The organism is Bacillus sp. ABR (assembly GCF_056172715.1).
The window spans coordinates 230,686-288,356 of sequence record NZ_JAOYSL010000005.1 but is presented as its reverse complement, the minus strand read 5'-3'; the positions used below and the strand labels follow the sequence as shown (position 1 = coordinate 288,356).

Annotated in this window: 55 protein-coding genes (2 of these 55 only partly in view); 38 read left to right on the top strand and 17 right to left on the bottom strand. The window is 41.1% G+C overall.

All coding sequences use genetic code 11. The features are described from left to right. The 6 genes from OIT90_RS16850 to OIT90_RS16825 form a co-directional block, all read left to right on the top strand. Positions 1–581: the 3' portion of a PrkA family serine protein kinase gene (locus tag OIT90_RS16850; protein ID WP_024425326.1), read on the top strand. It extends 1,315 nt beyond the left edge of the window; only the last 581 of its 1,896 coding nucleotides appear in the window; its start codon lies beyond the left edge, outside the window; it ends in the stop codon at positions 579–581. Between the two features lie 126 nt (positions 582–707). Further along, positions 708–1,871, top strand: a complete 1,164-nt coding sequence (gene yhbH / locus OIT90_RS16845) for a sporulation protein YhbH (protein WP_034282299.1) — start codon at positions 708–710, stop codon at positions 1,869–1,871. 363 nt (positions 1,872–2,234) lie between these two features. Next, on the top strand, positions 2,235–2,867 hold the full coding sequence (locus OIT90_RS16840; protein WP_039177397.1) for a biotin/lipoyl-containing protein: 633 nt from the start codon (positions 2,235–2,237) through the stop codon (positions 2,865–2,867). 39 nt (positions 2,868–2,906) lie between these two features. Continuing rightward, positions 2,907–4,526 (top strand): DHA2 family efflux MFS transporter permease subunit, encoded by a 1,620-nt coding sequence (locus tag OIT90_RS16835; RefSeq protein WP_144490854.1) that lies wholly within the window; start codon positions 2,907–2,909, stop codon positions 4,524–4,526. A 17-nt stretch (positions 4,527–4,543) separates the two neighbouring features. Then, the gene (locus OIT90_RS16830; RefSeq protein ID WP_024425322.1) at positions 4,544–5,068 is read left to right on the top strand and encodes an NAD(P)H-dependent oxidoreductase; all 525 of its coding nucleotides are present in this window, start codon (positions 4,544–4,546) and stop codon (positions 5,066–5,068) included. Between the two features lie 13 nt (positions 5,069–5,081). Further along, on the top strand, positions 5,082–5,441 hold the full coding sequence (locus OIT90_RS16825) for a hypothetical protein (RefSeq protein ID WP_144490855.1): 360 nt from the start codon (positions 5,082–5,084) through the stop codon (positions 5,439–5,441). Between the two features lie 114 nt (positions 5,442–5,555). Here OIT90_RS16825 and cspB read toward each other — a convergent pair whose 3' ends face one another. Both cspB and OIT90_RS16815 read right to left on the bottom strand, forming a co-directional pair. Then, positions 5,556–5,756 (bottom strand): cold shock-like protein CspB, encoded by a 201-nt coding sequence (gene cspB, locus OIT90_RS16820; RefSeq protein WP_008349061.1) that lies wholly within the window; start codon positions 5,754–5,756, stop codon positions 5,556–5,558. Between the two features lie 211 nt (positions 5,757–5,967). Then, positions 5,968–7,059, bottom strand: coding sequence for a GGDEF domain-containing protein (locus OIT90_RS16815; RefSeq protein WP_474892753.1), 1,092 nt, complete (start codon positions 7,057–7,059; stop codon positions 5,968–5,970). Between the two features lie 97 nt (positions 7,060–7,156). On the opposite strand from OIT90_RS16815, the gene OIT90_RS16810 reads away from it, so the two are divergent. Beyond that, positions 7,157–7,537, top strand: coding sequence for a hypothetical protein (locus OIT90_RS16810; RefSeq protein ID WP_039177408.1), 381 nt, complete (start codon positions 7,157–7,159; stop codon positions 7,535–7,537). A gap of 34 nt (positions 7,538–7,571) precedes the next feature. Here OIT90_RS16810 and OIT90_RS16805 read toward each other — a convergent pair whose 3' ends face one another. Beyond that, positions 7,572–7,970, bottom strand: a complete 399-nt coding sequence (locus OIT90_RS16805; RefSeq protein ID WP_039177410.1) for a hypothetical protein — start codon at positions 7,968–7,970, stop codon at positions 7,572–7,574. Between the two features lie 151 nt (positions 7,971–8,121). On the opposite strand from OIT90_RS16805, the gene OIT90_RS16800 reads away from it, so the two are divergent. Next, positions 8,122–8,628 carry a YhcN/YlaJ family sporulation lipoprotein gene (locus OIT90_RS16800; protein ID WP_034282294.1) on the top strand — a complete coding sequence of 169 codons (507 nt, stop codon included), beginning with the start codon at positions 8,122–8,124 and terminating at the stop codon, positions 8,626–8,628. Positions 8,629–8,784: 156 nt separating this feature from the next. Next, the gene (locus tag OIT90_RS16795) at positions 8,785–9,660 is read left to right on the top strand and encodes a hypothetical protein (protein WP_474892762.1); all 876 of its coding nucleotides are present in this window, start codon (positions 8,785–8,787) and stop codon (positions 9,658–9,660) included. Between the two features lie 26 nt (positions 9,661–9,686). Here the strand turns inward: OIT90_RS16795 and OIT90_RS16790 are convergent, their stop codons facing one another. Next, positions 9,687–10,331: a spore coat protein gene (locus tag OIT90_RS16790; protein WP_058838765.1), complete on the bottom strand. Its 645-nt coding sequence runs from the start codon at positions 10,329–10,331 to the stop codon at positions 9,687–9,689. 144 nt (positions 10,332–10,475) lie between these two features. Here OIT90_RS16790 and OIT90_RS16785 point away from each other — a divergent pair, with 144 nt between their 5' ends. The 3 genes from OIT90_RS16785 to OIT90_RS16775 all read left to right on the top strand — a co-directional run bounded on the left by OIT90_RS16785 (position 10,476) and on the right by OIT90_RS16775 (position 17,460). Then, positions 10,476–13,856, top strand: a complete 3,381-nt coding sequence (locus tag OIT90_RS16785) for a CheR family methyltransferase (RefSeq protein WP_474892752.1) — start codon at positions 10,476–10,478, stop codon at positions 13,854–13,856. Positions 13,857–13,943: 87 nt separating this feature from the next. Continuing rightward, positions 13,944–16,847, top strand: coding sequence for a 5'-nucleotidase C-terminal domain-containing protein (locus OIT90_RS16780; RefSeq protein ID WP_474892751.1), 2,904 nt, complete (start codon positions 13,944–13,946; stop codon positions 16,845–16,847). A gap of 46 nt (positions 16,848–16,893) precedes the next feature. Further along, positions 16,894–17,460, top strand: coding sequence for a class D sortase (locus tag OIT90_RS16775; protein ID WP_041089565.1), 567 nt, complete (start codon positions 16,894–16,896; stop codon positions 17,458–17,460). 37 nt (positions 17,461–17,497) lie between these two features. Here OIT90_RS16775 and OIT90_RS16770 read toward each other — a convergent pair whose 3' ends face one another. Continuing rightward, a complete protein-coding gene (locus OIT90_RS16770; RefSeq protein ID WP_474892750.1) occupies positions 17,498–18,406 on the bottom strand; it encodes an RluA family pseudouridine synthase in 909 nt (302 codons plus the stop codon). A gap of 109 nt (positions 18,407–18,515) precedes the next feature. Here OIT90_RS16770 and OIT90_RS16765 point away from each other — a divergent pair, with 109 nt between their 5' ends. The 15 genes from OIT90_RS16765 (at position 18,516) to OIT90_RS16695 (ending at position 36,687) form a co-directional block, all read left to right on the top strand. Further along, positions 18,516–18,863, top strand: coding sequence for a DUF5365 family protein (locus OIT90_RS16765; RefSeq protein ID WP_041089569.1), 348 nt, complete (start codon positions 18,516–18,518; stop codon positions 18,861–18,863). Positions 18,864–19,173: 310 nt separating this feature from the next. Continuing rightward, positions 19,174–19,839: an HAD family hydrolase gene (locus OIT90_RS16760; RefSeq protein WP_041089572.1), complete on the top strand. Its 666-nt coding sequence runs from the start codon at positions 19,174–19,176 to the stop codon at positions 19,837–19,839. A 15-nt stretch (positions 19,840–19,854) separates the two neighbouring features. Continuing rightward, on the top strand, positions 19,855–21,393 hold the full coding sequence (locus OIT90_RS16755) for a bifunctional GNAT family N-acetyltransferase/carbon-nitrogen hydrolase family protein (RefSeq protein ID WP_012009394.1): 1,539 nt from the start codon (positions 19,855–19,857) through the stop codon (positions 21,391–21,393). 230 nt (positions 21,394–21,623) lie between these two features. Next, entirely contained in the window at positions 21,624–22,040 is a 417-nt protein-coding gene (locus OIT90_RS16750) for a VOC family protein (protein WP_024425308.1), read from the top strand. A 284-nt stretch (positions 22,041–22,324) separates the two neighbouring features. Next, on the top strand, positions 22,325–23,242 hold the full coding sequence (locus OIT90_RS16745) for an AEC family transporter (RefSeq protein ID WP_268502456.1): 918 nt from the start codon (positions 22,325–22,327) through the stop codon (positions 23,240–23,242). 33 nt (positions 23,243–23,275) lie between these two features. Then, a complete protein-coding gene (locus OIT90_RS16740; protein ID WP_474892749.1) occupies positions 23,276–24,868 on the top strand; it encodes a PucR family transcriptional regulator in 1,593 nt (530 codons plus the stop codon). Between the two features lie 255 nt (positions 24,869–25,123). Continuing rightward, entirely contained in the window at positions 25,124–26,464 is a 1,341-nt protein-coding gene (locus OIT90_RS16735) for an aspartate aminotransferase family protein (RefSeq protein ID WP_212043274.1), read from the top strand. A 345-nt stretch (positions 26,465–26,809) separates the two neighbouring features. Then, positions 26,810–27,367, top strand: a complete 558-nt coding sequence (locus tag OIT90_RS16730) for a glycerol-3-phosphate responsive antiterminator (RefSeq protein ID WP_024425304.1) — start codon at positions 26,810–26,812, stop codon at positions 27,365–27,367. A gap of 214 nt (positions 27,368–27,581) precedes the next feature. Next, complete coding sequence (locus OIT90_RS16725; protein WP_039177442.1) at positions 27,582–28,397, top strand: MIP/aquaporin family protein; 816 nt, start codon at positions 27,582–27,584, stop codon at positions 28,395–28,397. Positions 28,398–28,412: 15 nt separating this feature from the next. Further along, on the top strand, positions 28,413–29,909 hold the full coding sequence (glpK, locus tag OIT90_RS16720; RefSeq protein WP_268502444.1) for a glycerol kinase GlpK: 1,497 nt from the start codon (positions 28,413–28,415) through the stop codon (positions 29,907–29,909). Between the two features lie 139 nt (positions 29,910–30,048). Further along, positions 30,049–31,710 (top strand): glycerol-3-phosphate dehydrogenase, encoded by a 1,662-nt coding sequence (gene glpD, locus OIT90_RS16715; RefSeq protein WP_047202870.1) that lies wholly within the window; start codon positions 30,049–30,051, stop codon positions 31,708–31,710. Positions 31,711–31,856: 146 nt separating this feature from the next. Next, on the top strand, positions 31,857–33,602 hold the full coding sequence (locus tag OIT90_RS16710; RefSeq protein WP_058838771.1) for a phospho-sugar mutase: 1,746 nt from the start codon (positions 31,857–31,859) through the stop codon (positions 33,600–33,602). Between the two features lie 157 nt (positions 33,603–33,759). Further along, on the top strand, positions 33,760–34,905 hold the full coding sequence (locus OIT90_RS16705; RefSeq protein ID WP_059375324.1) for a GAF domain-containing sensor histidine kinase: 1,146 nt from the start codon (positions 33,760–33,762) through the stop codon (positions 34,903–34,905). Next, positions 34,902–35,552, top strand: a complete 651-nt coding sequence (locus OIT90_RS16700; protein WP_059375321.1) for a response regulator — start codon at positions 34,902–34,904, stop codon at positions 35,550–35,552. The genes OIT90_RS16705 and OIT90_RS16700 overlap by 4 nt, the downstream gene beginning before the upstream one ends. A 250-nt stretch (positions 35,553–35,802) precedes the next feature. After that, complete coding sequence (locus OIT90_RS16695) at positions 35,803–36,687, top strand: GNAT family N-acetyltransferase (RefSeq protein WP_474892748.1); 885 nt, start codon at positions 35,803–35,805, stop codon at positions 36,685–36,687. Between the two features lie 50 nt (positions 36,688–36,737). Here the strand turns inward: OIT90_RS16695 and OIT90_RS16690 are convergent, their stop codons facing one another. Then, positions 36,738–36,986: a YhdB family protein gene (locus OIT90_RS16690; protein WP_024426598.1), complete on the bottom strand. Its 249-nt coding sequence runs from the start codon at positions 36,984–36,986 to the stop codon at positions 36,738–36,740. Between the two features lie 191 nt (positions 36,987–37,177). On the opposite strand from OIT90_RS16690, the gene OIT90_RS16685 reads away from it, so the two are divergent. After that, the gene (locus tag OIT90_RS16685) at positions 37,178–37,498 is read left to right on the top strand and encodes a YqzG/YhdC family protein (protein WP_372555961.1); all 321 of its coding nucleotides are present in this window, start codon (positions 37,178–37,180) and stop codon (positions 37,496–37,498) included. A 144-nt stretch (positions 37,499–37,642) separates the two neighbouring features. Here the strand turns inward: OIT90_RS16685 and OIT90_RS16680 are convergent, their stop codons facing one another. Further along, the gene (locus tag OIT90_RS16680; protein ID WP_039177466.1) at positions 37,643–39,118 is read right to left on the bottom strand and encodes a catalase; all 1,476 of its coding nucleotides are present in this window, start codon (positions 39,116–39,118) and stop codon (positions 37,643–37,645) included. A 160-nt stretch (positions 39,119–39,278) separates the two neighbouring features. Beyond that, a complete protein-coding gene (locus tag OIT90_RS16675) occupies positions 39,279–39,710 on the bottom strand; it encodes an Rrf2 family transcriptional regulator (RefSeq protein ID WP_039177468.1) in 432 nt (143 codons plus the stop codon). Between the two features lie 183 nt (positions 39,711–39,893). On the opposite strand from OIT90_RS16675, the gene OIT90_RS16670 reads away from it, so the two are divergent. Both OIT90_RS16670 and OIT90_RS16665 read left to right on the top strand, forming a co-directional pair. Beyond that, on the top strand, positions 39,894–41,093 hold the full coding sequence (locus tag OIT90_RS16670) for a globin domain-containing protein (protein WP_064498242.1): 1,200 nt from the start codon (positions 39,894–39,896) through the stop codon (positions 41,091–41,093). Positions 41,094–41,160: 67 nt separating this feature from the next. Then, positions 41,161–42,585, top strand: coding sequence for a SpoVR family protein (locus OIT90_RS16665; RefSeq protein ID WP_474892747.1), 1,425 nt, complete (start codon positions 41,161–41,163; stop codon positions 42,583–42,585). A 48-nt stretch (positions 42,586–42,633) separates the two neighbouring features. Here the strand turns inward: OIT90_RS16665 and OIT90_RS16660 are convergent, their stop codons facing one another. Further along, the gene (locus tag OIT90_RS16660) at positions 42,634–43,998 is read right to left on the bottom strand and encodes an alkaline phosphatase (RefSeq protein WP_144491036.1); all 1,365 of its coding nucleotides are present in this window, start codon (positions 43,996–43,998) and stop codon (positions 42,634–42,636) included. A gap of 353 nt (positions 43,999–44,351) precedes the next feature. Here OIT90_RS16660 and OIT90_RS16655 point away from each other — a divergent pair, with 353 nt between their 5' ends. Together OIT90_RS16655 and OIT90_RS16650 are read left to right on the top strand one after the other, a co-directional pair. Next, positions 44,352–45,182 carry a C40 family peptidase gene (locus tag OIT90_RS16655; protein ID WP_025093318.1) on the top strand — a complete coding sequence of 277 codons (831 nt, stop codon included), beginning with the start codon at positions 44,352–44,354 and terminating at the stop codon, positions 45,180–45,182. Between the two features lie 451 nt (positions 45,183–45,633). Beyond that, entirely contained in the window at positions 45,634–47,034 is a 1,401-nt protein-coding gene (locus OIT90_RS16650; RefSeq protein WP_024425289.1) for an amino acid permease, read from the top strand. A 63-nt stretch (positions 47,035–47,097) separates the two neighbouring features. Here the strand turns inward: OIT90_RS16650 and OIT90_RS16645 are convergent, their stop codons facing one another. The 3 genes from OIT90_RS16645 to OIT90_RS16635 are packed head-to-tail and all read right to left on the bottom strand — an operon-like array spanning position 47,098 to position 48,918. Continuing rightward, a complete protein-coding gene (locus OIT90_RS16645; RefSeq protein ID WP_024425288.1) occupies positions 47,098–47,388 on the bottom strand; it encodes a hypothetical protein in 291 nt (96 codons plus the stop codon). Beyond that, the gene (locus OIT90_RS16640) at positions 47,376–48,434 is read right to left on the bottom strand and encodes an anti-sigma factor (protein ID WP_474892746.1); all 1,059 of its coding nucleotides are present in this window, start codon (positions 48,432–48,434) and stop codon (positions 47,376–47,378) included. Before OIT90_RS16640 ends, OIT90_RS16645 begins: the two co-directional genes overlap by 13 nt. Continuing rightward, positions 48,427–48,918 carry a sigma-70 family RNA polymerase sigma factor gene (locus OIT90_RS16635; protein WP_024425287.1) on the bottom strand — a complete coding sequence of 164 codons (492 nt, stop codon included), beginning with the start codon at positions 48,916–48,918 and terminating at the stop codon, positions 48,427–48,429. The genes OIT90_RS16640 and OIT90_RS16635 overlap by 8 nt, the downstream gene beginning before the upstream one ends. Before the next feature lie 370 nt (positions 48,919–49,288). Here OIT90_RS16635 and OIT90_RS16630 point away from each other — a divergent pair, with 370 nt between their 5' ends. Then, complete coding sequence (locus tag OIT90_RS16630) at positions 49,289–49,891, top strand: lysophospholipid acyltransferase family protein (protein WP_039177489.1); 603 nt, start codon at positions 49,289–49,291, stop codon at positions 49,889–49,891. A 41-nt stretch (positions 49,892–49,932) separates the two neighbouring features. Here the strand turns inward: OIT90_RS16630 and OIT90_RS16625 are convergent, their stop codons facing one another. Both OIT90_RS16625 and OIT90_RS16620 read right to left on the bottom strand, forming a co-directional pair. Next, complete coding sequence (locus OIT90_RS16625) at positions 49,933–51,264, bottom strand: hemolysin family protein (RefSeq protein ID WP_039177491.1); 1,332 nt, start codon at positions 51,262–51,264, stop codon at positions 49,933–49,935. 58 nt (positions 51,265–51,322) lie between these two features. After that, positions 51,323–51,763, bottom strand: coding sequence for a MerR family transcriptional regulator (locus OIT90_RS16620; RefSeq protein WP_034667702.1), 441 nt, complete (start codon positions 51,761–51,763; stop codon positions 51,323–51,325). A 337-nt stretch (positions 51,764–52,100) separates the two neighbouring features. Between OIT90_RS16620 and OIT90_RS16615 the strand changes: the two genes are divergently transcribed. Beyond that, positions 52,101–53,483 carry a hemolysin family protein gene (locus tag OIT90_RS16615; protein WP_039177497.1) on the top strand — a complete coding sequence of 461 codons (1,383 nt, stop codon included), beginning with the start codon at positions 52,101–52,103 and terminating at the stop codon, positions 53,481–53,483. A gap of 90 nt (positions 53,484–53,573) precedes the next feature. Next, the gene (locus tag OIT90_RS16610; protein ID WP_034282242.1) at positions 53,574–53,966 is read left to right on the top strand and encodes a hypothetical protein; all 393 of its coding nucleotides are present in this window, start codon (positions 53,574–53,576) and stop codon (positions 53,964–53,966) included. Here the strand turns inward: OIT90_RS16610 and crcB (OIT90_RS16605) are convergent. Genes crcB (OIT90_RS16605) through OIT90_RS16595 form a run of 3 tightly spaced genes read right to left on the bottom strand, consistent with a single transcriptional unit; the run spans position 53,963 to position 55,446 of the window. Continuing rightward, the gene (crcB, locus tag OIT90_RS16605) at positions 53,963–54,328 is read right to left on the bottom strand and encodes a fluoride efflux transporter CrcB (protein ID WP_039177499.1); all 366 of its coding nucleotides are present in this window, start codon (positions 54,326–54,328) and stop codon (positions 53,963–53,965) included. The genes OIT90_RS16610 and crcB (OIT90_RS16605) overlap by 4 nt on opposite strands. Further along, positions 54,329–54,724, bottom strand: a complete 396-nt coding sequence (gene crcB / locus OIT90_RS16600) for a fluoride efflux transporter CrcB (RefSeq protein ID WP_039177502.1) — start codon at positions 54,722–54,724, stop codon at positions 54,329–54,331. Between the two features lie 5 nt (positions 54,725–54,729). After that, entirely contained in the window at positions 54,730–55,446 is a 717-nt protein-coding gene (locus tag OIT90_RS16595) for a glycerophosphodiester phosphodiesterase (RefSeq protein WP_126682064.1), read from the bottom strand. A 305-nt stretch (positions 55,447–55,751) separates the two neighbouring features. On the opposite strand from OIT90_RS16595, the gene OIT90_RS16590 reads away from it, so the two are divergent. From OIT90_RS16590 to OIT90_RS16580, 3 genes are all read left to right on the top strand, one after another. Then, entirely contained in the window at positions 55,752–55,853 is a 102-nt protein-coding gene (locus OIT90_RS16590) for a YhdX family protein (protein ID WP_017360338.1), read from the top strand. A 164-nt stretch (positions 55,854–56,017) separates the two neighbouring features. Further along, the gene (locus OIT90_RS16585) at positions 56,018–57,106 is read left to right on the top strand and encodes a mechanosensitive ion channel family protein (protein ID WP_058838778.1); all 1,089 of its coding nucleotides are present in this window, start codon (positions 56,018–56,020) and stop codon (positions 57,104–57,106) included. Positions 57,107–57,135: 29 nt separating this feature from the next. Beyond that, positions 57,136–57,671 carry the 5' portion of an NAD-dependent protein deacylase gene (locus OIT90_RS16580; RefSeq protein WP_369880167.1) on the top strand. Its footprint extends 196 nt past the window's final position, so only the first 536 of its 732 coding nucleotides appear in the window; its start codon is at positions 57,136–57,138; the stop codon falls past the right edge of the window.

Genomic DNA, 57,671 nt, shown 5'->3' with positions numbered 1-57,671 from the left:
TAAAAGAAGGGCTTGATCAGCATCCATCTATCTCCAGCGAGGACAGGGAGCGTTATTTGAATTTCATCTCAGTCGCGCGAAAAGAGTATGATGATATTGCGAAGAAGGAAGTGCAAAAGGCATTTGTGTATTCCTATGAGGAGTCTGCGAAAACGCTGATGGATAATTACTTAGATAATGTCGAGGCTTATTGCAATAAAAACAAGCTGCGTGATCCATTAACGGGTGAAGAAATGAATCCTGATGAAAAGCTCATGCGTTCAATTGAGGAGCAGATCGGCATTTCTGAAAACGCCAAAAAAGCATTTAGAGAAGAAATTCTGATTCGTATTTCGGCTTATGCGAGAAAGGGAAAACGCTTTGATTATAATTCGCATGAGAGATTGCGAGAGGCCATTCAGAAGAAGCTGTTTGCCGATCTAAAAGATGTGGTGAAAATTACGACATCGACGAAGACACCGGATGAACAGCAGCTGAAGAAGGTCAATGAAGTAGTGGCTAGATTGATTGATGAGCATGGCTATAATTCAACAAGTGCAAATGAACTTTTAAAATATGTAGGCAGTCTTCTGAATCGTTAATAAATGAAGGAGGCATTATTGGCGCATCAGCACCGGTAATGTCTTTTTTAAAAATGACCGTCAACTTGGATGACGAGCAGCATAGGATAAAGGAAGAATTGTGCAAAAAGGTGAGGAGGGGGATGGATGTCCCGGCAAGAAAAAAGTCAGTTTATTGTGTCTCAGGAAGACTGGTCCCTCCATCGAAAAGGCTATGACGACCAGCAGCGTCATCAGAAAAAAGTCAAAGAGGCGATTAAAAACAATTTGCCGGATCTTGTCACAGAAGAAAGCATCATCATGTCGAACGGAAAAGATGTTGTGAAAATTCCGATCCGTTCATTAGATGAATATAAAATTCGGTATAACTACGACAAAAATAAACATGTAGGTCAAGGGGATGGAGACAGCGAGGTTGGCGATGTTGTTGCGCGTGACGGCTCAGACAGTAAGCAGGGTCAAGGAAAGGGGCAGGGCGCTGGAGATCAAGCTGGTGAGGATTATTACGAAGCAGAAGTCTCATTAATGGATCTCGAGGAAGCACTGTTTCGTGAACTGGAGCTGCCAAACCTCAAGCAAAAGGAGCTTGACGACATCATTGTCGAACAAATTGAGTTTAACGATATTCGCAAAACCGGGTTAACAGGAAATATCCACAAAAAACGAACGATGCTCTCGGCATTTAAACGAAATGCGATGACAGGCAGCCCTTCCTTTTATCCCATCTATCCGGAGGATATCAAGTATAAAACGTGGAATGAAGTGACTAAACCAGAGTCGAAAGCCGTCGTTTTGGCGATGATGGATACGAGCGGAAGTATGGGTCTTTGGGAAAAATATATGGCGAGAAGTTTTTTCTTTTGGATGACACGTTTCTTACGGACAAAGTATGAGACAGTCGATATTGAATTTATTGCTCACCATACAGAGGCGAAGGTGGTAGACGAAGAACATTTCTTCTCGCGGGGGGAGAGCGGGGGGACCATTTGCTCGTCTGTCTATCGAAAGGCACTAGAGCTCATAGACGAACGATACCCGCCGTCGCGGTATAATATTTATCCTTTTCATTTTTCTGATGGTGACAATTTGACATCAGATAACGCCCGGTGTGTGAAACTTGTTTCTGAGATCATGAAAAAAGCCAATTTATTTTGCTATGGTGAAGTGAATCAATACAACCGGCATTCTACGTTAATGTCAGCATACAAGCATATTCAGGATGAGAAATTTAAGCATTATATTCTGAAGCAAAAATCAGACGTTTTTCTCGCACTAAAAAAATTTTTTCAGCAGGAAGAAGTTCATTCATAACGAGCACATTTGAAAAAACCTTTCAGCATAAGGGCTGAAAGGTTTTTTGTGTGGAGAAGGAAGGGATCACCAGAAAAAAAGTAAAACTTTCTCTTTGACATTTCAATTTTCATTTATTAATATTTAATCTTGTTAAATATAAGTTTTTCAAAAAAGATGCCATCGTCTTTTCTTCTTTTTCTGCTCCTTGCTCATAATTGAACAATAAATATAAATGGGCTGCACACCATGTTTCGGGCGGGGGTAGATCAAGGGAAAAGGACAGATTATTGAGCTTGTTTCATATTCTGTCAGATGATGGGCATTCTAAGTTTGCTAAAGCAGATGACACTATATTTTTATACATGAAAGGAGAAACAAAACATGAACAGAGGGCGTTTATTGCTAACGAACATTATTGGCCTTATTGTAATTCTTGCCATTATTGCCGGAGGTGCTTATTACTACTACGAAAGCACAAACTTTGTCAAAACAGATGAGGCTAAAGTGACAGGTGACATGTATCAAATCACAGCACCAGCAGCTGGACAAATCAAAGGCTGGGATATCAACGAAGGTGACGAAGTGGAAAAAGACAGCACAGTTGCAAAAGTTGAAGGACAAACAAAAACAAACATTAAAGCAGTGGCTGATGGCACATTAGTCAAAAAAGAAATCCAAAACAACCAACAAGTGCAGCCTGGTACAGTTCTTGGTGAAACAATCGATTTAAGCAAGCTTTACATCACAGCAAATATTAAAGAAACAGATATTAAAAACATTGAAAAAGGCGATAAAGTCGACATCGTTGTAGATGGAGATCCTGATACAACATTTGAAGGAACTGTTGAACAAATTGGTTATGCGACAAACTCAACATTCAATATGCTGCCAGCAACAAATTCAAGTGGTAACTATACAAAAGTAACGCAAAAAGTAGCAGTGAAAATTTCTATTAAAAATCCATCAGACAAAGTACTTCCAGGTATGAATGCTTCTGTCAAAATTTCATCTTAATGATGATTGATATCAAAAAATGAAAGGAGGTTGTCTGAGATGGCAAATCAACCTGCAGCGACAAAACAGGGAGCAGGCTCCTTGTCTTTACTGATCATTTTAATGGCCGGTTTGTTCGTAGCGATTTTAAACCAAACGCTTTTGAACGTAGCTATGCCCCATTTAATGACAGAATTTAATGTGAGTGCAACGACGATTCAGTGGCTGACAACAGGCTACATGCTTGTCAACGGTGTGCTGATTCCGTTGTCTGCGTTTTTAATCACACGTTTTGGACAGCGCAGCTTATTCCTAGTGGCCATGATCTCATTTACACTAGGTACATTTATTTGCGGTATTGCGCCAAACTTTTCAACAATGCTCATCGGCCGTTTGATTCAGGCTGTCGGCGGCGGTATCTTACAGCCGCTCGTCATGACAACAATCCTTTTTATTTTCCCTCCGGAAAACAGAGGGAAAGGAATGGGGATTTTCGGTCTTGCGATGATGTTTGCTCCTGCAGTAGGACCAACATTATCTGGTTACATTATTGAACATTATTCTTGGCGTATTATGTTTTACGGACTTGTACCAATCGGTGCGATTGTCATTATCGCGGCTTTCTTTATGTTTAAAAATATTGTAGAGCCTAAAAAAATCAAGCTGGACAGTCTTGGTGCGATTCTTTCAATCGTTGGTTTTGCTTCCCTTCTTTACGGAGTGAGTGAAGCAGGAAGTGATGGTTGGACAGATCCGATCGTCTTATCTACGATTATTATTGGTGCGATTGCGATTATTCTCTTTATTTTCCAACAGTTGAAAGTTGATAATCCGATGCTTGATTTCCGCGTATTTAAATACAGCATTTTCTCATTATCAAGTGTCATTAACATCATTATTACGGTTGCCTTATATACAGGGATGTTCTTACTTCCGATTTATCTGCAAAACCTCGTTGGGTTTACGGCATTGCAATCTGGGCTATTAATGCTTCCAGGGGCACTTGCGATGCTCATTATGTCCCCGATTTCAGGGATCTTGTTTGATAAATTTGGACCTCGTCCGCTTGCGATTGTAGGGATGCTCATTACCGTTGTCACGACATATGAATTTACAAAGCTGACCATTGATACTTCTTATAGTCACATTGTGCTCATGTATGCAGTACGTGCATTTGGTATGTCACTTCTTATGATGCCGGTGATGACAGCAGGGATGAACCAATTACCACAGCACTTAAACAGCCATGGTACAGCGATGTCTAATACATTGAGACAAATTAGCGGTTCCATCGGTACGAGTTTGATCACAACGATTTATACGAATCGGACGACATTCCATTATTCCAATATGGCGGATCAAACAAATACAGCGGACCCGCTCTTTATGAATTCATTCCAGGCGGCTGTATCGAATGTGATGCATCATATGGGCATGACAGCAGAAGCTGCTCAAAAATATGTATCCACCCAGCTCTTTACGAAAGCACAGATCGATTCAAACGTGATGGGTATCAATGATGCTTACATGTGGGTGACATTATTCTGTGCGGCTGGTGTCATTCTCAGCTTGTTCCTGCGAGATGTTCGTAAGGATAAAAAGCGAAAAGAACAGCAGCAAAAGAAACAAGAAATATCATTGCTTCCAGCACCTAAGGAAGCAAACCAAGATGCAAGATAAGTGTGGAGGGACCGTACATGAAAATTTATGTTGTATACGATAGTGAAGGTGACCATACAAAAGCACTTGCAGAAGCGATTGCAGCAGGCGCAGGTGAAACAGAGCAAGCTGAAGTATTCATTGATCACGTGAAAGATGCAGACATTCGGAAGCTCGATCAAATGGATGCGATCATTTGGGGCTGCCCTGGTCACTTTGGTACCATTAGTTCTGGGTTAAAGACATGGATTGACCGTCTTGGCTACTTATGGGCAGAAGGAAAACTAATCGATAAAGTCGGTGCTGTTTTCTGTACAACTGCTACAACACACGGCGGTTTAGAAATGACAATGCATAACTTGATTACCCCAATGTTCCACCAAGGAATGCTTGTTGTCGGCCTTCCTGGAAATGTTCCTGAGAATGCTTTATACGGCTCTTACTATGGAGCTGGTGTGACATGTCCGATCGATTCTGATGAATTGATTTCGACTGAAGGCATTGAACTCGGAAAAGCACTAGGAAGACGTGTAGCATCAGTCACTGCATCATTTAAGCGATAAGGAGAGGGTTCTTTTGGCGACGATTATTGTAGCGTTAGTAGCTGCTGTTCTAGTCATTATTGGATTAGTAGCGTTCAATGTCAGACACGCATCGGCCGATAAGGAAGAGATCAAAGAAGATGTCTCCAATCAGCCTGACGTGCCGCATAGCGAGCCAGAAGCTGTGGCGAGACCTGTAGAGCCTGAAGTTGAAAAAAAAGCGTCAGAGCCTTCTCAAACAGATGATGATGCGGCTGGCGACGATTTCTATAGACAGGCGCTTCAAAAGTTTAAACAGCCAGAACCACCTGTCAAAGAAAAAGAACCAGAAACTAAAATGAATGATGATATGTATCGTTCTGCTTTACAGAAGCTAAAGCAGAAGGACAAATAAAAAAGAGAACCTCTCATCAGGTTCTCTTTTTTTTATGCAACAAAAAAACCGCCGGCAGAAGCCGGGCGGTTTTCTTTCACTCTATAAAGTGCTAAAAGAGCAGATGCTCTTAAATTACGCTTTGTTAACGTTAGCAGCTTGTGGTCCACGGTTACCTTCAACGATTTCGAAAGAAACTGATTGACCTTCTTCTAAAGTTTTGAAGCCTTCGCCTTGGATAGCAGAGAAGTGAACGAATACATCGTCTTGACCTTCTACTTCGATGAATCCGAAACCTTTTTCAGAGTTGAACCATTTTACTTTACCTTCTAACATGAAATTTCCTCCTAAAGCGATCTTAACGCTTAAATTCACTATTCTTGCTCTTACACAAACTTCAAAGACGAAAACTCTTACAAAACTTTCTTCTTAAAGATGATACGAACAAAAATAATTACCTTTACTTTACCAGTGTTTGCGGGAAAAAACAACTGTTATACGAAAACTTTTTTAAAAATAATTAGCGCTAACAAATTGAGGAAAATGCCTATGTCAAATGGTCTTTTTTTCTCTCTGAAAAGCTCACTCGATTTCGGCCGGACTCCTTCGCTTTATAGAGCTCCTGATCAGCTATAATCGGTAATTGCTTAATGTCTGCACTAGTTCCATGAGAATAAGCACATCCGATTGATACTGTAGTGTGAATGGAAAGACCGTTTTTTAAATAAATCGGCTGATCTGCTATTTTTTTTCGTAAGCGTTCTGCAATCTGCCATGTTTTTTCAATTGTACAGTTTGGAAGAAGGACAGCGAATTCTTCACCGCCAATCCGCCCAATATAATCAGAGCTTCTTGTGTTTTTAATCAGCCTTGTACCAATTTCTTTTAAAACGATATCTCCCTCATGATGCCCATATTGATCATTAATGGTCTTGAAGTAATCGATGTCTAGGTAAATAAGGGACATTTGATGGATAGGCTGCTTCAACTTCTTAGTAAAAGCATCACTTAATACCTCATCGAACTTCCGTTTATTTAAAACACCTGTTAAAAAGTCATAATGAGCTTGGAATTTATACAAATTTAACAGCTGATATGCTTTTGTTTGATGCTCAATGACATAAAAATTAAACAATCCAGCAATATATGAGAAAATCCAATAAGTAGAATGCAGTTGAAATGATGTCTCATGCACGACCATGATAAACAGGCTTGTGGCCATCACATTACCAATCGTAATGGATAACAGCATTTTCACAACATGATTCATATGACGCTCTGCAATCAAAAAAGAAGAGGCTGCGATAAACATCATGGAAAAAATATTGATGGAAGAAGCGATGTTGGCTTCAATTAATAATCGGCCAATGACGACAACAAAGGCTGCAATCATTGTTTGGGCGATGCCTCCATAAAAGGCCGTTAAAATAAGGGGAATATGTCTTAAATCGATGATCGCTGGTCCTGTTTTAATAGAGAAGAACATTAAAAGGACACCGAGTAACCCAGAAAGCATGCCTTTGCATATTTGTCTGAGCAAGGTATCTTCTTTCTTTAGAAAATTCTCTTTAAACACAAGCATAAATAAATAATGGAAAGTAACAAGAATTGTTAAATTAATAAAGAGGTCTCTTAGCAAAATAGAATCACCTTTTTAAAATTACTAAAATTTGTTGCAAAAGAAAAGGGGAAAAAGGATAATTAATAAAAATTTTAATGAAGAGGAATTGAAGAAAATGCGAGGAAAACGCTTTCCAGATCAAACGGACTGGCTTTCTTTTTTTGAAAAAATGCCAGATGCCGGATTTGAAAAAGAAATGCCGGTTGAATATCAAGATTTGACGTTTCGGTTCGAGAATCAGGAGGAGCGATTTGTTGTGGACATGTCGCTTGCTATGCGGGAATTTACCTTAAAGGTTGTTCGAAAAAAGAACGAATCTGTTTTAGGCATATATGATTTTAAAACTGTGCAGCATGTAGAGATAAAAAAAGATCGGAAGGAAGAAAAGGAGCTGTTGCTGATATTAGAGCATCATGACGACTTCCTCACAACAATCGAAATCTCATTTTTACCTTCCTTTTGTCTCATGGTCAAAGAACATTTTTCTGGAGAATAAACAGGAGCCTCTTTTTATGAAGGCTCCTGTTTTATTATTTGTGCTCGATGTCATTGATGACTTGCTGGATTGATTCATCATCCATCACATTCATCACATTTTCATCAATGTGAAGAGATTGCGCATAAGACTCTCTTGGCTGATGGGTTCTTGTTGGTGATTGGTGCTGGTTTGTTTGATTTGGCTGGACAGCTGTGAATGCTTGCTTGATCATTTGTCCAACTTCACCTGTTCCTTTTGATTCTTTATGTGAGTGGGACTCATGGCGAGATGAGTTTTGGTGCTGATGGTTTGCGCCTGTCATCATTGAAGACATATTCATTTGTGCCATGCTTTTCAGCCTTCTTCGTAAAACTGGGGAGAATAATGCAATGATAGCTGTTGATACTGCGATCATTGCGCCAGTGCTCATACCTTTTCTTTTTTTAAACAAACGAATCCCTCCATTTGGTCGTGATGATTCTTCATCATGTTTAGGATGACCAAACCCAGCTGAATTATGAATTCATTTTACGAAAACAGAGGATGTGTGCATAAAAAGCCGGCTGGATGAAAAACCTATGAGCAAAAGGAGGGAATAATTGATGAATAAGAAATGGATGCTATCTTTACTGCTCGTGCCAACATTAATCACCGCTGGGTGTGGAATGAACAATCAAGGCGATGAGCGTAGAGGAACAATGAAAAGGCAATATGAAAATGTCACATATAAGAATGACAACATGAGACAGGATCAGCCAGATGTTCAAACACCTCAGAAGGTCAAAGTGGCAGATAAGGCGTCAGAGCTTGTAGCGAATATGTCTGAAGTGAAAACAGCGAACGTGCTTGTCACTGGAAAAAATGCATTTGTAGCCGTTGTGCTTGAAGGCAATAAAAGCGGTGATGTGACGGACGATCTGAAAAAGAAAATTTCAGACAAAGTCAAATCAACGGATCAACAAATCGACAACGTGTATGTATCTGCTAATCCAGACTTTGTCGATCGTATGCAAGGGTACGGAAAACGTATTAAAAGCGGAGAGCCAATTTCAGGATTCTTCGATGAATTTACTGAAACGGTTAGACGTGTCTTCCCTGAATCAAAATAGCTACGACAAAAGCCGTATGTCATATGCGGCTTTTTTGTTTGGAACCGCACCTCGCGTACCTGACTGCATAAAGTAAAAAATATATCACCTCTTGTTGATCTTTGTTTCTTCATAGAAAGAGAAAGAGGGTGCAGGATGAATTCGGGTGGGGAGCAAATGAAAGCCAAGCCGTCATTGATTCATAAAAAACTTGTAGGCGGAATGATTGCAGCAGGTCTGATTTTTTATGCTTTCACCGCGTACTTGATTTATGTTGCGTTTCAGCTGACAGGACAATATTTAGAGCAGCAGTCTTCTCCTAAAACGATTATCACGGAGGGACTCAATAAGCAAGTCTATGAACATATTCGAATCTACTATGCAGAGGAAGAGGAAGCTTTTGTTGATCTGACAATAGAGGCTTTGAAACAGGCAGAGAAGAGGACAGCGTCAGTGTTTCAATTTGAAGCTGACAGACCTTTAGACGTTATCTATTTTGATGATAAAGAGTCGATCGAACAAGTGGCGGGGATCAAGCATATTACTGGATTTTACTCTGATCATGATCAAATGATAGGGTTATATCCAGATAAACGGGAAGCATTATTGAAGAAAGAGACACTGCCTTTATACTTTTTCAATACGTTGTTTATTCATGAGTATGCTCATTTTGTTTTCTATGAAAAGGTCCATTCATATGAAGTGTCTCCAGGAATGTTTCCGCTTTGGTTCCACGAAGGAACAGCAGAATGGACGGCCTATGACGTGTTAAATGCTACGTCTGAACGCTTCGACGTGGTTCCTTTTCAATCTCTTCATTCTGATCAAGACTGGCAGAATTCACGGGTGACGTATGAAACAGATGTCTATTTACAAAGCTATTATATGATCTATGAGCTGGTGCAGCTTTGCGGACGAGGCGTCATACATGAAATCATAGAGGAAACTGCGAAAACGGGCCAATTTGCTAGCGGCTTTGAACAGGCGACGGGGAAGAGGCTCACAGATTTTGAAGATCAGTTTAAAGTCATGTACCAAAGAAAAAACGGCTGACCAAAGAAGGGGGTCAGCCGTTTTTCTTAATGAAGAGGCTTTTGTTGATCGGCCTTACTAGGAGGCATTTGAACCTGCCCCTGAAGCTGTGCAAAAGCTGACGTCATGGCGGTCATGTCTTGTTTGGAAAGCTGAGGAACTTGATAGTAGCCATGCTTATTTTGATACAAGAAAATTTCATACGCCATTTCGATAAAGTTCGGAATCTGCGCAGCAAGCACACGTCTGACAACAGGGTTTGTTACTTCTAATGCTGACATTGAAAGTAACCCGGCGTGTGATTTGACTAGGCTGAGCATGTGTCCTGTGATGCCTAAGTCTTTTACATCCTGTAATGACTGGTTCGGCTTCTTCGGCTGAGAAGGTTTGATTCCGTATGTCACTTGAGTGTGTTCTTTCATCATATAAGTAGCGGTTTCTTCACTAGGCTTTTGGCCTGTAGAAAAACAATCTACAGTGACATTGTACTGGGATAAAACGAATTGATATTGTCGATCCAGGATGTCGGATAATGCAGGATCTTGAATAAATTGCCGCAAGATCATATATTGATCCAAAATATTAATCGTGCCGGCTAAAATTTCATGTAAATCGAATAACTCATGCCCGCCATGGTTGAGCTCAGGCTGCTGAGCGCTTCCTTGAAACATTGGCTGCTGATCGTTTTGCATTGAGATTCCTCCTTCTGTTTATACACTCTGTTTTAATGTGAGGATGTTTTCACGATTTCATGCAAAAAACATTATTTACAATTAGAGGGTTTTCTTTCTTTTTGTCGAAAAAAAGTATCAGACGAATGAACATGGGGGTACCAGATGCAGGACAAAATCATTAATCGTTTGATAGAAGACGAACATGTGCAGACACCAGTGATCGGCATCGGTGTTTCGCCGTTTGAACAGCATCATCTTGAGGCTTTTTTTCAATCATTACCACATGATTTAAATGCCTCTTTTATTGTTGTGCAAAATCATGTGACAGGCGATTGTATAACAGATTTGGAAGCACTTGTTTTACCGATTGGCTACCGGGCAAAAACGATTAAACATGGTGAGAAAGTCATGAAAAAGACGATCTATTTTTGTCCGCAGCATGCAGCTGTGACGTTAACGGAAGATCACCGGCTTCATGTATCTGAGCAGCTGCCAACAAACAAGGCATGCTCTGTCAACTCGCTTTTTAAGTCACTTGCCAGTGTTCAAAAGGAAGAGGCGTTTGCGATCTTTTTTCAAAAAGGTCATTGTGTGGGGAGTGGGTTGCTTCAGTTGGTTGAGCAAGGCGGAACAGCCTTATCGTGCAGTGAGGTAGAGAGTGGTTTTGACAGTATGTATCATCACACATTCAAAAATCCATCCACTCTTGCGGCATATATGGCCAATATCATCAATGTTCCGCATGCTGATGAGATGGATCCAGCTTTACTAAGAATCATTGAACGTCTTGAAATGTATAAAGGGATTGCCTTTTCAGCCTATGAAAAGAAAAGGCTGCTTTCTGTCATTCAAAAGCGTATGCGCACTGCAAACGAGCCGATGTCATTATTATCAGAGTACGATCGTTTATTAGAAAGAGAACCAGATGAGCTTGATCGCCTGCACGCTCAGCTCCTAAGCGGCACGACTACTTTCTTTAGAGATACGGAGGCTTTACGAGTATGTGAACAGAAGGTGATACCGTCAATCATTGACCATTCAATGAACAACGGGAAATCTCGATGCCGAATTTGGATTGCGGGATGTTCGACAGGGGAAGAAGCTTATTCTTTTACAATTTTATTTTTAGAAGAAATGAAGCGAAGAGATGTGTCCATTGAACTTCAAGTCTTTGCGACAGATATCAACCGAAAAGCCATTCAAATAGCTAGTAAAGGTCTTTATTCGAGAGAATCTATGGCAAGCATACCGGAAAAATGGCGGGCGCGATATTTCGAAAAGAAAGGTGACGCTTTTATTGTGAAGCAGTCGCTTAGAAAACATATTGTTTTTGCTCCTCACAATTTATTGATTGATTCACCTTTTATCCACCTCGATTTTATCAGTTGCCGAAATGTTTTGATGTACTTTGAGCCAGAAGTGCAAAAACGAGTATTATCCCGATTCCAATATGCTTTAAAAGATCAAGGGGTGTTGATTTTAGGGCCAAATGAAACTGTCCCCAATATCCCTCGATTGTTTCAATTGTTCAATGAGAAGTGGAACATTTACACCTATTCTAACGTTCCTGCACCTAGTGTCCCTTGGGTACATGACGCTCGTGATGCCGAGTTAAAAAAACGAGCTGCACAATATATGAAGGATGTAAGCGAGGATTATGATGCATGTATAGTCATTAATGATTGTAACAAAATCCTAGCGATGTCAAATGGGGCCTATTCCTTCTTAGACCATGTAGAAGTGTCAGATCAATCATGCGAATATGTGACACCTGAATATTTGAAAGAGATGTTAAGTCAAACCTTTCAAAAGGTATGGACTGACGAGACAGAGGTTGTGTTTCAGCATGTTCTCATTTCGGAAAAAGGAAAAAAGCAGTATGCGGATTTTACTGTAAAGAGTTTTGATCGCCGTTTTAAAGGAGTATACGTCATTCTTATTCGAATGAATGAGAGAGGAAAAAATCAAAAGAACAGCAGGGAAAATGGGATGTCAGATCAGAATTCAGTCTATCAACAGCGTATTGTCGACTTAGAAAATGAACTAAATGAAGTCAAACAAAAAGAGCAGGAGGCAAGGGCTCAATTAAAAGCGAAAAACACGCAAATAGCGGAGCTTGAGAAAAAACACGATCATTTTATTAATATCATAAACAACTTAAGGGTAACAAGGGAAGAACTGTATAGACCTTCTGTCAAGCCGGAGCTTGCGACGTTGTTTGTGGACCGAGACATGAATATTCGCTACTACACTCCTACAGCTGCCTCTTTATTTACTTCAGCTCAAATAAGGCACCAGCAATCCTTTCAGTCGATGGCTAAGAAACTTACGCAGGAAACGCTCTATCATGACATACAATCCGTTATCTCGGATAAGCGCGTCATCGAACGAGAAATTGAAACGAATGAAGGAGAACAATTCACCGTTCACATCACACCTATTCTTGACCAAGATCATGAGGGAGCGGTGATGACGTGGATTAAAATGACGGAAATGACAAAAATCAAACAGTCACTTCATCTAGCGGTAACAGCACTGGATAATAGCCATATCCATATTGTTGTTGCAACTGAGGAAGGGGTCATCCAATGCGTGAATCAGCGTTTTTGCCAGTTTGTGCAGCAGCATGAATATGACCTGATCGGCAAAGATATCTTTTCTGTCTACCATTCTCTGTGTCAATGTGATGATTTAGAAAAGCAATGGGACGTTTGTTTAAAAGAAGGCAGCTGGACAGGTGAGCTGTACTTTCAGGATTTATCAGGCCGTGAACGATGGGAGAGGGTCTCTTTACATCGAATTGATGATCCTGACAAAATGCAGTCTACCGTGATGCGGATTTCAGAGGACATTACGAATCAAAAGCAGTCAGAGAAGATGCTGATGAAGTCAGAGATGCTTTCCGCAGTAGGTCAGCTTGCAGCCGGCATCGCCCATGAGATAAGGAACCCGCTGACGTCGTTAAAGGGATTTTTACAGCTGATGATTCAAAGTAAGAAATATCAGAAGGATTATGCAGATGTGATGATGTCTGAATTTAATCGGCTTGAAGCCATTATTAATGAATTCCTTGTGCTCTCTAGAAGCAAATCGGTGAAATTTGAGCCGGTACAAGTCAATCTTCTGCTCGAAGAAGTGATCATGGTCGTTGAATCACAAGCGGTTTTAAAAGGCGTGTCTATTCAAAAGAATTTGTCTCCGTCGCTGCCAAACATTCAAGGTATACCGAATGAACTGAAACAAGTCTTCTTAAACATTCTTAAAAACGGTATTGAAGCGATGGATGGTGTGACAGGTGTTATTCAGGTCACATCCGTATTGGAACATAATCAGATGATGCTGATCTTTGAAGACCAAGGTAAGGGCATACCAGAAGACGAAATAGGGAAACTGGGTGAACCTTTTTATACAACGAAAGAAAAAGGGACTGGCCTTGGTTTAATGATGACGATTAAAATCATTGAAAGCCATGGCGGCAGCATTCGTTTTGAAAGCAAAAGCTTCGAGGGGACACGGGTGATTATTACGTTTCCAATGAGCTAGCAGACATAAGATTTACAAGAAATCCATCTACCATCAATATTTACTTAGTACACTATGAGAGATAAAGCTCGGAAGGGGAGAGGTTTAATGAAACGTGTTCGATCCATTCGAATGATCTGCTGTTTGGTTTTGGTGATCTTTAGTCTGCAAACTTTACTGCCTGGCATGATCACAGCAGAACAAGCCAGTGCGTCTGAAAAGAAGGAAACGGTATGGAACCAAAAGAAGCCAATGAAAATCAAGAAAGCCCGTCAGCTAATCGGAGAGACAGTGACAGTGAGCGGAATTGTGACAGCAGATCAATCTGCTATAGGCAATGGGAAACTGTCAACGTACATTCAAGACAAATCAGCTGGAATCAATATATATTCAGCACAGCCTGACAACTTCCCAGAACTAAAAGCGGGCATGAAGGTGACAGTATCGGGGAAGATCACGTCTTATAAAGGACTGATTGAAATTGTGCCGGATCGAGACCGCCTGAAGATCGATGGTGTGAATCAAGCCTTGCCAAAGCCGAAGCGAGTCTCCGTGAAACAACTAGAAATGGATCAGGCACGTAAACATGAAGGAAAACTTGTGAAGGTCAAGGGCTATGTTGAATCAAAACCAGAGCAGCCGGCTGGCGGTGGATACAATGTGGTGATCATTGATAAAAAATATCACAGCACCACCCTTAGAGTGATGGTGGATACAAGTGCCATTGATGAAGTGAAGACAGGGAAGTGGTATGAGTTTACAGGAGTGTTAAGCAGGTATGATACGCTGCAGGTGCTTCCACGACACAAGGGTGATGTCAGCCTGCTGAAACGCCAGCCAAAGCCGCCAAAAATCAAGAAAGAATACGAGGCAACGGTTGACCGGGTGGTGGATGGAGATACGATTCATTTAAAGAAGCCTGTGCTTGGTACAACAAAGGTGCGCTTTGTGAATATGGACACGCCGGAAACGTACCATAAGCCCAAAAATGAATTAGATCAAAATCAGCTGCGTTTTGGACAGAAGGCGGCGGACTATTTAAACACACTTCTTTCAAGCGGAGATAAAGTCACATTAAAGATTGGTCCAGAAGCGAAGGACGGCTATGGACGTCTTTTAGCTCAAGTGAAAACCAAAAAAGGGGTCAATACGAATTTAGAGCTTGTGAAAAAAGGATATGCTCCTACGTATTTCATCTGGCCGGTTGGAGATGAAAAGGACTATCAGACGTTCCAAAAAGCTGTCAAAGAGGCGAAAGAAAAAGGGCTTGGCATTTGGAATGAAGCAGATCCGCTGCTGGAACAGCCGTTTGAATTTAGAGCACGTGAACAGAAAAAAGGACTGACACGCTACGTCGGTGATTCATCAGCGAAAACGTACGTATCGCCTGACAGCTGGAAAGAAATTTCTGTAGATAAACGCATCTTTTTTGCTTCAAAAGAAGAAGCAGAACAGGCTGGCTATCAGCCGGCAGAAGGAACTGGGGAAGTCCCATTAACCATTTTAAGCATGAATGATTTACACGGGAAAATTGATCAACAATACGAACTGGATCTGAAAGGTGATGGCAATAAAGGAACGTACGGACGGATGGATTATGTGACGGCTTATATGAAACAAAAACAAGCAGCAAACAAAAATACGATCACAGTCCATGCTGGAGATATGATTGGCGGCAGCTCTCCAATATCTTCTCTTCTGCAAGATGAACCAACAGTTGAACTCATGGAGAACATTGGCTTTGATGTTGGCACGGTCGGCAACCATGAATTTGATGAAGGGGTGGACGAGCTATTACGGATCATAAATGGCGGAGAACATCCTAAAGGCACAAAGGGATATGACGGACAGAATTTTCCGCTCGTTTGTGCAAATTGTGAATACAAGGATACAGGTAAGCCACTTTTACCTGCTTATGAAATCATGGATGTCGAAGGAATCCCTGTAGCATTTATCGGTGTTGTGACAAAGTCAGCCGCAGGAATGGTCATGCCAGAAGGGATTAAAGACATTCAGTTTACAGATGAAGTTAAAGCGGTAAATGAAGCTGCGAAGGAATTAAAAGAAAAAGGGATCAAAGCCATTGCGGTTTTAGCTCATATGACAGCCTCGCAAAATGGAGATACCATCACTGGAGAGAGTGCGAAGCTTGCCAAAGAAGGCGATGATGAAATTGATGTCATCTTTGCAGGGCATAATCACGAAGTCGTAAACGGAGAGGTCAATGGGAAATTAATTGTTCAAGCCTTTGAATATGGGAAGGCCATTGGCGAAGTTAATGTAACACTTGACCGCAAAACGAAGGATATTGTCAAAAAGAGTGCAAATATCCAGTATGTAGACCAGTCTGGTATTGAAAAGGACAAGGAAGCAGCCGGCATCTTGGCTCATTACGGGAAAGAAGTTGAGCCGATTATTAGTGAGGTAGTTGGAGAAGCGGGTGTCAAAATGGAAGGCGGCTATTCAAATGATGGAGACACGCCGCTCGGTAATTTGATTGCCGATGGTATGAGATATTCTATGAAAAGTGATTTTGCCATGATGAATGGCGGCGGGATCAGGCAAAACCTTGAAAAAGGGCCGATTACGTGGGGAAATCTGTTTAATATTCAGCCCTTTGGCAACGTTTTAGTTAAACTTGAGATTAAGGGGAAAGACTTGGCTGAGATCATTGAAGCGCAAATTTCTCCTCAATTTGGACCAGATTATAGCATTTCAGGCTTTTCATATTCCTATGATCCGGTAACATATAAAGTAGTCGACTTAAAGCTTCCAGATGGTTCAGCTGTTGCGCTCGATCAAACGTATACACTCACGGTGAATAATTTTATGGCAACTGCAACTGGCAGTAAATATGCACCGATAGGACGGCTGGGGAAAAATCCTGAAACAGGTCCAGAGGATTTAGAAGCCACTGTCGCTTTTGTGAAGAGCTTTGAAGGAGCTTCCATTGTGTATCAAAAAGAGGGACGCATTCAAAAAGCAAAACAAGAAGAAAAAGCAGCAAGCTAATGACCGTATCATCTAAGAGAAATGTAACAGGTAAAGGAGTTTAAGCATGAAAAAGTGGCTTGCACTTACTGTGATGACAGCAGGAATTGTCTTGCTCGGCTGGGGAATTTGGCAAATCGCCTCTACGCACCTTCAAACGGCACAATCATTAGAAGATGCAAAGAAAGCGGTAGCGGACGATCAAGGGATGTCAAAGAAGCAGTTTTCTCCTGATGTGGGGAAAGCCTCTGGCATCCTGACGATTCCGAAATTAAAAGCAGACCTACCCATTGTCGAAGGGACAGATGCTGATGACCTTGCCAAAGGAGTCGGGCATTACAAAGGCAGTTATTACCCAGATCAGAAGGGACAAATCGTCCTATCTGGCCATCGTGACACGGTATTTCGCCGAACAGGTGAACTGAATATTGGGGATCAGCTAAAAATCACTGTGCCGTATGGTGAGTTTGTTTATGAAATCACACATACGAAAATCGTGGATCAGCATGATACATCCATTATTACTTTACAGAATAAAAAGGAAGAGCTGGTGTTAACGACATGCTATCCATTTCATTTCGTCGGCAATGCACCAGAGCGGTACATTATTTATGCAAAAAGAGCATCTGTCTAAAGAAAAAGAGCCTGCTGTTTAAATGCAGGCTCTTTTTTTAATGGATGATTTCGTCCATGAGCTGAGACATATCTAGAGGCAGCGGTGCTTCTATGCTCAGGTGCTCACCTGTAAAAGGATGTGTCATGTCTACTTGTTTGGCATGGAGGGCGCATCTGTTGATATGATGACGAGCTCCGCCATAAAGTGTATCTCCGGCTAAAGGGTGCCCGAGACTGCTAAGATGGACTCGAATTTGATGTGTTCTTCCGGTCTCAAGTTGCAGCTTGACGGCTGTCATTTGCAGACGTTTATTGCTGTCCATGACCTGAAAGTGAGTGACAGCACTTTGACCAGTAGGAGAGATTCTTCGTCTGACGGCATGATGCTTGTCACGGCCAATCGCTGCATCAATAGTGCCTTTCTTTTTCTTGAAAAGTCCTTCTGCGATGGCGATGTAGGTTCGGCTGATCGTTTTTTTAGAAAGCATTTGATCAAGCAGTGCATGAGCTAATCTGTGTTTAGCAAAAATGACCGTGCCGCTTGTGTCTTGATCGAGTCTGTGAATATGTCTCACTCGCTTTTCCTCGCCATTTGCTTGAAAATGAAAGGCCACAAGGTTTGCCAGTGTGCCCGTTTGTCCCTTTTCATTCGGGTGCGTCGGTCGTCCAGCGGGTTTTTGCACAATCAATAAGTGCTCGTCCTCAAATAGTACCTCTAATTCACCATATTCTGGCGTCACATCACTTTCTTCCGTTTCAAATAAATCGATCAGTATGTGATCACCTGAACTGACTTTTGCTGCGTGATGGGCCGGCTTTTGATTTAAACGTACTTTTTGATGGTCCATCCAAAAATGGATAATCGGTTTTGAAGCCGACACGGCTGTTTTTAAAAACTGACTCAGTGAAGTATCTTGATGCTGCTCACCTACTTTTAGCGAGAGCGTGTGTCCTTGAATGTTCATAATATCCGTTCCTCTCTTTGGGTATATATAGGAAACACTTACCTTGGCGAACGCCTTTTTTTCTGTGCTATTCTGAATGGAGAAATAACGACAGAGAGGTAGATGTCACGTGAGAATAATGAAAGCTGCTACAGACCTGCAAGAGCAGGCAATTGAAGAAATATCAAAGGATGTTGAAGATCTTCTATCCCATGCTGTCGGCGAAGACCCAGCTGCGCGTCAAAAAGAACGCCCGCTAACCTTTGTTGAAGGGGTTTATAACGGAACGATGGACGATGCTTTTCGTATTTTATCGGGACTTCAGCTATTACATACCATTATTGTAAAACCTAAACGCCATATTACAAAGTGTGATCGTGAGCTATTCGAGCGAAACCGTGAGCAGGTCAATGCATGCGGCTTTTCTTTTCCGTTTGATTTAGACGATTTTGCCAGCCGACGCCTTCAAAATGCGTAAAAGTTGGTGTGAACTTCCTTGTTAACTTACACGGCTGCCGCACATACTATTTTTAAGGGAACGGAGAAACCTTTAGATCTGTAATACCAAACCCGCTCTTTTTCAACATTGCCTATTTCTCCACGAATCGGAGCGCTTGGATCTCTTGCAGAATGAACCGAACACGGGTAGGAGCCTGACAAAATGGTACAGGCTCCTTTTATACATAATTATTTTAGCAGACATTCATCTTTGAAAGTCAATTTTATTCACGATATGATAGCATTGAGTATCATATTAAAGACTTTCGTAAAAAAAAGGAGTGGCCTCGTTGGTAAAGGCGATTATATTTGATTTTGACGGATTAATTTTAGATACAGAAACACATGAATATGAAGTATTACAAGAAATGTTTGCGGAGCATGAGTCAGAGCTGCCTCTTTCCGTTTGGGGCAACGTCATCGGGACGCAGGCAGGCTTTAAGCCGTTTGAATACTTGGAAAAACAGCTAGGAAAGACGCTCGATCATGAGGCACTCACAGCGGACCGGCGTTCTCGTTTTCAAAAGAGAATGAAGGATGAATCAGCACGACCTGGCGTAGAAGCTTATTTACAGGCAGCAAAAGAGCTTGGAATCAAGATTGGACTTGCTTCCAGCTCAGACTATAAATGGGTGTCTGATCACCTGAAACAAATTGGCCTTTTTGATTACTTTGAATGTATCCGCACGTCAGATGATGTGGAAGAAGTCAAACCTCATCCAGAGCTTTATTTGCAAACCGCAAGCTGTTTAGGTGTAGAGCCAAAGGATTGTGTGGCTTTTGAGGATTCAGTGAATGGATCAGTGGCTGCCAAACGGGCAGGCATGAAATGCGTCATCGTCCCAAACAAAGTGACGAGCACGCTGCAATTTGAAGAATATGATGTGAGATTAGAATCCATGGCTGAAATCGAATTGCTCCAGCTATTCCATCAGCTTGAAAAAGAGGATCAGTAAGGGGGCAAAAACATCATGGCAGAAAAACTCGATTTAACGCGGTTTGAAAAAAGAATGGTGATCCGTAATATCCGGGAAGAAGATATTGACCGAATCATTGCCTTACAGGAGGTATGCTTTCCGGGCATGGACCCTTGGAAACGAGAGCATCTTGAAAGCCATCTTGAACATTTCCCAGAAGGGCAGTTTTGTGCTGAATTTGAGGGAGAAATCATTGGCTCTTGTTCAAGTTTATTAATTAACTTTGATGAATACGATGACCGTCATACTTGGCAGGACATTACAGATGATGGGTACATCACAAACCATAATCCAGATGGGATGAATATGTACGGAATTGAGGTTATGGTTAGTCCTGAGTACCGCCGCATGAAAATTGGGCATCGCTTATATGAAGCAAGAAAAGACTTAGCAAGAAGATTAAATTTAAAAAGTATCATTATTGGTGGACGCATCCCGAATTATCATAAATACCAAGAGGAAATGACGCCTCGTCAATATGTGGAGCAGGTCATGCTTCACCAAATTTATGATCCTGTTTTATCTTTTCAGCTGTTAAATGAATTCAGCCTGATGAGGATTAATCCGAATTATTTGCCGGATGATAAGGCATCCAGCACATATGCGACGTTAATGGAATGGAATAACGTCGATTATCGTCCGCAATCGAAAAGATATTATAAATCGGCGTTCCCTGTACGTATTTGCGTCATTCAATATGCGATGAAACAAATTCATTCCTTTGAGGAATTTATGAATCAGGTCGAGTATTATGTTGATGTCGCATCAGATGCGTCAGCTGACTTTGCCGTATTCCCAGAAATTTTTACAACGCAGCTCATGTCTTATTTAGAGGAGCGCTCCCCAAGTCTTGCAGTGCAGCGTATCACGGAATATACCGAGGACTACATTAATTTGTTCACAGACCTTTCTGTGAAGTACAACATTAATATCATTGGTGGATCCCATTTCGTTGAAGAGGAAGGGAAAATCTACAATATCGCGTATTTATTTAGACGTGATGGAACGATTGAAAAGCAATATAAGCTCCATATCACACCGAATGAAAGAAAATGGTGGGGGATTTCAGCAGGTGATCAGGTTCGGGTATTTGATACGGACTGTGGTAAAATTGCGATCCAAATTTGCTACGATATTGAATTTCCTGAGCTGGCTCGGATTGCAGCTGATAAAGGAGCAAAAATTATTTTTACTCCGTTCTGTACAGAAGACCGTCAAGGCTATTTAAGAGTGCGTTACTGTGCACAGGCTAGAGCGGTTGAAAACCAGATTTATACCGTCATCTCTGGAACTGTCGGAAACCTTCCGCAAACCGAAAATATGGATGTCCAATATGCACAATCAGCGATTTTTGCCCCATCTGACTTTGAATTTGCAAGAGATGGGATTGTAGGAGAATGTAATCCGAATATAGAAATGGTTGTCGTTGGCGATGTCGATTTAGAAATTTTAAGAAGACAGCGGCAAGATGGAACGGTACGTCAGCTCAAAGACCGAAGAAGAGATGTGTACCATATTGAATATAAGAAATAATGAAAAGAAGCGCCTATCATAAGGCGCTTCTTTTTGATGACATTTTTTAAAATGACATAGCAGCTGGACGAGCTAAGGCTTTCGCTGCTACCTGGTCAGGATTCATCATAATGTATTGTAAAAAATAAGCTAAAGAAGGAGGAGAGCTTATTTTTTCATGTGATAAAGGGATGCTCGAGTAAAATCTGAATATACTGAAACGAGATCATGTGTTCAAAAAGGAGAGGAAAATGGGGCGACAAGCTAAACATTTGTATATCAATTTACCGGTAAAGCATGTCAAGGAATCAAAGGCTTTTTTTGAGCAGCTGGGTTTTGACTTTCAAGAGCAGCTGACGAATGATCAGGCAGCTTGTTTGGTCATTGGTGACACCATTACGGTTATGCTGTTAACCCATAAGCATTTTCAAACCATCTCAGAGAAACAATTGGTGGATGCAAGGCAGGGATCAGAGGTCATTGTCTCTATGCGGGTTGATTCACGAAAAGAGGTCGATGAGCTGGTGGAGCAGGCGATGGCAGCAGGCGGGTCACCGTTTAAGGAAAAGCAGGATCATGGGTTCATGTACGGTTGGAGCTTTCAGGATCTTGATGGTCATTTGTGGGAAGTGTTCTATTTGGATGAGGAGAGAAGCGGCCTTTCATAAGGGTGCTTCAGCGTGTAGACAAACCCTCGCATTCGGTGTCAGGCCTGCGATCCGATGCTCACGAATGTCAAATTCGCTCCGCTTCGGTACTCGTCCTTTCTAGACTGCAAAGGTTTTCAATCACGCTGAAAAGAAGACAAAGGGCTAAAATAAAGAACATTTTAGCCCTTTGCCAATAATCAGAAGCGGCCTTTCATAAGGGTGCTTCTTTTTTATTGTTTAACAGTGGTATGATTATGAGGAAACAAAAAATAGGAATTCATCTAGAGAAAAGTAGGTGCAGCATGGAGTTTTTACTTGTCTTACTGCCAGTGTTCGGTATTTTCCTTATCGGGTATATTGGGCAGAAGGCCATTGGTTTTGACATACATACGCTCTCATCAATGTCTTTATATTTAATGTCACCATTTCTTGCGTTTGAAACCTTTTATCAAAACAAAGTGTCGATGTACTATGTGTACTTATCTATTTTTGTCGTCGGACTTTGTCTTTCACTTGTTTTATGTGTCTTTATTTTATCTCGTATTTATGGTTATTCGAAGGAAATGTATTGTGCTATGATTCTGTCGTCAGCATTTATGAACAATGGGAATTACGGCACGCCTGTTGTCCTGCTTGTCTTCGGAGCAGCTGGTTTAGATATTGCCATCGTTTTAATGGTGCTTCAGCAACTTGTCATGAGTACGATCGGTATGTATTATGCAGCAAAGGGCGGAGAGGATGCAGGGGATGGAAAGGTCGTGCTGAAAAAAGTGCTGCGTATGCCGGTTGCATATGGGGCACTCCTCGGTCTATTATTTCAGCTGATGGATCTTTCACTACCTAAAGAGGTGATGACGGGTGTCCAGCTTGTGGGAGATGCCGCCATACCGACGATTATGCTTATTTTAGGTATGCAGCTCGCCGTCATTTCTTTTAAGCAAGTGGATTATCGCAACATTTCTTATGCTGTATTGCTGAAGCTGTTTATCTCACCACTCATCGCATTTGGCTTTACACTTATTTTACCGGTAGATGATCTAGTGAAACAAATTATGATCTTAGTTGCAGCGATGCCGACAGCAGCAAATACTACGCTCATGGCTGTACAATTTCGAACGAAGCCTGAGTTTGTCTCAAGCACGACATTTCTCAGTACCGTTTTAAGCATCGTGACATTACCAGTTTTATTATGGATTTTATCTATGCACCCTCTGGGATAGGGGATAGGCGGCAAAACAAAGGGGGACATATCAATGAATGTAGACGTTCATTTTCAAGTGAGTGATGTGTTGAAAACAAAGTATTTTGCCCATGCGAAAGTGTTAGCAGGAGAAAAGGGATTGTTTCGGCAGGTCAGATGGGTCCATGTGTTAGAAGTGCCTGCTGTAGAAGATTTGTTAAATGGGGGAGAGCTCATACTAACAACAGCCGCAGGCTTCCATGATCAATTGGATGTGTTTCAAGCATTTTTAAAACAGTTGATCGATTCTGGTGCGGCAGGCTTGTGTATTGAATTTGTTCCGCTCAGATTCGATGTGCCGGAAGAACTGATTGAGTATGCAGAAGAAAGAGATTTTCCGCTGATTCTGTTTACAAAAGAAGTGAAATTCGTCAACATCACACAGCATCTCCATACGATGATGATTGAACGCCAGTATCAAATGATGGCTGATCTAGAAGCACTATCATCAAAGCTGAATGAGCTTTTGCTGACTCCCCATCCGCAGATGGATATTTTGGATCAAGTGTATCAGCACGTAAGGGGCATTCTTTTACTCATTCCTGTTCAGGGGGAGCCGATTATTTTATGTGATTCCTCCAAACAAACCGAAGAGATGGTCATGAATTATTTACAGTTTGCTTCCTTGCCAAAAGGATACGAAGTGACCAAAAAAGAAGTGCTTGCACTCAAGCAGACATTTGCGGACCTTGTGCTCATTCATCAAACAAACACACTCTCAGAATTTGAACTGCTCGTAATGGATAAAGGAGCAAATGCTCTGGCCCAGCAAACGCTAAGAGAGCTTTATACAGAAGAATTGAAGAAGACCAAAGAGAACGAATGGCTGCAAAAATGGTTTCAAGAAGAGCATACAGAAAGAGATATATTAGAGCATCTTGAAGAAACAGAAGGATTGAAAAAGCCAACCGGCTGTGTCGTGATGCTCTTTCAAAAGCATCATCAAATCGAAGAAATCGCAGGAAATTTATATTTTCTCGTATCGTGCCGCTCCATCTTTCAGCGTGCGGGTTTCCATTTGATTCCGTATGAGCATCAAGGACAAACCTTGTTTATTTTATTGAACACGAGAAAGAAGGAGGACTGGAAAGAGCGTGCAGAGAAGGCTGCAAGCGACATCAAACAATTGTATGATCGGGAGCAGCCACGCGGAACCGTGATCAATTTTGGCATCGGTCCATATTGTGAGCAGTTTCAGCATATGAGAAAAAGCTTTCAAGCAGCCAAAGAAGTGCTGCATTTAAAGAAAGTGATGCCCCAGTGGGTGGAAAGCCCATTTTATCAAGATTTGCATATGCTCCGTCTCATGCCTGTCATGCAGGAAAGCGGACTGCTTGAATGTATGGTGAAAGAGTATTTGGAGCCTGTGCTTTTATATGATAAGCAAAATAGCGGAAGACTCTATCAAACGCTGAATATCTTTTTACAGACAAACGGTTCTAAAAAGGAAACTGCAAGCCAGCTCTTTATTGTCAGGCAGACCCTTTATCATAGACTAGATAAACTGCATGCATTGCTTGGCGAGGATATGATGCAGGCCCCGAAACGACAGGCGCTTGAATTTGCGATTCTTGCATATGAATTCCTGCAAGGAAATCGCCGTTAACGAGGTTTGTTAGATTTGCTAAGACACCCGAGTAGAATGTCTTATCGTTCTTTTCAATCAGTTGACGATCTGTCTAATGTAATCAGCCCGGCCCCTTTTTTATAATGAAAGTAACGGTTGGTTCTCTCTTACAGGCGGCCTAGTTTCAGTTTCATATGCCTCCCTTTTCATCCATATAATGAATGGAGAGGCAATGTGCTGCTGAACCGGTCTAAGCTTCTTTAGTGATGAAAACGGATACATGGGGGCGGGAAGATGAAAATACATGAACAGGCTCAAAATCTTCAAGCGAAAGATGATCAGTTGATCTGGCATCATATGAAAGGGACAAACAAGGAAAATGAAAGCATGGTTATTCACGAGGCAGAAGGCGCATGGGTGACAGATATTCATGGGAATCGCTATTTAGACGCGATGTCAGGTCTTTGGTGTGTAAATGCCGGTTATGGCAGAAAAGAGCTTGCAGAAGCGGCATATAAGCAGCTAAATACAATGCCTTATTATCCGCTGACGCAAAGTCATGTGCCAGCGATTCAATTGGCTGAAAAGCTAAATGAATGGCTTGGAGGGGACTATGTCATCTTCTTTTCTAACAGCGGTTCTGAAGCCAATGAAGCCGCATTTAAGATCGCCAAACAATATCATGCGCAAAAAGGAGAGAGCACAAGAACAAAGTTCATCTCCAGGTATCGGTCGTATCACGGCAATACAGCAGCTGCCCTTGCCGCAACGGGGCAGGCGCAGCGTAAATATAAATATGAACCATTAGGTCAAGGCTTTATCCATGTCGCACCGCCTGATATGTATCGTCATCCTGAGGATCAAGAAACTTTGGCAAGTGCAGCGGCAATCGATCAAGCGATGACGTGGGAACTAAGTGAGACCATTGCTGGAGTTATTATGGAGCCGATCATTACAGGCGGCGGTATCTTAATGCCGCCAAAAGGGTATTTGAAGAAGGTTAAAGACATCTGTGAGGCTCATGGAGCGCTTCTCATTGTGGATGAAGTCATCTGCGGCTTTGGCCGGACAGGGAAGCGGTTTGGTTTTATGCATGAAGATGTAAAGCCGGACATCATCACAATGGCAAAAGGGATCACAAGCGGCTATTTACCTCTTTCTGCAACGTGCGTGAAACGAGAAATCTATGAAGCCTACGCAGGGGAAGATACGTATGACAGGCTGCGCCATGTGAATACATTTGGCGGACACCCTGCTTCCTGTGCGGTTGCCCTTGCGAACCTAGAGATCATGGAAAACGAGAAATTAGTAGAACGGTCTGACACGCTTGGGCAAGACATGCTTGAACGTTTGCAAGAGTTAAAAGAGCATCCATTTGTCGGTGATGTCAGAGGAAAAGGCCTGCTGTTTGGAATTGAGCTTGTCCAGGATCAACAGTCCAAAAAACCAGCTGATCCACAGGTTGTCGGTCAATTGATTGCAGAATGTAAAAAACGCGGACTAATCATTGGGAAAAATGGTGATACGGTTGCCGGCTATAATAACGTTGCCCAGCTTGCACCGCCGCTCAATATAACAGACGAAGACGCCTCATTTATTATAAACACGCTTAAAGAAAGCATGGCACAGTTATAGCAGAGAGATTTCTCTGCTCAGCGTGTAGACAAACCCTCGCATTCGGTGTCAGGTCTGCGCTCCGGTGCTCACGAATGTCAAATTCGCTCCGCTCCGGTGCTCGTCCTTCCTAGACTGCAAAGGTTTTCTATCACGCTGAAAAGAAGACAAAGGGCTAAAATCAACATCATTTTAGCCCTTTGTCAACAATCTGAGCAGAGAGATTTCTCTGCTTTTTTCTATGGAAAAAGCACATACGCTGCTAAGTAAAATCGGCATTGGATACACTAGGTGTATTGAAAAATAGAAGAGATTCTATTACTGTTAGGAGGTGACTGAACCAATACACTTTGAAGGAGACGGCATATGAGTTTTCATGATCAACCCATTCTACCTGCTGTTCGCAATATGAAGCAATTTGAGGAATTTTTAAAAAGTCCATTTACATATGGGGTCTTACTTGATGTCCATTTAGGCCGGCTAAAGGGCATCATGAATGAGGCAAATGCCCATCATAAAAAAATGTTTGTCCATGTCGATCTCATTCATGGGATCAAACATGATGAGTATGGAACGGAATTTATTTGTCAGGAAATGAAGCCGGCAGGAATTATTTCTACTAGGTCTTCTGTCATAGTAAAAGCCAAGCAAAAAAAGGTATATGCCATTCAGCGAATGTTTTTACTTGATACAAGTGCCATGGAAAAAAGCATGGAGTTCGTAGGGAAACATCGCCCAGATTTTATTGAAGTATTGCCAGGGGTCGTGCCGGATCTCATTACAGAAGTGCGCGAGCGAGCTGGGATTCCAATATTTGCAGGCGGGTTTATCCGTACAAAAGAAGATGTAGAAAGAGCGCTTGAAGCAGGTGCTACAGCTGTGACAACATCGAATACAGCCCTTTGGAAAGCGTTCCAAAAGTGAAAAAGATAAAATGTGAAAATTGATTGACAACGTTTTCATCCTCTGATACTATAGCACTAAGTTAATATCATGTGATGGAGAAACGGAGATCCACAACAGCGCTTTACTAGGTGACAAATGACCCTGATGTAAAGTATGTTTGTTGTGGATCTTTTTTCTTTATCTTTTTTACACATTCATAGGGGATGGCAACTGAACCAGAGGAGGAATTTTCATGACACCATTTTGGGGTGAAGTCGTAGGTACAATGCTGCTTATTATTTTTGGAGGCGGTGTATGTGCGGCAGTCAATTTAAAGAAATCGCTCGCATATCAGTCCGGCTGGATTGTAATCGCTTTCGGATGGGGATTTGCAGTAGCCATAGCAGCTTATGCAACAGGTGGAATCAGCGGAGCGCATTTGAATCCTGCACTGACAATCGGGCTTGCGTTAGAAGGAAGTTTTCCTTGGGCTGATGTACCAATGTATATTGCCGGTCAAATGCTTGGCGCATTATTAGGAGCTATTATTGTCTTTTTACATTACTTACCGCACTGGAAAGCAACAGACGATCCAGGTGCAAAGCTGGGTGTATTCTCAACTGGTCCTGCGATTCCGCATACTTTTGCAAACGTACTTAGTGAAGTCATCGGTACATTTGTATTGGTTCTAGGAATCTTAGCGATTGGTGCAAATAAATTCGCAGACGGAATCAATCCGCTGATTGTTGGTTTCTTAATTGTCGCAATTGGTCTTTCATTAGGCGGAACAACTGGTTATGCAATCAATCCTGCACGTGATTTAGGTCCGAGAATTGCTCATGCGATTCTACCGATTCCAGGTAAAGGTCCATCGAATTGGAAGTATGCTTGGGTGCCAGTCGTTGGTCCAATTTTAGGCGGCGCATTTGGCGGTGTTTTCTACAATGCAGCCTTTAAAGCGAACATCACTCCAGCCTTTTGGATTGTAAGCGTTATTTTAGTTGTGGTATTGTTAGGACTCTATGTCTCTACGAAAAATCAAACAAATGCTGTAAATGAAAGTATGTAAGGGGAGGAAAACACCATGGCAAAAGAAAAATATATTCTCGCTTTAGATCAAGGGACAACAAGCTCAAGGGCGATCTTATTTGATCAAGAAGGCAAAATTGCACATACAGCTCAGAAGGAATTTAATCAATATTTTCCGAACCCAGGCTGGGTAGAACATAACGCAAATGAAATTTGGAGCTCTGTTCTATCCGTCATTTCAACTGCTTTAATTGAATCAGGCATTGAAGCAGATCAAATCGCCGGTATCGGCATTACGAACCAGCGTGAGACAGCTGTTGTTTGGGATAAACATACAGGCGCACCTGTTTATAATGCAATTGTTTGGCAGTCTAGACAAACGTCAGGCATTTGTGAAGAGCTAAAAGCGCAAGGACACAATGAAACGTTTAGAAATAAAACAGGTCTTCTCATTGATGCTTATTTCTCAGGGACAAAAGTAAAATGGATTTTAGACAATGTAGAAGGTGCTCGTGAGAAAGCAGAAAATGGCGACTTGCTGTTTGGCACAATCGATACATGGCTCATTTGGAAGATGACAGGCGGTCAATCACACGTCACAGATTACTCCAACGCGTCAAGAACGTTAATGTTCAACATTTACGATCTGAAATGGGATGAAGAACTACTTGATATCCTTGGCGTACCTGCTTCTATGCTTCCGGAGGTAAAACCATCTTCACACATCTATGGTGAAACAACAGACTATCACTTCTTCGGCAGAAATATCCCGATTGCAGGAGCGGCGGGAGACCAGCAGTCTGCACTATTCGGTCAGGCTTGCTTTGAAGAAGGAATGGCAAAGAACACGTATGGTACAGGATGTTTCATGTTGATGAATACAGGGGAAAAAGCAATTAAGTCGGATCATGGTTTATTAACGACAATTGCATGGGGCATTGACGGTAAAGTTGAATATGCTTTAGAAGGAAGTATTTTCGTAGCTGGTTCAGCAATTCAGTGGCTGCGCGACGGGCTGAGAATGTTTAAAGACTCAAAAGACAGCGAAGCCTATGCGGAGCGCGTTGGGTCAACAGAGGGCGTATATGTCGTTCCAGCATTCGTTGGTCTAGGCACACCATACTGGGACAGTGATGTCAGAGGCGCTGTATTCGGATTAACACGCGGTACTTCTAAGGAGCACTTTGTCCGTGCAACGTTAGAATCACTTGCTTATCAAACGAAGGATGTTTTAGATGCGATGGAAAAGGATTCAAACATCTCATTAAAAACTTTGCGTGTAGATGGCGGAGCTGTAAAGAATGATTTCTTAATGGGCTTCCAAAGTGATTTGCTGGATGTACCAGTAGAGCGTCCAGAAATTAATGAAACGACGGCACTCGGTGCGGCCTATCTTGCGGGAATAGCAGTTGGCTTCTGGAACGACCGTTCAGACATTGCAAAACAATGGAATCTTGACAAGCGCTTTGACCCTAAAATGGAAGAGGACAGCCGTGACTCGTTATACAGCGGGTGGAAAAAGGCTGTAAAAGCAGCTCAAGCTTTCAAATAAACCAAAAGTATGGTATACTTCAAGTAAGTTAATAGAACGGTTGGAGAACTGGAGAGACCGCAGGCACCGAAGTGTAGAAATACGCTTTGGGTGTTTGCGGTCTCTTTTTCTTTACCGTACAACATGGGAGGAACAAGAGATGACTTTTTCTAGCTTAGAAAGAGAACAAATGCTGCAGGAAATGACAAAAAAACCATATGATGTGTTTATCATTGGTGGGGGTATTACAGGCGCTGGTACAGCACTTGACGCGGCTTCACGCGGAATGCGTGTCGGTCTTGCAGAAATGCAGGATTTCGCAGCAGGTACGTCTAGCCGCTCAACGAAACTAGTGCACGGCGGACTTCGTTATTTAAAACAATTTGAAGTGAAAATGGTCGCAGAGGTCGGTAAAGAGCGTGCCATCGTATACGAAAATGGTCCTCATGTCACGACGCCAGAATGGATGCTTCTTCCGATGCATAAAGGCGGGACATTTGGGAAGTTTTCAACCTCTATTGGACTTAGAGTGTATGATTTTTTAGCTGGCGTAAAGCATAGCGAACGCAGAAGCATGCTAAGTGCGAAAGAAACGCTTGCAAAAGAACCGCTTGTCAAAAAGGACGGCTTAAAAGGCGGCGGCTACTATGTTGAATATCGTACAGATGATGCACGCCTCACAATCGAAGTGATGAAAGAGGCTGTGAAATTCGGAGCGGAAGCGGTCAACTATGCGAAAGTAAAAGAATTTATTTATGATAAAGGCAAAGTGGTTGGTGTTGTCATTGAAGATGTTATGACGAAGAAAACATACGATGTGTATGCGAAGAAGATCGTCAATGCGACAGGTCCATGGGTAGATCAGCTTAGAGACAAGGACCACTCAAAAGAAGGAAAACACTTACAGCACACAAAAGGAATTCACTTAGTATTCGACCAATCGGTCTTCCCATTAAAACAAGCAATCTACTTTGACACACCTGATAAACGTATGGTCTTTGCCATTCCAAGAGAAGGCAAAACGTACGTTGGAACAACAGATACAGTGTACAAAAAACAGCTGGAGCATCCGCGTATGACAAAAGCCGATCGTGACTATGTCATTCAAGCGATTCAGTACATGTTCCCTGATCTCAATATTACAGAAAAAGATGTGGAGTCCAACTGGGCCGGTCTTCGTCCGCTTATTCATGAAGAGGGCAAAGATCCTTCAGAAATTTCTCGTAAGGATGAAGTGTGGACATCATCTTCAGGCTTAATCACCATTGCTGGTGGTAAATTAACAGGCTATCGCAAAATGGCTGAGCATATTGTCGATCTCGTACGTGATGGATTGAAACAAGAGACTGGCAAAGATTATGGTCCATGTAAAACAAAACATATGCCAATCTCAGGCGGTCATGTAGGCGGATCTAAAAACATGGCAGCTTTTGTTCAAGCGAAAACAGCAGAAGGAGCATCTGTTGGTTTAACAGAACCGATTGCACAAAAACTAGCTGAAAAATATGGTTCAAACGTCAGCAGTGTCTACAAACGAGTAGAGCAGCTTCAAGGGGAAGCAGACAAACGAAACATTCCAGCATATGTGCTGGCAGAGCTTGTCTATGCGATCGAAGAAGAACTAGCTGTAACACCTGTCGATTTCTTCTTAAGAAGAACAGGAAGCCTATTATTTAACATCAATTGGGCAAAAAAATACGCACAGCCTGTTGTTGATTACATGGCAGAGCGTTTTGGCTGGGATGAAGCAGCAAAACAGAAACATCAAACAGAATTAGATCAATTATTCCATGAAGCAGTCGTACCGCTTGATGCTGAATAAAAGGAAAAGCCGATCATGTATCGGCTTTTTTTATTTATACAGCATTTTTTCCAACTGCCAATGATATAGCATGACATAAAGGGTGATTCCATATAAAATAACAGTAGATGTTATTTTATTGATGATAAGAGCTGGGGAGGACGACCATGAGTTGGAAGACGAATTATGAGCGATGGATCAATGAGAAGCACCTGGATACTGAACTAAGGGAATGGCTGGAGACGCATCAAGATGATCATCAAGCACTTGAAGACTGTTTCTACAAAAACCTTGAGTTCGGCACTGGAGGAATGCGCGGTGAGATTGGTGCAGGCACGAACCGAATGAATGTGTATACTGTTCGTAAAGCTTCAGCAGGTCTTGCTGCGTATATTGCGAAACATGGAGAGGATGCAAAAAAAAGAGGCGTCGCCATTGCATATGATTCACGTCATAAATCGCCTGAATTTGCAATGGAAGCAGCCAAAACACTTGCTTCACAAGGCATTCAAACGTACGTATTCGATGAATTGCGTCCGACACCAGAGCTCTCCTTTGCGGTTCGTGAGCTGCATGCATTTGCTGGAATCGTTGTGACAGCAAGTCATAATCCACCAGAATATAATGGCTATAAAGTGTATGGTGAAGATGGCGGGCAGCTGCCTCCATTTGAAGCAGATCAAGTCATTCAAGAAGTAGATGCAATTGAAAATGAACTGTCGATTTCAGTTGATTCTGAAGAAACGTTGAAACAGCAAGGGCTGATCAAAATGATCGGAGAAGAAATCGACCATGCTTATATTGAAAAATTAAAAACCATAAGTGTGCACCCTGAGCTGGCACATGAGGTCGATGTCAAAGTCGTGTTTACTCCGCTTCATGGGACGGCCAATCACCCTGTCAGAAACGGGCTTCAGGCTCTAGGTTATCAGCATGTCACGGTTGTGCCTGAGCAGGAAAAACCAGATCCACAGTTCTCAACAGTGACCTCACCTAACCCAGAGGAGCATGCAGCATTTGAGTACGCCATCAAGCTTGGCGAAAAACAAAATGCCGATATCCTCATTGCAACAGACCCAGATGCTGACAGATTAGGTATTGCGGTCAGAGATCACGAAGGAGAATTTACTGTTTTAACAGGCAACCAAACAGGCGCCCTGCTGCTCCATTATTTATTGTCTGAAAAACAAAAGCTGGGTCAGCTGCCGCCTCGTCCTGTTGTGATGAAAACCATTGTCACAAGTGAGCTTGGGCGTGCTGTAGCATCAGCTTTTGGGGCCGACACGATAGACACACTTACAGGCTTTAAATTTATTGGAGAAAAAATTAAGCAGTTTGAAAAGAGCGGAGAATACACGTTTCAATTCGGTTATGAAGAGAGCTATGGCTATTTGATCGGTGACTTTGCCCGAGATAAAGATGCGGTGCAGGCGGCACTATTAGCCGTTGAAGTCGCTGCCTTCTATAAAAAACAGGGCAAGTCCTTGTACGACGCACTTGTCGATATTTTCAAGCAGTTTGGATTTTACCGTGAAGGATTAAAGTCATTAACCTTAAAAGGAAAAGAGGGAGCAGAGCAGATTTCAGCGATCCTTCATACCTTTAGAACAAATCCGCCAGCTGCCATCGCAGGGCAGCGCATCACAGTGATCGAGGATTACCAATCAAGTCAAAGACATCTTGTGGCTGAAAAGAAAGAGGAAACCATTCATCTGCCAGCATCAAACGTGCTGAAATATTTCCTTGAGGACGGTTCGTGGTTCTGCTTAAGACCTTCCGGCACTGAGCCTAAAGTGAAATTTTATATTGCAGTCAAAGGCACATCTTTAACAGATAGTGAAGAAAAACTAAAGCATCTGTCAGAAGAAGTGATGAAAGTCGTTTATGATATTGTGGAAGAAACAGCGAAATAACGAAAGACAAGGCCATCGTGTATGAATGCATGATGGCTTTTTTCTCAGTCAAAAGGATGAGAAGAAATCATTCTTTTGGAGAAAGAGCCGCGTGGGGACTCATGGTATAATGAGCATTAATGATAAGTGAAGGCTGTAAATGCCGGGGGTAAACAGTATGGGAGAATACCAAGAGAAGGTTGAAACATTAAAAACGTTAAAAGAAATTGCTGAAAAGCTAAATGAAGGCATGGAAATGAAAGAAACGCTCCATGAAGTGCTCCATATGCTGATGGATGTCACAGGCTTTCATTCAGCATGGATTTATTTTATAGAAAAAGACGGGTCATATGAACTGATGGCAGAGGTTTCTTTACCTGAAGCACTCGCAAAGCATCAAAAACAGCTCATGTGTCAAAATGATTGTTATTGCATCAATCGATACACAAAAGGCTCACTGCAATCAGCCACCAATATTATGAACTGCAAACGGATTGAAACGGCGATTGAACAAAAGCTTGGAGATACAGAAGGGATTACACATCATGCAACGGTGCCTCTACAAGCATGTAAGCGTACGTTCGGCTTATTAAATGTGGCGGCAAAGGGAAAAGTCACATTTACACAAGAAGAGCTGAATTTGCTTGAAAGCATTGCGCTTCAAATTGGTACAGCGATTCAGCGGATGAAGCTTGTGCAAAATGAACAGCAGCACGCCCTTTTACAAGAAAGAAACCGGCTGGCACAGGATTTACATGATTCTGTCAACCAAATGCTATTCTCTGTGAGTCTGACTGCTAAGGCTGCACGGCAAATGACAAGCGATCAGAATCTAGGGGAAATGATTGATTTTATTCAGCATTTGTCACAAGACGCTCTGATTGAAATGCGGTCACTCATTTGGCAGTTGAGACCAAGAGGCCTTGAAAAAGGGTTTACGACAGCAATTGAAGAGTATGCTCAGCTTTTAGGATTACGCTGCAATTTATCTTTATCAGGCTGTATAGAAATGGATCATTCTCACAATGAAACTTTGTTTCGGGTATGTCAAGAAGCGCTGAATAACTGTCAAAAACATGCGGAAGTAGAAGAAGTCGAGGTCAAACTTGAGCAATCAAAAGACACGTTTGAGATGAAAATCATTGACCTCGGAAAAGGTTTTCAATATGACGAGCAGATGAGCCTTCCTTCACTTGGGCTGAAAGGGATGTCTGACCGCATCCGAAGAGCAGGTGGAACATTTTGTATCCATTCAGAGTTAGGGAAAGGAACAACGATTCATGTAAAAGTGCCATTTTCACAAGAAAGGAAGGGATCGTCATGAGAGTTGTCATTGCAGATGATCATCATATTGTGAGAAAAGGCCTGGTGTTTTTCTTACAGACACAGCCTGATGTGGACATCGTTGGTGAGGCGTCCAATGGGCAAGAGGCATTAGAGGTTGTCAGAGATACTCAGCCTGACATTGTCTTAATGGATTTGTCTATGCCTGTCATGAATGGCATTGAGGCAACGAAACAAATGATGCTGGAAATGCCGGACACCCGCATTGTGATCCTGACAAGCTATGCGGATAAAGATTATGTGATTCCCGCTATTCAAGCAGGGGCGAAAGCCTATCAATTAAAGGATGTAGCACCAGAAAAGCTGCTTTCGACCATGATTGAAGTACAAAATGGCACCTATCAGTTAGATGGTCATATCACGACCTTTCTTGTGCAGCATCTGACAGAGCCAAAAGAGCAGAAATGGGCATTGATGAAAGAGCTGACCAATAGAGAGCGAGATGTTTTATTTGAGATTGCAAAGGGCAAAAGCAACAAAGAAATTGCCTCATCTCTGTTTATTTCTGAAAAGACTGTCAAAACGCACGTATCTCATGTATTATCAAAGCTAGAGCTGGCAGATCGAACCCAGGCGGCTCTGTATGCAGTGGATTATCAAAAAAATCAGCCAAAAGAGCTGCTATGACAGAAAGGATCTTAGTCGTTATGCTAAAACTTTTAAGCGCACATTCAATTCAATGAATTGAATAAAAAAGAGCACAGATGTTGGTTATTTGATGTGCGCTTTTGTGTAAAAAGAGAGGCATGTATAGTCTAATTTCTAATAGAAAAACGTAAAAGACTTGACGAGTGGATGCTCATCAAGTCTTTTTTTATTTTATAGGAGGTGATGAACTGGTCAATCACAGGTGAATTTAAAATGGGAGGGAATCAAAGTGGGAAAATATGAATTAGTAAGTGATTATCGCCATGATGTCAAATTAAAAGAGAGCTTTAATAAGCTTGCGATCGATACATTTGATTTGGATTTTAGTGACTGGTACGAAAGAGGCTATTGGGATGAAAAATATATACCTTATTCCTTTGTACATAACGGGAAGGTAATCTCTAACGCTTCTGTCTATCTTATGTCAGTGATCATTGATGGGCAAACGTATCGAGCAGTTCAAATCGGCACTGTTATGACAGATCAAGCCTATCAGCGTAAAGGATTAGCGGCAAAGTTAATGCAGCATATCATGGATCAATACAAAAATGAGTGTGATGTCATCTTTCTTTTTGCTAATGAAACTGTGTTAGATTTTTATCCGAGATTTGGTTTTACCCGTCATCACGAAAGTGAATTTAGCTTAAATATCAATAAAAGCGCTATTCAAATAAAAAAAGGCATAGATGTTAAAAAGCTGATATTGGAGCAAGACCTCTCATTACTTGAACGTTTCGCAGAAAAGCGGCAAACTCACTCAATGAAGCTGGATGCTCAGCATCACAGCAGCTTATTGATGTTTTATTTTACATTAGTATGGCCGGATGACATTTTTTATATTGAAACATTAGATACCATTGTGCTGATGAATGAAGAAAATGAAACGATGCATGTGTTTGATATCATCTCGCTTCAAACGCCAAATGTACAAGAAGTTGTAGAAAGCATTGTGAAGGAGACAACGGAAAAAGTGATCTTCTATTTCACGCCTGATACGACAATTGAAGGTTTACACGCGGTTACGAAGCCGAATGACGAGGATGCATTATTTATTTACACAAAGGAACACTGGGCAAAAGGCCACTTTATGTTTCCCATCACAGCGCACTGCTAATTGTATGTAAAAGGGAGGGCTAAAATAAACTTCATTTTAGCCCTTTTTCTTTATGTGTACATCGGTTGTGAATAAACTTCAGAAGCAGCAGCCTCTGAAGCGTGGTCAATGTACTGCAGGAGCCCATATAAACATTTTTCAACATCTGCATCGTTCCGGTTAAATTGATACGCATGTAAGAAATGCTCAATACGTTTCGAGAGCAAATCATCTTGCGTACGTACCATAAGAATAAGTAAATTATCCCATTGCGAGCGATGCGTATAATAAAGTGCTTTATCATAATCCGCCACATTCATTAAACCTTCTCCTTTCCCTTGAGAAGTCCTCATTAGTTTGCTCGGATCATATCGACTTTTTCAGGGGAAAAGTTGGTGTCCGCATGAATTGCGTACCGGGAATTATAGGCTGAATAATTGCTTCATGTATGAAAAAGGATCAGCCAGCTAAAGCTAAACAAAACATATATGAAAGTGAGATCAATGATATCATGCAGCCGAAATGGTGGATGCTTATTGCAGCAGGAATCGTTTTGCTTGGCAGTTTGATGATTCATCCTGCATCAAAAGCAGCGGTGCAGCCGTTTGAAAATTGGGAAAGACTCGCGTACACAGCGTTGCAAGATGAATATAAAGGTGCCGCTTTAAACGATTATCATTACATTGGCCGGACAGAAGTAAATGATGAGCAGACAAAAGATGTGTTTCGCGTAACTGTTAAGGAAGGCACAACTCGCTTTGCAGCACATGCAGAAATTTATTTTCATCCGGTGACCGGTCATTTGATTAGTATTAACGTGTTTCGACTATAAAGAAGCACCTTTTTTTGTAAAAGGTGCTCGAGGTGTTCTGACAAACCCACAATAACTGCCCTTACTAGCACACTCAAAAAAAGACAAAGGGCCAAAATTAAGATCATTTTAGCCCTTTGTCCAACGATTTATTTCGAGATGGATTTACTTCATGCTTCCTTGAAGATAAGCGCGAATATCCACACCAAGTGAATCCGCTAATCGCTGACCGTAATCTTCATCGGCACGATAGAAGTTGCAGATTGCAAGTAATTTTGTTTTGTCATTTACATCTTTCAAATCAGCTGTTAGGTTTTTAATCAATGCTTGTTTCTCTTCTTCAGAGTAGCTTCGATATCTTTCTCCAGCTTGTTTGAAATCGTTCGGTTTTTCAATTTTTTGTCTCACCATACGGTCACCGTGAAGAACTGGCTCACTTTCTTTGTAGTGAGGGTTTTCTTTTGGCTGATCGTCATAACGGTTTGGTTCATAGTTAATATGACCGCTTGGACGAGTCGTTGTCATAAAGCCATCCTGCTGGTTATTGTGTACAGGTGCATAAGGGCAGTTAACCGGAATGCGCATGTAGTTCGCACCAAGACGGTGACGCTGCGTATCAGGATATGAGAACAGACGGCCTTGAAGCAGTTTATCTTCAGATGCCTCAATTCCTGGAACAAATGCACTTGGCGTGAAAGCAGACTGTTCTGTTTCAGCAAAGAAGTTTTCAGGATTGCGGTTGAGTGTCATGCGTCCTACTTTTTGAAGTGGGTAATCTTCCTCGCTCCACGTTTTTGTTGGGTCACATGGATCATAATCAAGTTCATCATAATCGCTAAGCGGCATAAGCTGAACATATAAGTCCCATGCTGGGAAGTTGCCTTTTTCAATGCGATCATATAAATCTCTTGTCGCATGCTGGAAGTCGTTCGCTTGAATTTCTGCTGCTTCTTCCATAGATAAGTTGTGAATACCTTCAGAAGGTCTCCAGTGATATTTCACATATTTTGCTTCACCGTATTTGTTCACCCATCTAAATGTATGCACACCAGAACCGCGCATTTCAGCGTAGCTTGCGGGGATTCCTTCGTCAGAGAAGAGCCATGTGAGCATATGAGTGGATTCAGGTGTTAAGGTCATAAAATCCCAATAACGGTCAGGATCTTGAATATTGGTTACAGGATCTGGCTTGAGAGAGTGAACCATATCAGGGAATTTCAATGCATCACGAATAAAGAAGATCGGCAAGTTGTTACCAACGAGATCATAGTTGCCTTCTTCTGTATAAAATTTGACAGCAAAGCCGCGCGGGTCACGTAAGGTTTCAGGTGAACCTTTTGGATGAATAACGGTGGAGAAGCGAACGAAAACGTCTGTTTGTTTTCCTTCTTCACTTAAGAAGGCTGCTTTTGTATGTTTCTCCATGCTATTTTCTACTTCAAACACACCGTAAGCGCCGGCGCCTCTAGCATGAACGACACGTTCTGGAATACGTTCACGGTCAAAGTGTGCAAGTTTTTCAATCAAATGGTAATCATCAAGAAAGGTAGGTCCGCGGTGACCAGCTGTTCTTGAGTTCTGGTTATCGCCAACAGGAACGCCTTGGTTCGTTGTCAAATTTTTATGATTTGAATTTGTCATTCTTTTCTCCTCCTGTAAACAAAAAAGTGTTTTCTAGCAATCTATATACCCTAATTATATTGAATCAAACATGATAGTCAATATTTATTTATAATAATTTTAAATAAATTATTATTACAAGAAGGTAAAGAAAAAGACGAAAGAATAAAATTCTTTCGCCTTAAAGCAGGAGCTCCCTGAGAGCATCTTTGTTTTGTGTTAAATCTTTTAGTGTGTATCGGTCAAGAACGCTTAAATAAGCAGTGAGTGCTTCATGAAGTACATGCTTTAATGAACAAATCGGGGAGATGATGCAGCCGTTTTTCTTTGGATCAAAGCATTCAACCATGACTAAATCATCCTCTGTATAACGGACAACCTCTCCAATGTTAATGCTTTCTGGGCTTTTTCCAAGCCTGATCCCGCCATTTCTTCCGCGAATCGTGTCTACATACCCGCGTTTTCCAAGATGATAAATCACCTTCGTCAGATGATTTTTAGAAATGCCATAAACATCGGCAATCTGCTGAATATTTGACAGTTCATTGTTTTCTCTTGATGCTAAATAAATGAGTACCCTTAATGAGAAATCTGTGTAATTCGTAAGTTTCATTTTGACGACCTCTAAACCTAATAGAGTTTTGTATCATCGTAACACATTTTAGACAAAAACTGTTCGAGAAAGTGTGAAATGTGACAACATTTAAAACATGTATTATAAATATTGCTTTTAGAGACTGTCATCCATTACGATAAAGATGTATTTAAAATACTTCTTTTGAAAGAAGGAATGACGATGTTATCTACAGATCAAATGAATGCAATAAAGCAATCAGCTCCTCTACTAAAAGCCGAGGGAACCAAACTTGTCACTGTTTTTTATCAAAATATGATTCGCCAGCACCCGGAGCTGCTCAATCAATTTAATAAAACAAATCTTATGAACGGAAGTCAGCCAGAGGCACTTGCTGCGACATTATATCAGGCTGCACTGCACATTGATCGATTAGAGGAATTACTTCCTGCGGTCAAACAAATTGCCCATAAGCATGTCAGTGTCATGGTCAAAAAAGAGCAGTACCCAATTGTCGGATATCACCTGATTGAAGCGATGAAAGATGTGTTTGGTTTAAGAGAAGAAGATGACACTTTATTAGCGTGGAAAGCTGCATATGACATCATTGCGAATATTTTCATTACCATTGAAGCAGAAATGATGGATGAAAATGTGAAGCAGACAGGCGGATGGGCAGATGTGAAGCCGTTTGTGATAAAGAAAAAGAAGCAAGAATCTCCATCGTTTATCTCCTTTTATTTAGTACCAGAAGATGAATCAGAGCTGCCAATGTATAAAGCAGGCCAATACATTACGGTTCAGACAGATATGCCAGGAGAAGCCTATATGTGCAGCAGACAATACAGCTTATCAGACGAGCATCATCCATCTTATTACCGTATTACAGTGAAGCGTGATGGTCATGTGTCTACATTTTTGCATGATGAAATGGAAGAAGGGGACGTTCTTCAAGTGAGTATGCCGCAGGGAATGTTCTGCTTGCAACATGACATAAAAGAGCCTGTTTATTTCATCAGTGCTGGGTCTGGTGTCACACCAATGATTGGTTTAGTGAAAACTGCAGCACAAAATAGCCGGACATTTACGATGATTCATGCTGATCGACTAGAGGATGTCACCGCTTTTGAAAATGAGTTTGAACGCGTTTTAGCTTCAGCTGTCCATGGGCGCATCATTCTATGTAATGAACAATTTGCGCAGTCTGGAAAGGGTGAGCTTGTTGAGAAAGCGGCTTCCCGCATTGATCATCCATTTCTTCAATCGGTGATCGGAGAAGGGAAAGGCCAATTTTATCTATGCGGTTCCCCGGTGTTTACACAGGAGATCATTCATGTTCTAAAAGAGCTGGGAATTCCAGCAGACCATATTCATTTCGAAGCATTCGGCGGGCAATCCACGAAAGAAATGGAAGTCGTCTAAACGGTTGGCGGAACATCATGTTTTTTTACATACGCTCATATAGTAGGGATAAGTCCGATGAGGAGGGATGGTTTCCTTGAGCGTATCTGAAAAACGTCTTTTACAAAGAGCGATTGATGAAATTACAGAAATTGCAGAAGGATTTGGTCTAGATTTTTATCCGATGAGATATGAAATCTGTCCCGCGGAAATTATTTATACGTTCGGTGCATACGGAATGCCAACACGATTCAGCCACTGGAGCTTTGGGAAGCAATTTCATAAAATGAAGCTTCATTATGATTTAGGGTTAAGTAAAATTTATGAGCTGGTGATCAATTCAAATCCTTGCTACGCCTTTCTACTTGATAACAATACGCTTGTTCAAAATAAATTAATTGTGGCTCATGTACTGGCACACTGTGATTTCTTCAAAAATAATTGCCGTTTCCAAAACACAAAACGAGATATGGTCGAAAGCATGTCAGCAGCGGCAGAGCGGATCAAAGAATATGAGCATATTCACGGAACAAAAGAAGTCGAATCCTTTTTAGACGCGGTATTGGCTATTCAAGAGCATATTGATCCGTCTCTTGTTCGATCAAAATTAAGCTGGAGTATGGACGATGAAGAAGAAGATGAAGATGATAAACCAAAACGTCAAACGCCTTATGATGATTTGTGGGGAATGGATGAGCCGAAGACGCGTGAGAAAAAGAAAACCGTCAAACAATTTCCGCCGAAGCCGGAAAAGGATCTTTTACTCTTTATTGAAGCGCATTCCCGGGAGCTGGAGCCATGGCAGCGGGATGTTCTTACTATGCTGAGAGAAGAAATGCTCTATTTTTGGCCGCAGCTGGAAACAAAGATTATGAATGAAGGCTGGGCATCATATTGGCACCAGCGGATTATGCGGGAGCTTGATTTGGATTCAAGTGAATCGATAGAGTTTGCAAAATTAAATGCAGGTGTGGTACAGCCATCTAAAACAGGCATCAATCCTTACTATTTAGGGCTGAAGATTTTTGAAGATATCGAAGAGCGCTATGACAACCCATGTGAAGAATTAAAAAAAGCTGGGGTCACAGAAGGATCTGGCCGCAGCAAAATGTTTGAAGTCAGGGAAATTGAATCGGATATTTCCTTTATTCGAAACTACTTAACGAAAGACCTTGTGATAAGAGAAGACTTGTACTTGTTTCAAAAGCAGGGGAGAGATTATAAAGTCATTGATAAAGAATGGAAAGCGGTACGTGATCAGTTAGTTAGCATGAGAGTCAATGGCGGCTTTCCGTATTTGACCGTGATTGATGGCGACTATTTAAAAAATAATGAACTTTATATCAAGCATTGGTATGAAGGCATTGAACTTGATCTGAAATACTTAGAAAAAGTCCTGCCGTATTTATATCAGCTATGGGGAAGAAGTGTGCATATCGAGTCCGTTCTTGAAGGAAAAGAAGTCATGTTTTCTTATGATGGAAAAGGGGTTCATAGGAAATATCTCGCATAAAAAAAGACGAAAAAAGATGTCTCTTAGCAGACATCTTTTTTGCTCGTTTTATTGGTTTTTCAGCAGTTTGAAAATGTGCTTTGCTTGATCGGTGTTTTCCATCAGACCTTTTAGCTGCTCACTTGTTGGACCATATGCATAGAATGGAACTTCATCACCGGTATGACCTGATGTGGTCCAGCCTGTATGTGATCTCGTGTTGATCACTTCTTCAATCGCATCATCAATTTTAACAGCATCCTTTGTTTCAGCTGCCTTTTGAATGGAGGCTGTTTCCTCTTTTGTGAAATCAAGATTGATATATTGTTTCAGCGCTGACTCAACAGGCATGCCGCTGACAATTTTGTTTGCGATAAAGTCAGGCGTCTTTTTCGCTGCTTTGACCGGTTTGTAATCCCAGCTGCCCGAACCGTCTGCTCCGAAGGAAAGTCCGCCAGTTGAATGATCTGCTGTCGTGATGACTAACGTGTTTTTATCCTTTTTCGCAAAACGAATCGCTTCTTCAAATGCTTTCTCAAAATCCTTCATTTCGCTCATCGCACTGACAATATCATGATCGTGTCCAGCCCAGTCAATTTGACTGCCTTCAACCATAAGGAAAAATCCTTTTTTGTTTTTAGACAGCTGTTTGATGGCTGAGGATGTCATATCTTGCAGGGAAGGAGTCGTTTTATCACGATCGATGGCTTTATCTAGACCTCCATCAGCAAAAATGCCTAACACTTTTTCATTTTTGTTTTTTTGTAAGGCGGCTTTATTGGTGACATAATCATAACCGGCTTGTTTGAATTCTTTCGTCAGATCACGATCCTTCCGGACAAAATCGACAAGTCCACCGCCAAGCATGACGTCGACTGTATGCTGTTTACCGATTTTCTCATCGAAGAAATCATCAGCGATGGCTGCTGTGTTTTTCCTAGACACATCGTGAGTGGCATACGCAGCAGGCGTGGCATTCGTTAATTCAGATGTCACGACAAGACCCGTTGACTTTCCTTTGCGTTTGGCTTCTTCTAAAACGGTTTTTAATTTTTTGCCGTTTTTATTTACACCAATGGCATTGTTGTATGTCTTTTTACCAGTGGCCATGGCTGTACCAGCCGCTGCTGAATCGGTAATGTTACTTTTAGAGTCGTCAGGGTATGTTTTATGCATGCCAGTGAGGTAAGGGTCAAACGCTGTTTGCTTTGAAAGGTCACCGTTGTGTTTAAATGAGCGGTAAGTTGAAAGATAAGGTGTTCCCATGCCATCTCCAATCAGCACGATCACATTTTGCACATCATTTTTCGGCTTCTTTTTAGCCTCAGCTTTGTCAGCTTGTCCAAATTCAATCCCTGAAAAAATGCCAATCGATAGCACAGATGCTGCTGCCACTGCAGCGATTTTCGTTTTCGAGTTTTTCAACACACTCATTCATTTTGCCTCCTCATTGTTTATGTATCGCTCTTACGTTTACAATGGTAGAGCAGAAGTGTGGATTCCTTTTTACAGCATCGTAAAGTTCACTTTAAAATTGTAAAGGTCCACTTTACATAGAATGAACCAAAAAGAGAAATGAATGTATCATTTATCCATGACAAGATGCGATTATTTTGTCATGATTGTGTAATGAAAATGAAATAAAAAGAACCCTAAAAAAAAATAAATTTTGCCGAATTAATAAGCATAATGTCGTAGGAAGTCAAGACTATTTCTTCTGGTATTTGATCCTTATAATAGGGAGTAGATAAAAAATCGGATCAGATAGATACATACAGGAGGAACAAATGAAAAAACAATTGATCACAGCTGCAAGTGCAGTTCTACTTGGGACGACATTATTTGCCGGAGCTGCCTCAGCACAATCAGTAAAAGTTCAAAAAGGTGACTCTCTTTCTGTTCTAGCGAAAAGATACAAAACAAGCGTGAGCAAAATTAAATCAGACAATAAGCTGAAATCTAACGTAATTTATGTTGGACAAACCTTAAAAGTGAATGGCACTTCTTCGAAAAAAGCAGTGAAAACATCAAAAACAACAACAAAAGTAAAAACGGCTTCAGCAACTGCCACTCATAAAGTTGTCAAAGGCGATACATTATCGAAGATTGGCAAAAAATACGGGATGACTGTGAAAGAGCTGAAATCGTTAAATAAGCTTAAAACAGACCTCATCAAAATCGGACAAAAGCTAAAGGTGAAAAAGACGTCTAAAGTAAAGACGAAACCTGTAAAAGAAAAAACAGTCTCTACTTCTTCCTTAAACACGTCTAAACTCATAGCAGATGCTAAAGCGCAGAACGGTACACCATATAGATGGGGTGGAACGACACCGAAGGGCTTTGATTGCAGCGGATTTATGTGGTATATCATTAACAAACAAAAAAAGATTTCAAGACAAACCACTGAAGGCTTCTGGGGATCGATGAAAAGTGTATCCAAACCAAAAGTTGGAGATTTTGTCTTCTTTACAACGTATAAATCGGGTCCATCTCACATGGGTGTCTACCTTGGGAACAACAAGTTTATTCATGCTGCTTCTGACGGAGTAACGATCAGTGATATGACATCAAGCTATTGGAAGCCTATTTATCTTGGAGCGAAAACATTTGTAAACTAATTCATTTTAAGAGACTGCTATGAAGCAGTCTCTTTTTTCATATATTATTTGTGCCGCGGAACTGGTCTTTTCTCATAGATCACTATCAGTCTAAAGGCTTTAAAATAACATAATTGTGGACCCGCTTTTTAAAAAAAGGTCTATTTTTTGTTGCATAATAAGTATTCTAAAAAAATATAATCTTCTATGTTGTATAATAAATAGAGAAAGACAAGCTATCAATTGAATAAGGAATGGAGAAAATCTAACCCACTTATTGACAAACATTTAGTTGATATATAAGAATTTTCACTCTATTTTTAAAAAAAGTGTTTTCATTTTTTAATTTTCATATATAATAATTTTACGCCACCAATTTATTGCGCTAAATTTAATCTAAATATTCAGAAAATATTGTGAATTATATGAATGTGGCGTCTTTAGACTGATACTAAGTTTTGGGAGTGATGGTATGAGCAATTCGTTGTTTAGAAAAAAGAGCATTTCAGAGCTCATTGCGGCAACACAAGGGGAAAAAGCATTAAAAAAGGAATTGGGTTCATTTGATTTAACCATGCTTGGCATTGGAGCCATAATCGGGACAGGGATATTTGTTCTGACAGGTACAGGAGCCGTCACAGCAGGGCCAGGACTTGTTCTATCATTTGTCATCGCAGGTCTTGCTTGTTTGTTTGCAGCACTGTCATATGCGGAATTTGCTTCCACAGTGCCTGTATCAGGGTCTGTGTATACATTTACGTACGCATCAATGGGGGAATTTCTAGCGTTTATCATTGGCTGGGATTTAATATTAGAATATATGCTGGCCGCTAGTGCCGTTTCAGCGGGCTGGTCAGGCTATTTTGTGTCATTTTTAAATGGGATAGGGATTCATATACCAGTTGAATTAACAGCAGCACCAGGTGGTTTAAAGGGGCAAGTGACATATTTTAATCTTCCAGCATTTATTATTTTAATGGTCATCACTTTCCTGTTGTACTTTGGTATTAAAGAATCAAAACGAGTAAATAACATCATGGTTATTATGAAAATTGCTGTGATTCTGCTCTTTATTTTAGTCGCTGTGAAATATGTAAAACCTGAAAACTGGACACCATTCGTTCCATTTGGCACATCAGGGGTCTTAAGTGCAGCAGCCCTAGTATTCTTTGCATTTATCGGGTTTGATGCAGTAGCTTCCGCGGCAGAGGAGACAAAAAATCCATCACGCAACCTGCCTAGAGGGATTATAACTTCCTTATTGATTTGTACGCTGCTTTATGTTGTTGTTAGTGCGATTATGACGGGCATCGTTCCTTTCATGAATTTTGAGGGAGTATCACATCCAGTGTCTCTCGTTTTACAAGTAGCCGGACAAAACTGGGTGGCTGGTATTGTGGATGTCGGTGCGATTCTAGGGATGACAACCGTGATGCTTGTCATGCTGTACGGCCAGACACGCGTGATGTTTGCTATGTCTCGAGATGGCTTGGTGCCGAAGGTTCTATCAAAGGTTCATCCAAAGCATAAAACACCTTACATCAATACACTGTTTTTCGGTACATTGTCAGCATTAATGGGTGGATTTATTCCACTTGATGAGCTGGCAAGCCTAGTGAACATCGGGACACTTTCAGCATTCATTTTGATTTCAGTGGCGGTCATTGTGATGAGAAAAACGCAGCCGGACTTACCGAGAGCATTCAGATGCCCAGCAGTTCCGCTTATTCCGATCTTGGCTATTCTATCTTGCGGATTGCTCATTTATAAGCTTGGTGCAATCACCTTTGTTCGTTTCTTAATCTGGCTTGCCATTGGGCTGGTTGTGTATTTCTTATATTCAAGAAAGCACTCAGAATTGAATAAAAAATAACTTAAAAAAGCCCGTGCTACTTGGTGCAGTCAAGTAACACGGGCTTTTGCTTTTGATTGCTGATTAAAAACCTAACTGAAGATCGACATCGATTGATACGATGGCATAGACACAAACAATGACAAAGATATTCAGTACGACACCGAGGAAACCTGGACCCGTACGGCCTTTTTTAATGAACAGTTCAATAATGCCAAATGGAACTGCGGCCATTGCAAAAGGAAGCATTTGAAAAGAATAAAATGTCACGTTGCTGATAATGGCGAGGTTTAGCATGAGCAGGGATAATATCGCTGTGCCGACAGAAATCCAGCCAAATACATTATGCTCTTTAAAGATTCTTACCAATTCCATAATTCCACCTCGCTCACTTTTGCCGTTTTAATGCGTTTTGTCTTCACAAATTTCTCAATTTCTTTAGAAGGTCCAGTGACCACAGAGCCATAAACCGTGACGCCATTTTGATCGATATAGCGTATACGATTAGACAGGTCAAGATGAGGTCTGCCGGAGATCGTTGTTGCCCAGGTCGGGTGCTGATTGACATAAGCAAGGGCATCTTTGAATTGATCTACCTCAGTTTTGGATGTGTGCTGAAGCTCTTTTAAAAATTCAGAGTCTTTCCCAGGAAAGCCGATTGGCCGCTGATTTCCACTTAATGAATCCTCTGTTTTAATCGCATTCCACAGCACTTTCATATCGTATTTTTTAGCAAAGGAATAAACGTCCTTTGGTGTGTAAGCTTTGTCATAGGATACATACACTTCACTTACTGTTCCTTCAGGAAGCTTGTCTAACGTAGTGAGTGTTTGTTTTTTTGAGGCATCTGCCTGCGTCGAAGGATGAGTAAAGAAACCTTCCGTTTCGCGTGCACTGTCACCATAATAAGAGATGGTAGGCTGCTTTAATTTATCGAAAAACATCTCGATTTGTTCACTGCCAATGGCTTCTGTTTTATTGCCAATTTGTTTTTGCAGCTTCAATTCGGTGTTCATCCCAAAAAGTTTGACCTGACCTTTTAAATCCTTCATATCTATAGCCACGTTTGGTTTGGTCAAAGCGACGGTGACAGCGGCTGTTTCCATGAAGTGATTGCCTTTGCTCTCGGCTCCGCCAACGCCGTAGTATAGATAACTTCCTAATGTACAAAGCGGTAAAATAATGAGTGTTGATATGACAGCAAGTACGGAAATACGTAAATATGACTTTCTTTTTCCGTATTGTAAAATGGCTTTTTGCTTCTCAGGACTGATGGAAAAATCTGTCCAATCCGAGTCGTTCAGTTCCTGGCTTAAGCGTTTTTCGTTTTCTTCAAGCTCTTCCTCAAACGCTATCATTTCTTCCTCATTCATCTCACCATTATTATATTTTTCCCATCGCTTGTTAAACTCTTCATTCATCATTAACACCTCTGTTGTAAAGTGCTTTTAGGCGCTGCCTTGCACGAAATAAAACACTTTTAAAATTTGCTTCAGTAATATTCATGACCTTGGATGCTTCCTTGTAATTTAGTTCTTTTAAATAATACAATGTCAACGCTTCCTTGTAGTTATCTGGAAGCTGCTCCAAATACATGGTGAGTACTTCCTTTATTTCAACCTGTTCAGCAGGGCTTTGTACAGACGTTTGTAAAAGACCGCCAATAAGGTCATCCGATATGGTCACTTCTTTTTTATGTTTCCTGACATAATCAATAAAAGCATTTCGTGCCACCTGAAATAACCAAGGTTTCACTTTGCTATGGTCGTAGGAATGAATATGTATATAAGCACGCATAAAGGTTTCCTGCAATAAGTCCTCTGCCAAATGTTTGTCTTTTGTCATGGAGAGCAGAAACCTGTAAACATCGTTCATATACATTTGATAAATTTCATCGATCGTCACTGATTTTTCTCCCCTCTATGTTATACACGCATAAGAAAGGCATAAAGTTGCACGAAACTTCTCATTACCGTACATTACTCATTTCTTTCGCCGAATCAAAATCATTTCTCCTTATCATAGCGAAATTTGCATCATTTATAAAGTATTTTCAATAGAACAAATCAGGAAAAAACATCGAAAAACGACAAAATTGGACACAATTCCTATTCTATTCTCCCCTAAAACCATGTGCTTGAATACAGTCAGAACGTTCATTTTAAACGAAAAAGACAGGGAGGATTGGGCTGCTCATAAATTTTTAGTACCAGGTAATAAAAAATTTGTTATAATAGAGACAAATCCTTCATTTTTCAAACAAAGGAAGTGCACTATGTATAAATTTTCAGGCTATACCGTCAAATTAATATTTGGTCTCCGAGGTGGAATCAAAGTATATCAAAAAGAGAATCTGCCAACTGATCGGGGGTTTGTCATTGCTTGTACACATGAGGGTTTTGTGGATGTTCTTGCATTAGGCGCAGGAATTCTTCCGTTTGAGATCCATTACATGGCGAAAAAAGAATTGTTTGCGAATAAATGGATCGGTGGATTTTTAAAAAAGATTCATGCCTTTCCAGTTGATCGAGAGAACCCTGGGCCAAGCAGTATTAAAACGCCCATTAAATTATTAAAAGAGGGAAAGATCGTTGGGATTTTTCCAAGCGGAACACGTACAACAGAGGATGTTCCTTTAAAAAGAGGGGCAGTGACCATTGCGCAGCTCGGTAAAGCGCCAATTGTTCCAGCTGCATATAAAGGACCTTCAAATGCGAAAAGTCTTTTCAAAAAAGGGAAAATGCGCTTAATCATCGGTGAACCGATTGAACTGTCTGAATTTGACCATCTCCCGCCAAAAGAAAGACTAGGTGCCATGACGGAAGTATTAAACACGAGAATCAAAGAGCTAGAAGCTCAATTAATTGAAAAGTCATAAGAAAAACGACCGCTTGCTTAGGCAAGGGTCGTTTTTTTTTATTAAGAAGCGCCTTCTTCAGCTGCTTCTAATAATTGTTCATTTAACTTTTTTACTTCGATGTATGCCACATGGTGTCCATCGACTTCATTAATGATAAATTCATAGCCTTGTTCACGAATGGCGTCATTTTTCTCTACTTCATATTTCTGAGTAAGGAACCAGCCGCCGATTGTGTCGACCTCTTCATTATCAAGCTGTATACCTAATAGCAGGTTGACTTGATCAACAAGAACCTTGCCATCAAAGATGTAATGGTCTTCTCCAAGTTTACGCACTTCGTTGATTTCATCAATGTCGAACTCATCACGAATTTCACCGACGATTTCTTCAAGAATGTCTTCAACAGTCACAAGACCTGCTGTACCGCCATATTCATCAGATAAAATGGCCATGTGTACACGTTCACGCTGCATTTTGAGCAGTAAATCATGAACAGGAACCGTTTCAATCACATGAATAATCGGATTCACAAACTTTTCGATCGTATCACTTGTAGAACACTCACCGCTAATACAGGCAGTGAGAACCTCTTTAATATTTAGAACACCGATAATGTTGTCTTTGTCGCCATCTTCAATTGGATAACGTGTATATTTTTCTACCTTTGTTACCTTCAACATTTCCTCAATGGTAATATCATGAGGGAAGCTGACAACTTCGGTACGAGGAATCATAATTTCTTTCGCCAGACGGTCATCAAATTCGAAAATTTTATTTACATATTTGAATTCAGACTGGTTAATCTCGCCGCTCTTATAGCTCTCTGATAAAATAATCCGCAATTCTTCTTCAGAGTGCGCCATGTCATGTTCAGATACTTGCTGAAGACCAAACGCTTTTGTTAACAAACGAGCAGAACCATTTAATACCCAAATGAACGGGAACATCACTTTGTAAAAGATCATCAGTGGTCTAGCAAATAGAAGGGATACTTGCTCCGCCTTTTGAATGGCAAGCGTTTTTGGTGCAAGCTCTCCAACGACAACGTGTAAAAACGTCATGATACTAAACGCAATAATAAAAGTGACAATAGAACTAGCTGATTGAGGAATGGACAGCTCTACAAATAGTGGAGCAAGCATATGTGCAATTGTTTCTTCCCCTAACCAACCAATACCAAGGGCGGTAATGGTAATACCAAGCTGACAGGCTGATAGGTACTCATCAAGGTGAGTCGTTACATGCTTGACAGCAACTGCTGTTTTATTACCTTCTGCGATTAACTGATCAATTCTTGAGCTTCTTAAGCGAATGATCGCAAACTCTGATGCAACGAAAAACGCGGTTAAAGCTATAAGTAAAGCAACTATGAGTAAATTAACTATGTCCAATTAAGGCCTTCGTTCTGACTTTGAGAACGAAGGTAACACCTCCTGTTTAGTAAAAATTTTAACTTAACAGCAGTAAAAATGATTGGACAGCCGTCATTTTTTCAGGAGTAAGCTGTTCTTTTAGTTTTTCACGTTGTTCTGGCTGAAGCTGCTTACAACGTGCCAAAATGCGGTCCATATGCTCATTCATCCGATCGATATCAGAGGTTAAATGGACAAGTTCATCATGATCTTCCTTTTGAGAAGGAAATTGTTCATCTAATCTGGATTTGATGTCAGAAAGAGCCAATCTCTGCTGTTTGCAAAGAACGATTAATTGTAATCGTTTTAAAGCATATTCATCGTAATAACGATAGTTTGAGCAAGATCTAACAGGCGCAAGCAAACCTAGATTTGTATAATAATCTACAGTTCGTTTCGTTACCTGTGCAATCTGTGCTAGTTCACCAATACGATACTTTTTCTCAGCCCCATCTGAACATCTCCTCCTAACCGTCACGTTATAGTTTATGAAAATAGTTTAATATAATTCTAGTCTGAAACACAAGTTAATTGTTCATATTTCCTGCCAATAAGAAGAAACAGAGGAGGATTTCCCTCAATTTAGTCAGTCATGTCAAAAACAGCATGATGATACAGGAATTTTCAGATTATTTATGGTAAGATAAAATGAATACCGTTTCATATATATGTAGAGAGGCGGAATTTTACGTGAACCGGAGGTGGTTAAGTGGGGCCCTCAAAGTCGTCTTATTTAATCAGTTAACCGTTTTGCAAAACATAACATCATCAATCAGGAGGTGACTCCTTGTTCTTCAAAGAAAGAGCAAGGTTAAATGGACGATATTGTTAATCTGAGTATAGTCGGTGTTTTGATTGCTTTAACAGCTTTCTTTGTTGCATCTGAATTTGCCATAGTAAAGGTGAGAAGTTCAAGAATTAATCAGCTTGTTGCCGAAGGGTCCAAAAAGGCCATCATGGCGAAAAAGGTGACATCAAGGCTAGATGAATATTTGTCAGCCTGTCAGCTCGGTATTACAGTGACATCCCTTGGTTTAGGGTGGATTGGTAAGCCGGCTGTGAAAGAACTTTTGGTTCGAGGTTTTGGTTTGACAAACATTCCTGATTCAGCAATCAGCCTGATCTCAGCAACACTTGCGTTCTCTATTATTACCTTTTTGCATGTAGTTGTAGGTGAGCTTGCACCAAAAACGCTTGCCATTCAAAAGGCGGAAAAAATGACGCTATGGCTGTCAGGCCCGCTGCATGCATTTTATATCCTTATGTTCCCTTTCATTTATGTGTTAAACGGGTCAGCCCGTTTGTTAACTAAAATGATGGGCATCGATATGGGGTCTGAAAAAGAACATTCCCATTCTGAAGAGGAACTGAAGATTTTATTATCTGAGAGCTTAAAAAATGGGGAAATCAACCCATCAGAATATAATTATATGAACAAGATTTTCGATTTCGATAATCGAATTGCCAGAGAGATCATGATACCGCGCAGAGAAATTTGTGCGATTCCAGAAGATATGCCGTTAGATGATATCCTCGCCATCATGACGCAGGAAAAGTATACACGTTTCCCTGTGTTTTCAGGAGATAAAGACCATGTTATCGGCATGCTGAACAAAAAGCAGCTCTTTGCAGATCTTGTGTATCAAGGAGAAAAAGATCAACTGAAAATTCAAGATTATATATATCCAGTGATTGAGGTCATCGACACGATTCCTATTCAAGAGCTTCTCGTCAAGATGCAGCGTGATCGAATGCATATGGCGATCTTAACTGACGAATATGGCGGAACGTCTGGGCTTGTCACAACGGAAGATATTTTAGAAGAGATTGTCGGAGATATTCGAGATGAATTCGATGAAGATGAGCAGCCAGTTATTCAAAAAAGAGCCGATCATCATTATGTTTTAGATGGTAAAGTGAGATTGGATGAAGTTCAAGATTTGATCGAGATTTCATATCATGATGAGGAAATTGATACAATCGGCGGGCTCATCTTAAAAGAGAATATTGATATTAGAGAAGGACAATCCATCTATCTTGATGATATTCGAATGAAAGTGCTGGAAATGGATGGACGTTACGTTAAAAAGATTGATTTAAAAAAAGGTGTCACATCGGCAGAAAAAGGCAGTGCACGCACTGGGCTTGATATAAAGGAGCCGCTGCTAGTAAACGAAATGACCTTGAGCGAAAAATAAGCTCAAGGTTTTTTTAGGTATTTAGTCTCTTTTAAACGAATATACGTTCGATATATAATAAGAACAAACGTTCGATAAAGGGGGATGGACATGCTTTGGTACGAAACAGCAAGTATCACGGAGAAAAAAACCTCAATGAAACGAATTGAGTTTCATTTAAAGAATTTCAAAAATTATCAAGCAGCGATCTTAAATATCGAAAGGCAGCTTGAAAAAAGAAGCCCGCATCATCTCGACCACATGACACGGAAAAAGTTAGAAGAGCAAAAAAGTCAGTATGAACTCATCGTTGCTTGTATTGAAACGGCATTAAAAGAGTTGGATGAAATAGAGCAGCAGCTCATCGATTACAAATATTTTCGAGATTGGCGGATGGCAAAATGTGCAATGGAAATCGGCTATAGTGAAAAAACACTCTTTTTGATGAAGCGCCAGCTCATGGATCAGTTGCTCATCAGCTTAGCCGCCATCACCAATATTTAAAAAAGATGCTGTCCTATTTGATAAAACGCAGCAAACAGACATAAAGACCCGATGATGGTGACCAATAAGTAGACAGCAAGCTGTCCAATTTGCCGCTCATGCAGCATGGACGCAGCCTCTACACTAAATGTAGAGAATGTTGTAAAACCACCGAAAAAACCAGTCCCAATGATCATAAGCAGCGGATCATTGTTAGTCACTGCACCTGTCAGTAAACCTAAACCGGCTGCGCCGAGTAAGTTGATGAGAATAATACTAAACGGAAAACGAGTATGAAACTTGGTTTTCTGAATCGATTGACTGAGGAAAAAACGAAGGGCACTGCCTATCCCGCCAGCAACAGCTGTATACAATACAATCATTTATCTGCTTCCTTTCGGCTGCTCATTTTGTTGAAAGAGGTGCTGAGCGGTGATCAGTCCACATAAGGCAGCGCCCACTCCAGCAATCACTGAGAGTAGAATGTACATGACACTTGATGTGAACAGTCCATCCTGTAATAAGAGAACTGTTTCTTTAGAAAAAGTGGACATTGTCGTAAAACCACCACAAAATCCTGTTCCGATTAAAGCAGCAAGATATTTTTTTCCCTTCCGAAACATAAAATACCCTGTTGAAAAGCCAAGAAGCAGACTGCCTATAATGTTTTCAATCAGCGTTGCATAGGGGAATGTGTGGCTGACAACGGACTGGCTAAGTTCATATCTACAAAGGGTACCAACCAGTCCACCGATAAATACGGCGAGATATGCTTTCATTTACATCATTTCTCCTTTAGAAAAAATGGCGGGTGATCCGTCACCACTCCATCAATGGGATATGTTTTGATCCTGTCGGCTGTTTTTTGGTCATTCACTGTCCATACAAAGACATCCATTCCAAATGAGTGGATGCGATCAATCCACCATCTGTTGATCAGCGTTTTCTTCATATTAAGGCAATCCGCAAAGGAGCTGTACTCCGCTAATTTCCTTTTCGTCAGTTTGAAGGCAGAGGGTTTTATAATAAAAGCTGTTCGAAGAGAAGGGGCGTAAGCTTTGACTCTTTGAAGGGCATTGGCATCAAAAGATTGAACCATGATGTGACGGGAATAGGCAAACCGGTTGATGATGTCGACAACTGCCTTTTCAATCCCAATCTGTCGTTTTGGATGCTTGATCTCAATCAGTATCCCGACACGCTGACTGTATCTTTCAAGGATTTCCTGTAAGGTGGGAATTCGTTCGTTGGCGTACCGAGAATCAAACCAGCTCCCTGCATCCAGTTTCTTCAGCCGATCAAGTGTATAACTTTTCACTAATCCGCTTCCGTTACTCGTTCGATCAACGGTATCATCATGGATAACGGCTACGTGCTGATCCATTGTCAGCTGGACGTCTAACTCAATATAATCCGCACCCTGCTGAACAGCTAAATCAAATGCGGCAAATGTATTTTCTGGGGCAGCGCTTGATGACCCTCTATGTGCGATAATATACACATGCTCCAGCTCCTGACATAAGTTCTGGTCTTATCATATCAAATTTTTGCTGTTTTTCCTTCTTTACTATATGGAACGAGGGAGAGCTGTATGTAATGGAACATGGCTTGTGGTGAGAAAGCATCGTGTATAAAAGGTGAAAAGTTGCAGGAATATCCCAAGCTCTTATTGAGTAAATCTGAACTACATCATTTTTTCTTCGATCAATTTTGTCCAAATCGTCAGCGTTCGTCAAAATATTAGTGCTTTCGTCATGTTGACTGAAAATTCTGATGTTTTATAATGATGAAAAGGAGGCGAGATGATTGGGTAAAGGGAGAATTAGAGTGGAAGAACGTATTAAGGCCGAAACGGATGCTGAAATGTTTAAAGCGACTCTCCTTGATCAGGCTCAGAAGAAAAAGTAGTTTGCTGCCCGTCGATATGTCTCTAGCCAAAATTTCATATTTGAACATCATGCCTCGGGATTATTCCCGAGGCTTTTTATGTAGAGGTCAGACATTTAAGAGAGGACATGAACGAAGATTATATTATAAACTAGAGAGGATTGTTTTAAAGGAGAGAGACAGACATGTTTACACAAAAATGGATGGATACATATTTTACAGTAGATATTGCGATCCAAATCGGTATTAGCCTTTGTATTTTATTGCTTTTTTTATTGCTTCGGAAAGTATTTACGAAGTATTTATTTCAACTTCTGTTTAGGCTGACAAATCGGTCGAAGACGGAGGTCATTAACCAAATTGTTGTGGCATTTGAAAAACCAGCCAGGCTGTTTTTCGTGGCACTTGGTTTATATTTTGCGTTAAGACAGGCACCATACTTTGAGCATCATATGGATGTCATCATTAAATTGTATAGATCCTCCATTATTTTGATGCTGACGTGGGGACTTTGTAATTTAACCGCAGCATCTTCCTTCTTATTTCAAAAGGTCAATTCGAAATTTGAATTAGAAATGGATGATATTTTAGCACCGTTTTTATCAAAGGTACTTCGTTTCATTATTATCGCACTAAGTATTAGTATCATTGCACAAGAATTTAATTATGATGTCAATGGACTTGTGGCAGGTCTTGGTTTAGGTGGTCTAGCCTTTGCGCTGGCTGCGCAGGATACAGTAGCTAACTTTTTTGGAGGGATTGTCATCATTACAGAGAAGCCTTTTACGATGGGCGACTTTGTGGAGACACCAAGTGTTCTTGGGACTGTTGAAGATATTACATTTCGAAGCACAAAGTTTCGAACACCTGCTGAAGCCGTTGTGACCGTTCCGAATTCTACGCTTTCTAAGGAGCCAATCACAAACTGGACGAGAATGAATAAACGTCAGATTACGTTTTCTGTTCGCGTTTCCTACAATACACCAAAGGAAAACATTGATCAGTGTATTAAGCGTCTCAAACAGATGCTTCACGAGCATGATGGTGTACATAAGGAGACGATTATGGTGAATCTCGATGTATTGGCAGACAGCTATTTGAACTTGTTTTTCAACTTCTACACAAACACGACAGCTTGGTCTGAAAACCTTGATATTAAGCAGGACATTAACTATCGCATCATAGATATTTTCCACGAAGAAGGCGTAGAATTTGCTTTCCCTGGACAGGCCATTTATATGAAACAAAAAGGTGAGAAACAGCTGGGTGAATAAAGGAGGAATGGTACGTGGATCAAAAAAAGGTGGAAGCGCTAAGAGAGAGAATATCGCAGGCTTCACATATCACAGTACTCTCAGGTGCAGGTATGAGTACAGAATCGGGTATTCCTGATTTTAGATCAACGGGTGGATTGTGGACGGAAGATACTTCTCGCATGGAGGCGATGAGCCGGTCCTACTTTTTATCAAATCCTCATCAATTTTGGCCGAAATTTAAGGAATTGTTTCAGATGAAAATGAGCGGGGAATACGAGCCAAATAGCGGGCACATCTTTTTAGCCAGCCTTGAGCAACAAGGGAAGCATGTGGATATTTTCACCCAAAATATTGATGGTCTTCATAAAAAGGCGGGAAGCCAGCACGTATATGAACTCCATGGCTCCATTCAAACGGCTACTTGTCCATCGTGCCAGGCGGTATATGATTTGCCTTATTTGTTAAAAGAAGAGGTGCCTGTCTGTCAAAGGGTTTCCTCTGATGGCAGTACGTGTGGACGTGTGCTAAAAACAGATGTTGTTCTTTTTGGAGATATGGTCAAACATTTAGACCAAGTGGAGGC

Bases quoted from the DNA above. Each gene is read 5' to 3' on its own strand.
- yhbH (WP_034282299.1), top strand. From the start codon at position 708: ATGTCCCGGCAAGAAAAAAGTCAGTTTATTGTGTCTCAGGAAGACTGG.
- OIT90_RS16840 (WP_039177397.1), top strand. From the start codon at position 2,235: ATGAACAGAGGGCGTTTATTGCTAACGAACATTATTGGCCTTATTGTA.
- OIT90_RS16835 (WP_144490854.1), top strand. From the start codon at position 2,907: ATGGCAAATCAACCTGCAGCGACAAAACAGGGAGCAGGCTCCTTGTCT.
- OIT90_RS16830 (WP_024425322.1), top strand. From the start codon at position 4,544: ATGAAAATTTATGTTGTATACGATAGTGAAGGTGACCATACAAAAGCA.
- cspB (WP_008349061.1), bottom strand. From the start codon at position 5,756: ATGTTAGAAGGTAAAGTAAAATGGTTCAACTCTGAAAAAGGTTTCGGA.
- OIT90_RS16810 (WP_039177408.1), top strand. From the start codon at position 7,157: ATGCGAGGAAAACGCTTTCCAGATCAAACGGACTGGCTTTCTTTTTTT.
- OIT90_RS16800 (WP_034282294.1), top strand. From the start codon at position 8,122: ATGAATAAGAAATGGATGCTATCTTTACTGCTCGTGCCAACATTAATC.
- OIT90_RS16795 (WP_474892762.1), top strand. From the start codon at position 8,785: ATGAAAGCCAAGCCGTCATTGATTCATAAAAAACTTGTAGGCGGAATG.
- OIT90_RS16790 (WP_058838765.1), bottom strand. From the start codon at position 10,331: ATGCAAAACGATCAGCAGCCAATGTTTCAAGGAAGCGCTCAGCAGCCT.
- OIT90_RS16785 (WP_474892752.1), top strand. From the start codon at position 10,476: ATGCAGGACAAAATCATTAATCGTTTGATAGAAGACGAACATGTGCAG.
- OIT90_RS16780 (WP_474892751.1), top strand. From the start codon at position 13,944: ATGAAACGTGTTCGATCCATTCGAATGATCTGCTGTTTGGTTTTGGTG.
- OIT90_RS16775 (WP_041089565.1), top strand. From the start codon at position 16,894: ATGAAAAAGTGGCTTGCACTTACTGTGATGACAGCAGGAATTGTCTTG.
- OIT90_RS16770 (WP_474892750.1), bottom strand. From the start codon at position 18,406: ATGAACATTCAAGGACACACGCTCTCGCTAAAAGTAGGTGAGCAGCAT.
- OIT90_RS16755 (WP_012009394.1), top strand. From the start codon at position 19,855: ATGGCAGAAAAACTCGATTTAACGCGGTTTGAAAAAAGAATGGTGATC.
- OIT90_RS16750 (WP_024425308.1), top strand. From the start codon at position 21,624: ATGGGGCGACAAGCTAAACATTTGTATATCAATTTACCGGTAAAGCAT.
- OIT90_RS16745 (WP_268502456.1), top strand. From the start codon at position 22,325: ATGGAGTTTTTACTTGTCTTACTGCCAGTGTTCGGTATTTTCCTTATC.
- OIT90_RS16740 (WP_474892749.1), top strand. From the start codon at position 23,276: ATGAATGTAGACGTTCATTTTCAAGTGAGTGATGTGTTGAAAACAAAG.
- OIT90_RS16735 (WP_212043274.1), top strand. From the start codon at position 25,124: ATGAAAATACATGAACAGGCTCAAAATCTTCAAGCGAAAGATGATCAG.
- OIT90_RS16730 (WP_024425304.1), top strand. From the start codon at position 26,810: ATGAGTTTTCATGATCAACCCATTCTACCTGCTGTTCGCAATATGAAG.
- OIT90_RS16725 (WP_039177442.1), top strand. From the start codon at position 27,582: ATGACACCATTTTGGGGTGAAGTCGTAGGTACAATGCTGCTTATTATT.
- glpK (WP_268502444.1), top strand. From the start codon at position 28,413: ATGGCAAAAGAAAAATATATTCTCGCTTTAGATCAAGGGACAACAAGC.
- glpD (WP_047202870.1), top strand. From the start codon at position 30,049: ATGACTTTTTCTAGCTTAGAAAGAGAACAAATGCTGCAGGAAATGACA.
- OIT90_RS16710 (WP_058838771.1), top strand. From the start codon at position 31,857: ATGAGTTGGAAGACGAATTATGAGCGATGGATCAATGAGAAGCACCTG.
- OIT90_RS16705 (WP_059375324.1), top strand. From the start codon at position 33,760: ATGGGAGAATACCAAGAGAAGGTTGAAACATTAAAAACGTTAAAAGAA.
- OIT90_RS16700 (WP_059375321.1), top strand. From the start codon at position 34,902: ATGAGAGTTGTCATTGCAGATGATCATCATATTGTGAGAAAAGGCCTG.
- OIT90_RS16690 (WP_024426598.1), bottom strand. From the start codon at position 36,986: ATGAATGTGGCGGATTATGATAAAGCACTTTATTATACGCATCGCTCG.
- OIT90_RS16685 (WP_372555961.1), top strand. From the start codon at position 37,178: ATGCAGCCGAAATGGTGGATGCTTATTGCAGCAGGAATCGTTTTGCTT.
- OIT90_RS16680 (WP_039177466.1), bottom strand. From the start codon at position 39,118: ATGACAAATTCAAATCATAAAAATTTGACAACGAACCAAGGCGTTCCT.
- OIT90_RS16675 (WP_039177468.1), bottom strand. From the start codon at position 39,710: ATGAAACTTACGAATTACACAGATTTCTCATTAAGGGTACTCATTTAT.
- OIT90_RS16670 (WP_064498242.1), top strand. From the start codon at position 39,894: ATGTTATCTACAGATCAAATGAATGCAATAAAGCAATCAGCTCCTCTA.
- OIT90_RS16665 (WP_474892747.1), top strand. From the start codon at position 41,161: ATGGTTTCCTTGAGCGTATCTGAAAAACGTCTTTTACAAAGAGCGATT.
- OIT90_RS16660 (WP_144491036.1), bottom strand. From the start codon at position 43,998: ATGAGTGTGTTGAAAAACTCGAAAACGAAAATCGCTGCAGTGGCAGCA.
- OIT90_RS16655 (WP_025093318.1), top strand. From the start codon at position 44,352: ATGAAAAAACAATTGATCACAGCTGCAAGTGCAGTTCTACTTGGGACG.
- OIT90_RS16650 (WP_024425289.1), top strand. From the start codon at position 45,634: ATGAGCAATTCGTTGTTTAGAAAAAAGAGCATTTCAGAGCTCATTGCG.
- OIT90_RS16645 (WP_024425288.1), bottom strand. From the start codon at position 47,388: ATGGAATTGGTAAGAATCTTTAAAGAGCATAATGTATTTGGCTGGATT.
- OIT90_RS16640 (WP_474892746.1), bottom strand. From the start codon at position 48,434: ATGAATGAAGAGTTTAACAAGCGATGGGAAAAATATAATAATGGTGAG.
- OIT90_RS16630 (WP_039177489.1), top strand. From the start codon at position 49,289: ATGTATAAATTTTCAGGCTATACCGTCAAATTAATATTTGGTCTCCGA.
- OIT90_RS16615 (WP_039177497.1), top strand. From the start codon at position 52,101: ATGGACGATATTGTTAATCTGAGTATAGTCGGTGTTTTGATTGCTTTA.
- OIT90_RS16610 (WP_034282242.1), top strand. From the start codon at position 53,574: ATGCTTTGGTACGAAACAGCAAGTATCACGGAGAAAAAAACCTCAATG.
- crcB (WP_039177499.1), bottom strand. From the start codon at position 54,328: ATGATTGTATTGTATACAGCTGTTGCTGGCGGGATAGGCAGTGCCCTT.
- crcB (WP_039177502.1), bottom strand. From the start codon at position 54,724: ATGAAAGCATATCTCGCCGTATTTATCGGTGGACTGGTTGGTACCCTT.
- OIT90_RS16585 (WP_058838778.1), top strand. From the start codon at position 56,018: ATGTTTACACAAAAATGGATGGATACATATTTTACAGTAGATATTGCG.